The sequence below is a fragment of the Chitinophaga eiseniae genome (assembly GCF_900167135.1).
GTDB classification, from domain to species: Bacteria; Bacteroidota; Bacteroidia; order Chitinophagales; family Chitinophagaceae; genus Chitinophaga; species Chitinophaga eiseniae.
On record NZ_FUWZ01000003.1, the window covers coordinates 980,416 to 1,037,939 of the forward strand.

Genomic DNA, 57,524 nt, shown 5'->3' on the forward strand with positions numbered 1-57,524 from the left:
ACGGTAACGGCTATACAATATCAGGATGCCGACGGAAAAACAGGCAGTATCGCCCTGCAGGAAGGCGACCTCTGCTTCTTCACCAACGGTTGTATCACCGATAATTCCAACAATGGCGATTACAAAACACCAGCGCGCTACCTACCGGACAATCCGCCTTCTTTCGCGCTCTGGAAAAAAATCGCGCTCAAAAAACCACGCCTTGGCAATCCGGACCCATTCTTCGGCAAACCCGATGAAACAAAATGGTATTCCTTTACCGCAACTTTCCTGGGCAACACCATGCTGAAACTCATAGAAGCCTTCTCCGGCAACAAACCCGGCAGCGGCGCGCTCATGACCTTCCGCGACTCTTCCTGGCGCATGTCTATCGTAGTGGCCGCACAGCCTCATTTTAAAGCGCAGGGCGACGATACCACCATCTTTTGGGGATACGGCCTCTATCCCGACAAAACCGGTGACTTTGTCCGGAAACGGATGATAGACTGCACCGGCGAAGAAATCCTCACGGAACTCATACACCAACTGCACTTTGAACAACATGAAAACGAGATCAAAGAAAGCGTCGTGAATGTTATCCCGGTGATGATGCCCTATATTGATGCGCTGTTTCAGCCACATGCCAAAGCTGATCGCCCGCCGGTAGTGCCAAAAGGCTCCACCAACCTTGCCATGATCAGCCAGTTTGTGGAGATTCCGCAGGATATGGTGTTTACAGAAGAATATTCCGTCAGGGCAGCCCGCACCGCCGTATATACACTGCTCAATATTGACAGGGAAGTAGCGCCTGTAACGCCCTACAACCGACGCCCCGATGTACTGGCGAAGGCTGTACACACCGCTTACCGTTAACCGGATTTCATCACCAGACCAATCCTGAAAATATGAATATAAAAACAGTCACCGTAGCCGGCAGCGGCGTACTAGGCGCACAGATCGCCTTTCAGACCGCCGTACATCAGTACCAGGTCAATGTATACGATATCAGCGACGCCGTACTCGAAAAAGCCCAAACCCACCTGCAGCAATTGGCATCCGTCTATCAGCGCGATCTCGGCCTGGAAAAAGCAGCTACCGATGCAGCGTTGGACCGTATCCGTTACTTCACTGATCTGGCCGCCGCTGTAAAAGGCGCCGATCTGCTGATAGAAGCTATCCCGGAAAACCCGGCCATCAAAACGGATTTCTACCAAAAACTGGCTGCCGTGGCCGATCCGCAGACGATCTTCGCCACCAACTCTTCCACCCTGCTGCCCAGTCAATTCGCAGCAGCCACCGGAAGACCAGCGCGTTTCCTGTCACTCCACTTCGCCAATGAAATCTGGAAACACAACACCGCGGAGATCATGGGCCATCCCGGAACGGACAAAGCCATTTTCGATACCGTAGTGGCCTTTGCGAAATCCATTGGCATGGTAGCGCTGCCCCTACACAAAGAACAACCAGGCTATATTGTCAATTCCCTGCTGGTGCCGCTGCTGGACGCAGCCACCACCTTGCTCGTAAGGGGCGTGGCCGATGTGGAAACCATCGATAAAACATGGATGGTAGCCACCGGCGCACCACTGGGGCCATTCGGCATCCTGGACGTAGTAGGTATCACCACCGCCTATAACATCACCAACATGGCCGCCGAAAAGACAAAAGACCCGGAAAAAATAAAAGCCGCTGCTTTCCTCAAGGAGAACTTCATCGATAAAAACAAACTCGGTACAGCTACCGGTGAGGGCTTTTACAAATATCCCGACCCGGCTTACCGGCAACCCGGCTTCCTGAAATAACGTATATCCGTTTCCCGGGGCTGAAGCCCCGGGAAACGGATATACAAAGCCCCTGAAAAATGATTTTTCCAGCCTTTCCGGCTCCCCAATCAAACATTTCCTGCGCTTGTTTGTAATACAGAGAGATCGCTATTAAATCCTGTTCTATGCAAGCATCCAACAACCCGGAAAAATTTGTCCCCCGCGGCGCCATTGCTTTCTTTGCGCTGTTGATCGTATTGGGGCTGATAATATGGTTCGGTATCTATTTCCTCATGCTTTCCAGGATATAAACAGTTTTCCTCATGATCGACAAATATGAACGAAACGTCATTATTGTGGCATTGCTGTTATCCGCCCTCTTTATCTTTTCGCTGTTCTATGCGATGGGCGCCAGGAAAGCAGATGTCACCGAATGCCTGCCCTACGACAAATCGTACGAAACAGCGAGGGTCAACCAGATCGACAAATCCACCTACCAGATTTTTTATGTTGCGCGCATGTGGAGCTTTGAGCCGGCCATTACCTACATACCGGTAGGCAGTGAAGTCGACCTTTTCCTCACCTCACAGGATGTGGTGCATGGCTTCGACATCTACAACAAAAACGTAAACCTGATGGGCGTTCCCGGCGGCGTATCTAAAACCACCGTCCGCTTCGACCAGCCCGGCGTATACAAAGTAGTCTGTCATGAATTCTGCGGCACCGGCCACCAGAACATGCAGGCGGAAATAATTGTCAACTATCCCAAAAAATAAGTCGCAATGAATGTAAGCAGATACCTTAAGAACATCATCCTCATTGAATTGTTTGTACCGGTACTATTACTCACCATTGGTATTTATCACGGGCTGATGCAGGTGATCTACCGCGCAGGGGTGATCCACCAGGCCTCGGTGGCTAAACTGGACTACTATCAGGGCCTTACGCTGCACGGGGTCATCAATGCCATTGTGCTCACCACCTTTTTTGCCGTGGCCTTCGGCCATGCCACCATCGCCTTTTTCCTGAAGCGGGAACCGGGCCGCAAAGCCTCCCTGCTGTCACTCCTGCTGATGGTGACCGGCACATTGATGGCCGCTGCCGCCATGCTGTCGGGCAAAGCATCTGTCTTATATACATTTTACCCGCCATTAAAAGCGCATCCGGCTTTTTATATCGGCACCGCCATGCTCATCGTCGGCTCCTGGGTGGCCTACTGGGACTGGTCCGTCATATACGTACGCTGGAAACGTGAACACAAGGAAGAAAACACCCCGCTGGCAGTGATCGGCACACTGGTCAACTTCACAATATGGTTCGTTTGCACGCTGGCCGTAGCCTATGAAGTACTGGTACTGCTGGTGCCCTGGAGCCTCGGCTGGACCACCGGCATCAACGTGATGCTGGCACGCACCCTTTTCTGGTTCTTCGGCCACGCACTGGTGTATTTCTGGCTGTTACCCGCCTATATCATGTTTTATACCATGTTGCCCAAACTGGCCGGCGGCAAGCTCTATTCCGGCACGGCAGGACGTATCGCCTTTTTTCTCTTTCTGCTGTTCTCCATTCCTATCGGCGTACACCATCAATTCGGAGAACCTTCCATCGGCAGGGGCGTCAAGCTCACCCAGTCGCTGCTCACTTTCGCCGTGGCTATCCCCAGCTTTATCACCGCTTTCACCATTGCCGCATCGCTGGAACATGCCGCCTGGCTGCGAGGTGGCAGAGGCCTGTACTCCTGGATATGGAAGCTGCCGTTCTTCCGGAAAGATGTGTTCCTCTTCGGCTACCTGATCAACGGCCTGATCCTGTTCATCTTCGGTGGACTGACCGGCCTGGTGAACGCCTCCTATTCACTCAACAACACCGTACACAATACTTCCTTTATACCCGGACATTTTCATCTCACCGTAGCCGGCCCGGTATTCCTGGCCATCCTGGGCATGTCGATTTTCCTGGTATCGCAGCTCACCGGTAAAAAGATATACCTGCCGGCTATTAATACCATTATTCCGTATCTATGGACCGTAGGAGTACTGATTTTCTCAACGGGACTGATGTGGGGCGGATTGATGGGAGAACCACGACGGACCAATATGGGGCTGACTTATCTTAATCCTGCCAGTGAACTGTACCATTCCTACTGGGTGATCTCCAGCATGCTAGGGCTGGCGGGCGGCGGTATTATGTTTGCCGCAGGGTTTCTGTACTTTATCGTATTCTTCGGCACTTTCCTCCGTAAGCGGAGTGCGGCGCCGATGATCGACTTCCCCGTCAGCGAAAGCCTGCACGAAGAAAAAAGAATTCCCCTGTTCGACACCTTCCGGCCATGGCTGGTGGTAATGGGGTTCATCATCTTCATGGCCTACCTGCCCGCCATCTCCGATGCGCTAAACAATACGGGTAAAAAGGCCCCACCGTACCTGCCTACAGACCCTACGCCTATTGTCACTAAAAAACCATGACATGCGCATCCGCTTATGGCACATATTATATTCCTGGCAGGCAGCCGTCATCACGCTGATATGCCTTCCGCTGCTGGCGTACAGCCTCGTGCGGTGGACAGAAGACCGCTACGCGCCGCTGCCCTTCTACGGCGCCAACAACACCGTCGTTAGCGGTCCGCATGACGCCGCGCGCCTGCCGGCATTCGCTTTCATCAATCAGTATGGCACTACGGTAACGAACACACGATTGCAACAGCATATCACGATTGCGCACTACTTCTTCACCTCCTGCCCGGCCATATGCCCCGCCATGATGCAACAACTGCAACGGGTACACGCCGCTTTCCGCAATGATACAGGTATCTGCTTCGTATCACTGACAGTAGATCCGGTGCGCGACAGCAGTGCTGCCCTCCTGCGCTATGGCCAACGGCTGTCTTTACCGGCACAGGGCTGGGAACTGCTCACCGGCGATAAACCATCGCTTTACCGCTTCGCCCGCAAAGGTCTTTATATCACCGCTACTGACGGAGACGGTGGCCCGGACGATTTCATTCATAGCGAAAATATTGTCTTACTCGACCGGCAGCAACATATCAGAGGTTATTACCAGGGCACGTCCGCAACCGCTACCGGACAGCTGATCGCGGACATCAAAAAACTGCAACATGAACGGTAAACTGGTCCTTACATTCCTATTGCTTTGCTACTGCTTTTCTTCAAAAGCAGCAGATCCCGCAGAAGGCAAAAAATTGTTCCAGGCGCGCTGCGCCTCCTGTCATAACGTGAACAAGAAACTGACCGGCCCCGCGCTCGCCGGGGTGGATGAGCGCCACAGCGAAGCGTGGATCATTAATTTTGTGAAAGCGTCGCAAAGTATGGTAAAAGCCGGCGATAAAGAAGCCCTGGCCGTTTATAATGCCAATAACCAGGTGGCCATGCCGGACCACCCTGACCTGTCCGATGAGATGATCCGTGATATTCTTGCCTATGTAAAAGAAGAGGCTGGAAAAGCGCCACAGGCAGATGATGCACCTTTCTCCCGGCCAGGACAAAAAGAGCCCAATCTAATGCCCCTCAGCATCTACAATTTTCCATTTATGATCGCCTATATTCTCCTCGTGGTGATCATTATTATCCTGCTGGTGTTCTTAGTAAATGTGAAGGGGTATGAACATCATATGGAAGAAAAACAAAAAGAATAAAAAGCCCCGCAGCCGAGCTGCAGGGCCGTTACGATTACAAACCAAACACCGATTTAAGTTTCTGGTCCAGTTCATCACCGCCGTTGCCGACAATTTTGAACAGCACCTTACCATCCTTATCGAGTAGTATCTTGGTAGGAAAACCGTCAATGCCATAAGCCATGACCATATCCGCGTCCTTTTTATTGTAGTTGTTGAGTACCTGTATCCAGCTCATGCCATCTGACTGGATGGCGCCGAGCCAGCTTTTTTTAGCAGCCTCCAGGTCATCCGACTTTTCCTCTGCGACGCCCACTATTTCAAATCCCTTGTCTTTGTATTTCGAATAGATCTCTTTCAGATGCGGGTGACTCGCACGGCACGGGCCACACCAGCTGCCCCAGAAATCGAGCAACACATATTTACCTTTCAGCGAAGCTAATGTAAACGGCTGTCCGTGATTATCCATCTTGGTAAACCCAATCGCCTTTGCGCCTATTTCAGTGGCCTTCGCACCGGAAATACGGGAAGCGATATACTTGGCGAGATAGGTATTCTTATAGGTACCTGACAGTTTATTGTATGCCTGCTCATAAGCCGCCATATCGTAATCGCCGTTCAGCCGGCTCAGTAACATGATGCTCACAAAAGAACCCGGATGTTTGACAATAAACTGCTTCCGGATGTCCAATAGTTTGTCCTTTACCGCTTTCTGTTCCGCCATCGTTATATTTCTCGCCACACTGTCTTCTTTTTTAAACCGCTTTTTCCTGATCTCCCACTCCTGCGCGATCAAAGGTGCTTCTGCCTGATGCAGTTTGTTCAGCTCCTGGTTCTCGCGGCCACCGGCAATTGTTCCTTTAAACAGTTCGGTAGCATCTGCGGTGATGGTGATCTCCCGGTTGGTGATGACAAAGTCCAGATTCGGAGCGGGCATGAACATCCCGCCCTTCACAAACTCATAACGGGCAGCCGGGTGCGCGGAAGACAACGTGCCGATAACGGGTTCGTCTACACGACCGGTATACACAAAGGTATCGCCATTGTGGGCGATTGCGGTATCCATGATACGTTTACCATCTGCCAGCCGGGAAATCGTTAACCGGTAATCACCTTGCCCTTTGATATTGGCGGTGATCTTAAAACCCTTTTCCTGGGCGTTTGAAACGACCGCCAGCAGTAAACTGCCGGCGATCGTCAGGATTGTTTTTTTCATGGTTGGTATATTGGTTTTAGAAGCCCATCATCGGCATCGCCGCGGTTTTCTTCGGTTCTGCCACGGTACCTTTCGCAATAATATCCTTCACTTTAGCTTCTGCCTCTTCAGAGTAACCCGTGAAGCGCTCGAGAATTTTGCCTTCCCTGTCGATCAGGTACATAGTGGGAATGCCGGAGAACTGGAACTGTTCCATGGTTTTGTCTTTATTATCGCTCAGCAGCTGTTCCCATGGCATCGCTTCTTCGGTCATCGCTTTTTTCCAGGCTTTCTGATCGGTATCGATGGAGATGCTTACCACTTCAAAACCTTTATCTTTGTAAGCGCTGTACAGTTCTTTTACTTTTGGGATGGCCTGACGGCAGGGACCGCACCAGCTGGCCCAGAAGTCCACCAACAGGTATTTACCTTTGTATTTTTCCAGTCCTTCCGTGGTACCCTGCGCACTTGGATATTTAACGGAAGGCATGGGTTGACCGGTTTTCAGCTTCATGGCCTGTGCCCTGTTGGTCAGAATCGTTTGTTTCAGTTTCTGTGCTTCTGTCAGCCATGGATAGCGGGCTATCAGGGTTTCCAGCATCTTCATGGCTTTCTCGTATTGTGCCGTATTTTCAGTGCCGGCCATGCCGCGCAGCGCGTATACCAGTACCGGACGGTCGATGAAAGAACGGATGAGCACATCCTCCCGTATCTTATAGTCGTCGCGCATGGGATTGTACTTTTTGGTATTTTTCATATAGGCGATCCAGGTAGTATCGGTCGCCTTTTTGGCGTAGTACTCCATGTTGTACTCGTCGATCATCCGGCGATAATTCAGTTCACCGTTGAGCGCCACCATATTGATGAAGTTGTTGTCGTAAGATCCCTCCACATAGTTATAGTGAGGTATCTTCACTTTGTACCTTGCTGTATCATAGCCTCTCATCGCTACTTTTGCATCCGCATCGCTCCAGAGGGTAGCACGGTCCCAGTTCAGGGCGTTAATGATATAAACTCCCTGATGGTCCTGTTTGATGTGAAAAGTAAACGTATTGTCTTTACCTACCACGGTGGAATCCACCAAGACCGGTTTACCGGAAAAATTATCTTTGGAAAGCCACACTTTCTGCACTTCCGCTTTCGGATCAGTGAATTCAACGGTACCTTTTACAGTGATGGACTTCACCGGTTTGTTCACCTGCGCAAACAGCCCAGCCGGTGCGGCCAGCATGGCCAGCAGAACACCCGTTCTTCCTGCTTTTCTCATAATTAGTGTTGTTTAAAGTTTATGTTATTTACTATAGTCAGCATTTTGAGTCAGATTGGGATTAAGTGCGAACTCGCGGCTGGGAATGGGCAACAGCACATGCGAGGCAGGTTGACCGAATGACTGCAGCCAGGCATTCATTTTACCGAACCGCTGCATATCGCTCCAGCGCAGCCTTTCACCTACAAACTCCCGGCGGCGTTCCATCTCTATCTCCGCGAGGAAAGCAGCGGCATTGGCAAAGTCCCCGTTACTACGCAACGAAGCGTTTCTGGCGGCACGCAGCTGGTTATACGTAGTTACATCAACCACGCCCTTGCGCGCATTGGCCTCTGCCACGATCAGGAAAGCTTCGGCGTAGCGGCAGATGGGATAGGAAGGCGTGGCTTCTTCCGGGAATTTGGTCACGAAATACACGGAGTCCAGGATGATACCGCCTTTGTTCTTCAGGAAAAAAGAGCGGCGTACGTCGCTGGCATCATAGGTTTTCAGCAGCATACTGTCTACCCAGGTGTTGCCGCTGCCCGCTCTGGGAGCGTCGCCATACTTACCCGGGCCGAAGATCTGTCCCAGGCCATATGTAGTACTTCCGCCGTTGGATGTCTCATTGATACGATATAACGCTTCGGTACTACTGGTACCGGATTGGAAGATATCGCCGAAGTTAGACCCGAGAGTCAACCGCCTGGAACTGATTACCGCATTGGCCATCGCCAGGGCATCGTCATGACGGCCCTGGTTGAGGTACAGTCTTGCCAGCAGCAGTTGTGCTGCCTGCCGGGAACCATTCAGCGACTTCCCGTTATAGTCCGGCAGTTTTACTGCGGCGGCCTTCAGATCTGTCTCCATCAGCAGCCTTACTTCACTGACGGCATTGCGCACCGGATGGCTCTTGGGGTTCTCCCCTCCTCTGATGATGACCACATCGCCAAACATTTCTGTCAGCAACATATAAGCGTAGGCCCGTAGGAGATAAGCCTCACCGAGGTTGGAAGCGATCAGGCTGTCGCCTTCAGGCTGCTGTTCCCCGAAGCCGATGGCCATATTCACGTTGGCAATGCATTGATATGGTTGCTTATAGGCAGCGGTAAGCGTATTGTCAGTAGACGGAACGTTGTTCCCTTCGTAAGTCAGATTGGTAACAGACTGGAAGTCATCTCCCATAACATCCTGCAAAGCGAATAGCCGGTACAGCGCGTTGTTGGTGAGTGCCAGCCTGGCGCCATTTATGACCAGTGGCAGGTTGGCACGGGTGATCTGGTCAAAGGTCACCTGTGTATTGGGTTGCACATCGTCCAGGTTTTTGCTGCACGCCGCGAACAATAAAGTACCGGCAACGGCTATATGAAATATATGTTTCTTTTTCATGAGCGCAATAATTAAAAGGTCAGGTCAATACCGATGACAGCGGAACGCGGGTTCGGCAGGTTGGTGGAAACGATACCGGTGTTGGCCACTGCTTCCGGGTCAAAGCCCTTGTAGGGAGTGATGGTCAGCAGGTTTTCCATAGATCCGTAAATGCGTACCTGGTTGATCTTTGCTTTTTGCAATACCCTGACAGGAAGCACATAAGCCAACGAGACATTACGCAAACGCAGGTACGAAGCGTCGGTAATGAACTGGGTAGATGGCTTGCTGTTCCAGTCCGCCGTCTGGCCTACGCCATGCACACCTGTAATCGCCCGGGGAATATCCGTCACATCACCGGGCTTGCGCCATCGGTCTGCCAGGTTACTGAATTTGTTAGGCATCACGCTGCTATAATCGAGGTTGTAGTTGCGCAGCGTCTGCTCGTAAAAGTCATATACCTTATTGCCCACCACGTAGGTAAACAGGGCATCCAGCGTCAGACGTTTATACGACAGGGTGACTGAAGTGCCACCGGCGAACTTTGGTAAAGCAATGGGTATAGACACATAGTCGTTCGCGTCCCAACGGCCGTCTTTGTTGCGGTCGGTATAGATCATATCACCGGTCTGAGGATCTACACCCTGTGATTCAAACACCATCACGGAACCCACCGATTGCCCAACTTTGGAGCGGGACTGCGGTCCGCCGAATACCAGCGCACCGAAGGGAGCGGTGGAGTCTTTCATGGAGAGGATTTCATTCCGGTTGATATTCATATTGGTGCTCACCTTCCAGCCAATATTTGTTCCTGCGCGGCTGTTAACCGTCAGTTGCAGGTCTACGCCGTAGTTGCGGATACTGCCGATGTTATCCGGCATACTGGCGGCACCGAATATCCAGGAAACATCGGTATTGCTCATCAGTCCGTCGGTAGTTTTGTTATAGTAGTCTGCCGTCAGGGTAACGCGATTGCCGAATAGTGCCAGGTCTACACCGGCATCCATTTGTTTGGTGCGCTCCCAGCGGATATCCGGGTTGCCGATGACGGTATTCAGGATCAATGCCTGCCCACCCATATAAGATGTTGCCTTCAGGAGGTTGCGGGCATCGAAATAACCCAATGGGCGCATATTGCCACTGATACCATAGCTGGCGCGTATTTTCAACTGGCTGACAGCACGCTGGTCTGCCATGAAAACTTCGCGGGACAGGTCCCAGCCGGCAGAGATGGAGGGGAACCAGCTGTAGCGGTTATCTTTCATCAGCTTGGAAGAGCCATCGCGGCGCAGAGAGGCGTTCAGCATATACTTACCGTCCCAGTCGAAACCGGTGCGCAGAAACCACGCATCAGAAATCTCCCGGTTATTCACATTGAGACTGCCGATCATGCTGGTGGAGCCGTAACCCGCTGCGGCTGCACCGCCAGTGACATTGTCTATTTGCGGGAAACCGTTCAACTCATAGCCAAAGCTGTTCAGCTCATTGTTATAGTAAGTATATCCTAACGTTCCGTTGATGCCCAGTTTGCGGAGACGTTTATTGTAAGTGAAGTAGTTATCGAAGTTATAGGAGAAGTTATCGGTGCCCTGCATTTTATACAAACCGCCGGTATTATAAGCGATGTAGCCGACAGGCAACAGGAAACTGCTGTTCAGGCCATTGTACTTGGTAGCGTTGAAAGAAGAGCGGAAGGATAACTCTTTCAGTAATTGCAGATCTGCCGACAGGCTACCCAGGTAGATATTGACTTTGTTTTTGTTGTTGTTATCCTTCATAACGCCCAGCGGATTGTTTTGCAGGCCGGCATAGTAGCCAAACCTGCCGTTGGGTTGATAGACCAGTTCATCCGGCGTGTCCGGCCGCACGACAAAAGCTGCGGATATCGGGTTGGATACGTCTTTGTTCACCGACTGTGTCAGGTTAATGTTACCGTTTACTTTGAGCCAGTGGTTTACCTGCTGGGTCACATCGAGGCGGCCGGTGTACCGTTCAAACCTGCCGACGCCCATGGAGGCTACTTCCGCATAGCGGCCGAGGGACATATAATAACTGTTTTTCTCGCCGCCGCCGCTCATGCTGGCCTGCAGGTTGTTGACCGGTGCATTTTTATGCTTGATACGGTCCAGCCAGTCGATGCTGCGGTCGCCCATTTTCAGGCCGTTTATCTGTCCCTGCAGGATCTTCTTTTCATCCTGCAGTTGTTTGAGGCGGTTGGCCGGCGTGGTTCCCGGATTGGCTAGTATAGCCTCAATATCACCAATACGGTTGCTCCGGGAATCGTTAAAGGCGGAGGCGTACTCCGCAGTGTTCATCATGCGGCGTTTGAACGGCACGTTATTAACACCGGTATACATGTTTACATTGAGGGAAGGTTTGCTGTGTTTTTTTCCTTTTTTAGTGGTAATGATGATCACCCCGGTAGAGCCTCTGGCGCCGTAGATGGCGGCGGAAGCGGCATCTTTCAGCACTTCGATGGACTCGATATCCTGCGGATTGATGCTGTTAATAGAGATGGTATTGCCATCAACTATCAGCCCGTCGATGACGATGAGTGGGTTGGTAGCCACTGCGCTGACTGACTGGGCGCCACGGATCACAATGCTGGAAGCGTTACCGGGCGTACCTTCCCGGGAAGCGATATACACTCCTGGTACGCGCCCCTGCAAGGCTTTTCCGAAATCGCTGACAATGTTTTTTTCGGCTGTCAGCTCGCTGGCTTTCACCGAAGCAATAGAATTGGTCACGCTGGATTTGGATTGTGTACCATAACCCACTACGACGGCATCTGTCAGTGAAATAGCTTTCATCTTCATGAAGATGGGTGTTGTTTTAATCAGGCTGGCCGCTATCATTACGTTTTCAAAACCGATGGAAGTGATCTCTAACTGTGCATTGGCCGGCACATTTAATTCGAATTCGCCTTTTTCATTGGTGGTGGCGCCGGTAGCGGCCCCCACCACTTTGACGGTGGCTCCCGGAACAGGCTGCCGGGTGGTGGCGTCTTTTACCGTCCCTTTCAATACCTGTTGTGCATAGGCGGACAAACCGGACATGCATAAAAGGATAAATAAAACTGGCTTTCTCATACAAGTGGTTGGTTGATGATGATGGTTGGTTACTGTCCCCGAACATTGTGTTGCCAAAATAGGGATCATGTTATTTTTTTCTGCGGATAATGGACGTACCGGAACCGTAAATGTACGACCCGCCCCTTTCCGGGGATGAACATCTTTAACACCTATCAGCTACTTTTGCGCCTGCAATAAGTATTTAGCGGGTATCACCCGTTCTTTTAAAAGGACGAACAGGCGCATTACAGGTATGAAAAAAATATGCGCTTCCGGATGCAGAAAACCAAGGTGCATGTACTATCTTCAACCGTCTGTTCAACTGATGCGAAACAATAAACCATACCGTTACTTTACGCACCTGATGGTGTGGATGGCATTGGTGCTGCTGTATGCCTATCCTTCGCTTAAGCTTAATTTCCATTCAGCCGTGGGGCTGAAAAGGGTGCTGGTGCAAGATGTTCTCTATGGGTTTATCAACTTTCAATTGTTCTTCCTCCTGGTGTTTGTGTGGTTACCAGCGCCCGTGCAGCAACGGCAGTACAGACGGGTGATCGTGCGGAGTATATTGGCGGTAGCAGGCTTTGCGTTGATAAAATATGCGATAGGTTGTATATTCCCTGATCAGGTCCTGCTCAGGATGTATTCTATGATGGGGAAGCCGCACCTTTACTTTAGTTTCCCGAATTATTTCCTGATGGCCACCAAAACGGGACTGGGCGTAGCATTACTAGCGTACAGCTACCGGCTGCTGTTGCAGCGCCAGCAAACGGGGCCACAGGACCGTTTGCTGGCATCCGCCGCAGAAGCGGCACGGGCACGTTATATACGGATGCAGGAAAACTCACGGTTATTGTTGCAAAACCTGCAACAGCTCACCCCCATCCTCGAAGATGAGCGCAAACGCGATCAGGAGGGCGTAAAAGCGATCCTGCTGCTGTCGGACCTGTTGCGTTACATGCTGTATGATAAAGCGCTGGAAAAAGAGACCGTCGGCCTTCCAAAAGAAATGCTCAATTTTGAAAGATATGTGGAACTGCGCAACCTGTGTCACCACGAGCAGCCACTCGAGCTGTCTGTCACCGGAGATACGCAACAGGGCACGCTGGCCGCGCTGCTGCTCCAGCAGACCACCGAAACCGCCCTTCAGCAGTTGCCAGCCAACGGCACACCGGTAGCCATCCGGGTGCAGGTAAGACAGGATATGATCACCCTCAGTGTGCAGGAACAACATTATCAATTTAAACTGTATCCCGATCATGTCTGATGTATTTCGTTCTTTTCGGGACTTTTTGTGGATGCTGGCCGGCTGGTTGGTGCTGGTATACAGCAGCAACCTGATGACGCTCATCCGGTTTAATGAGAAAACACTCCGGCTGGTGCATATCAACAGTGTCGCACTGGGATTTCTTAATTTTCTGCTGTTTTACGGCTGCTATCGCCGGATAGCCCGACCTGTGCTGGAGAAACGCCGCAGCCCATGGCTGGCCGGGCTGCTGCTGATAGTTCTGCCGGCGTTCACCCTTCTGAAATATAGCTTTATTCAGCTCTTCTTTGCTAAAGATATCTTATCCAGAGGACACCAGATCATCAACCATCAAAAAGTAGAAGTTTATACCACGTTAGCAGAATATTTTATCAACGGCCTTTGGAACAATATCGTTATCGTGGTAGCCGCTTTTTCCTTTTGCCTGTTCCGGGTATGGCTGCAGGAAGAAAAGAAAAGAGCGCTGCTGCAACAGCAGCAGATGCAAGCCGAATCCGGGTTTCTGAAGATGCAACTCAACTCTCATTTTCTGATCAACAGTCTGAACAGCATTTATTCGCTCGCACTGATGGGGTCTCCGGAGGTGGTAAAAGCCAATAAAACGCTCACACATTTGCTGGGCTATATGGTAGACCAGCCTTCCGATATCGCGTACCGGGCGCCTATCCGTGATGAGATCAGCTACCTGCAGGATTTTGTGACGTTACAAAGACTGCGTACAGGTTTTCATGAAGGCATTATTTTCCACATACCGGACCTATTGCCGGAGAAAAATATAGCGCCGCTGCTGCTGGTGCCTTTTGTAGAGAACGCGTTCAAACATGGTGTCAGCAACCGCCCGGGAAAACCGGTCACGATAACGTTGTCGTGCAACGAGCAGCGGCTGCTGTTCAGCGTACATAACTATGTGTCTGGCCAGCAGCGTGACAAGACTGGCGGCATCGGGCTGGACAACGTCCGGAAGCGGCTGCAGCTCCTCTATCCGGACCGGCATCAGCTGGACATCCGGGACACCGGAGCGGAATATTTCAGTAACTTAGTGATCAATTGGTAAAGGATATGGGCATAAAGTGCATCGTGGTAGATGATGAACCACTGGCAGCGCAGGTATTGGTATCGTTTATTCACAAAACACCGGACCTGCAGCTGGTAAAGGTATTTCATGACCCTATAGAGGCGCTGGCCTTTGTGAAACAGGAGAAAACAGACCTTATCTTCCTGGACATACAGATGCAGGAGCTCAGCGGCCTGGAACTGATGCAGCTGGCGCCCCCGGGGGTACAGGTAGTACTGGTGTCTGCTTATGATGAATATGCGGTGGAAGGTTTTGACCGGGAAGCGATAGACTATCTGCTGAAACCCGTTTCTTTTGAGCGGTTTGCCAGGGCTGTGCAACGGGTACTGGCCCGCAGCACGGTCACCGTTTCACAGCCGGCCGGCACCGATTATATTTTTGTCCGTACCGACAAAAGGATTGTACGGGTAGACGTTAAAGACATCCTGTTTGTAGAAGCGCTCCGCAACTATGTGGCCATCCAGACGGTCAAACAAAAGATCCTCACTTTACAGAACCTGCGCAGTTTCGAAGAGCTACTGGCGCCGTTCCGTTTTATACGGGTACACAAATCGTTTATCATCTCGCTGGATAAAATCGACAGCATCGAAAAACAACGCATTTTTACAGGCCCGCACTGTGTACCTATTGGCGACGCTTATCTGAAACAATTCATGGAAGCCATCAGTATGCCGCGATAGCCTAGTTTTGTTTTCTCACGTATTTGGTCAGAATCACGATCAGCTGGCCTTCTATCTTGCCTTCAATCTGCTCTTTGTTGTCGTCCACGAGGCGGATATTTTTTACCACCGTGCCCATTTTAGCATTCAGGGTAGAACCTTTTACATCGAGGGATTTGATCAGCGTTACGCTGTCGCCGTTCTGCAACACGTTGCCGTTACAGTCACGGTGAAGCTCTACAGCGTCGTCGTTGTCATGATCGCCGGTAGCCTGCGCCCAAGCCAATGTTTCCTCGTCCAGGTAAAGCATATCGAGGCTTTCCATGGCCCAGCTTTCTTTCTTCAGCCGGTGCAGCATACGCCAGGCCAGTACCTGGATGCCCGGCACCTCACTCCACATAGCAGTGGTAAGGCAGCTCCAGTGCTTGCTGTCCAGCTCGGCCTTGCGGTCTATCTGGGCACGGCAGGTATCGCAGATCAGCACGGTGCTGTCCGGACCGTCGCCGGAACGGGGTGCCACATCATGCATGTTGAGTTTGTCTGTTGAGCCGCACAACTCACATTTGTTGCCGCTTCTTTGCTGTAATTGTTCTTCCAGTTTCATGATTCGTTCAATAAAAAATGCGCGCAAAGATACAGTTTTTTTACGGGTACAGCCATTGAACGGGCATTTAACCGGATACATGCTGCAAAATATCTCCCATTCTGTTCCCTGTTTCCCCTATTGGATGAGTAAGTGTTTCCGCATATCCACTACTTAACAGCCTTTCTGTGCCGGCTGGTGTCATGGCGCAGTATTTGGGCTCCTTTTTCTTAAAAAATCACGCTTATGTTATTTCCAGCACCTACATCCACCATCCGGCGGAAACGTCCGTCATTTCTACCAAGTGCGGCATCGCACAGGGTACCTGTGCCGACAGCCATCCCCCCCCGGGGCAACCCGCTGGAAGAGGAAGATGAAAACGTTGAGGATAACGATCCTGTGCTGGAGGAAGATGATTTTGAAGACAACAATCTCTCTGATGAAGCAGTGGACAATATTGAATGGGAACCTGAAGAAGAACAAGAGGAAAGTTCAGGAAATGCCTGAACTGCTGCTACTAACCCGTTAGATTTATCGATTATATACACTTCAGGTGTCATGAACTGCCTTACCACGCTATCAACTATTATTGTTTGCAGTGCATTCCTTTGATCCCTATTTACTGATACCTGCCGGTACGGGAGAAGAGGCGGAATCAACCATCCGCTTTTTCCGCCGGCATCAACCCCAGGCGACCAATTTTCCCTGCTCATATCAAAAAGACTTTTTACCTTTCAGGATACGCAACGTACAGGGACAACCATCCGATAGTAAAGCCCTTTTCCTGCAGACCATCTGTCCCGCCATCAACATCCTGTCGGTATACAACGCATATGAACGTATGATTACACGTAACCTGACGAGTGTCATTTTATTTTTCCTGCAAGCTCTTTTTTGTAACGGGCATAGCCATGCCCAGGCGCCTGCGGGTGTGCAGAGCTACCTCGAAACCATCGACATCAGGACCGGTAAACGGACGGTAGTCTATTCAACAGCGGGCCTGCTGGAATCCCCCAACTGGTCTAAAGACGGCCGTTACCTGCTCTACAACAAACAAGGCCGGTTGTACCGGTACTGGTTAAGTGACCGGATAACGGACGAGCTGCCGTTTGACAGCTCCTTACCGGCCAACAACGACCATGGCTTCTCTCCTGACGGTTCACAGCTGGCTATCAGTGCCGGGGATGGCAGCTCCCATATTTACACCGCTTCCGCCGAGGGAGGCCCGCTGCGGCAGCTCACCGGCCAATCCCCTTCCTACTGGCATGGCTGGAGTCCGGATGGTAAAACGCTGGCCTTTGCAGGACAACGTAACGGCGATTTTGACATCTATACCATTCCGGCTGACGGCGGTCCTGAAAAACGGCTTACCCGTGAGAAAGGGCTGGATGATGGTCCGGACTATTCTCCTGACGGGCAATATATATATTTCAACTCCTACCGCACCGGCCGGATGCAGATCTGGCGTATGAAGGCCGATGGCAGCGACCCCGAGCAGCTGACCGACGACCGCTACGCCAACTGGTTCCCTCACCCTTCTCCCAACGGGAACCAGGTCGTATTCCTCAGTTTTACGGAGGACCAGCAGCAGGAGCATCCTTTCGGCAGGAACGTGCAGCTTCGTTTGCTCGACATCGTTAGCCAGACCGTCCGCGACCTTACCCCGGTTTTCTTTGGGGGACAAGGCACAATCAATGTACCTTCGTGGTCGCCTGACGGCCGGCGGCTTGCCTTTGTATCTTACCGGATACCCTGATACACCCCGCCTGCGGGCCCTAAAATACACGAGATGAAGAAGCTACTAATCGGACTACTACTGGTAGTTGCCACGGAAACACATGCACAGGATGCTAAAATGAACGCCTTTATCAGTAACCTGATGGGCAAGATGACGTTGGAAGAAAAAATCGGCCAGCTAAACCTGGTGGTGCCGGGAGGCGGTACCGTTACCGGTTCGGTAGTGAGCCGGGGGGTAGACGATAATATCCGTAAAGGTAATGTAGGCGGCCTTTTCGGGATTACCGGCCCGGAGAAGATCCGCAAAATACAGGACATCGCCGTTAAAAACTCCCGCCTGCACATCCCGCTTATCTTCGGGCTGGACATTATTCATGGTCACAAAACCATCTTCCCTATCCCACTGGGCCTTTCCGCCTCCTGGGATATGGGACTGATTGAACGCAGCGCCCGCATCGCCGCACTGGAAGGCACAGCCGATGGCCTCTCCTGGGCTTACTCTCCTATGGTGGACATCTCCCGCGATCCGCGCTGGGGCCGCATTGCAGAAGGCTCCGGGGAAGACCCTTACCTGGGCTCCCGCATTGCCGAGGCAATGGTGAGAGGCTACCAGGGCAAAGACTACTCACAGGGCACCACCCTGATGGCCTGTGTCAAACATTTCGCGCTCTACGGCGCCGCTGAAGGCGGCCGCGACTACAACTCGGTGGACATGAGCCGCATCAAAATGTTCCAATACTATCTCCCACCCTATAAAGCCGCTATCGACGCCGGCGTTGGCAGCATCATGACTTCGTTCAACGATGTGGATGCCGTGCCTGCTACGGGCAACAAGTGGCTGCTCACCGACCTGCTCCGCCAACAGTGGGGCTTTAAAGGGCTGGTCGTAAGCGACTATACCGCCGTAAACGAAATGACCGCCCACGGCCTCGGCGATCTGCAAGCCGTATCCGCACTGGCACTCAAAGCCGGACTGGATATGGACATGGTAGGCGAAGGCTTCCTGACCACCCTGAAGAAATCGCTGCAGGAAGGGAAAGTCACCCTGCAAGACATCAACAACGCCTGCCGCCGTGTACTGGAGACCAAATACAAGATGGGCCTGTTCGATGATCCTTACCGTTATATCCGGGAAGACCGTGCGGCCAAAGACATCCTGACGCCCGCCAACAGGGCCGCAGCCCGCGAAATAGCCGCCCGTTCCTTCGTGCTGCTGAAAAACGACCGGCAAACGCTGCCCCTCTCCGGTAAAGGCACCATCGCCCTCGTAGGCCCGCTGGCCGACAGCAAAAACAATATGCTGGGCACCTGGGCTGTATCCGGTGACCTGCAACAGGCCGTTACCGTTCGTGAAGGTATCCGCAACGTAGCCGGTGACGACGTGAAAGTGTTCTATGCCAAAGGCGCCAACCTTACCGACGATACCACCCTCGCCAAAAATGTGAATGTCTTCGGCCCCCGCGCTGAAATAGACAGCCGTACCCCTGAAGCCATGCTGCAGGAAGCCCTCGACGCCGCCAACAAAGCCGACGTGGTAGTGGCCGTACTGGGCGAAGCTTCAGAGATGAGCGGCGAAAGCGCCAGCCGCAGCACCCTCGACATCCCCGAAAGTCAACAGGTACTGCTCAAAGCACTCGTTAAAACCGGCAAGCCTGTTGTACTGGTACTCATGAACGGCCGCCCGATGACCATCACCTGGGAAAACACCCATGTGACCGCCATCCTCGATACCTGGTTCGCCGGCACCGAAGCAGGCAACGCCATCGCCGATGTGCTGTTCGGCCGCTATAACCCTTCCGGGAAAATCACGGCCAGCTTCCCCCGCAACGTCGGACAGATACCCGTTTTCTATAATCATAAACATACCGGCCGCCCCCTGGAAGGAACCGCTTTTCAGAAATTCAAATCCGATTACCTCGATGTGCCCAACACACCGCTGTATCCCTTCGGCTATGGCCTCAGTTATACCACCTTCGCCTACAGCGACGTGAAAGTGAGCAAACCAAACCCCACCGGCAATGAAACCATTACCGCCAGCGTGACCGTGACCAATACCGGCAAATATGCCGGCGAAGAAGTAGTACAACTCTACCTTACCGACCCGGTAGCCTCCGTTACCCGCTCCGTACAGGACCTCATCGGGTTCCGTAAAATATCGCTCCAACCCGGCGAAAGCAAGGAAGTGAGCTTCAACATCTCCCCGGAGAACCTGAAGTTCTACAACAGCAGCCTGCAATACATCTGGGAACCGGGCGAATTCATTATCCGCATTGGTACCAACTCCGCAGATACGAAATCAGCCACAGTTCATTGGAAAAAATAATGGCATGATTTCCCATGTGCCCTGGGCTGAAGCTCTGGGCTACAATGTGGGGGCCATGCTGAGCGGCAATCCCGGATGAATACAGGAAAACCACCGGCTGGCAGCCTGATCTTGTCCTATATATTATTATTCGCACGAGCAGCGAAAAAATCACAGGGAAATCAAAAAATAAAAACAGCCATGGCATCGTGTCCATGGCTGTTCCGTTTATTCATCTACCTTACTACTTACACCTACAGGCGAAGTTGATTACTGCCACTACATCCGGATCACAAATGTATCCCCCCGGACACCTCTATCCGCTGCCCGTTGATCCACCGTCCTTCTTCGGTCAACAGGAACGCCACCACACTGCCGATATCTTCCGGCAGGCCCACCCGGCCCAGCGCGGTAGCGTCTGCAATGCTCTTGTTAACCGCAGCATTGTCTCTTACATGACCATTACCGAAGTCCGTTTCGATGGCGCCGGGCGCTACAACGTTGGCGCCTATACGACGAGGCCCCAGCTCTTTGGCCAGATAGCGGGTCAGCGTATCTATCGCTCCTTTCATAGAACCGTAAGCGGAACTGCCGGGATAAGAAAAACGCGCCAGGCCAGAAGAGATATTAACAATACGACCGCCGTCGTTCAGCAAAGCCAGCGCCTGCTGCGTCAGGAAAAACACGCCTTTGTAGTGTACGTTCAGCACGGTGTCAAACTCTTCTTCCGTCGTTTCTGCAAACGGTTTATACAACGCGGTACCAGCGTTATTGACCAAAAAATCAAAATGATCTGCCTGGAAAGTGTCTGCCAGCAAAGCTTTTAACCGTTGAAAAAAATCAGGGAAACTTTTGATATTGCCGGCGTCCAGCTGAAGCGCTGCTGCTTTACCACCCTTCTCGTCAATGGCTGCTACTACTGCATCGGCTTCTTCCTTCCGGCTGTGGTAAGTAATCACCACGTCGATACCTTTTTCAGCGATGCGCAGTGCCATATTTCTACCCAGCCCGCGGCTGCCGCCGGTGACCAGTGCTATTTTTTTACGGGATGTCATAAATAAAAATTGTTTTTGTTTTTGATAACACAAAGGTAGGTCCGCTACTACTGCGGCTGGTTGTGTGTATCAATCCATTGTTTGCAAAATTCAAACCGGCGGACGGATGTCCTCCTTTTCGTACCTTTGCATACTGCAAATCCGACACCACTATGGATACTACTACGCTGAAAGATTTCTACCGGGAAACCGACAGGCAGGAACCGGCAGACGCCCAACGGGAGATCGGTCATTTTAACGTGTTTAATACCGCCGAAATCAGCAAAAATGTAATGCCCTATAACCGGCGTACTTACTATAAAATCAGCCTTATCCAGGGTAGAAACCGCGCGGAATACGCTGATAAGGTGATCCCCGTGGAGAAAAACGCCCTGCTGTTCGCTACCCCCCGCATCCCCTATAACTGGGTGCCACTGGATGAAGACCAGGGTGGTTGTTTCTGTATTTTTAATGATGAATTCCTCACCCGCCATAAAAGCGGCGTCGTGCTGGAAGAACTGCCGATCTACCGGCCCGGCGGCGTTCCGGTGTTCCAGCTGTCGGATGAGGAAGCGGCCGACATACTGGCTATCTTCCGGAAAATGCAAAAAGAACTGGCTTCCGATTACCGTTATAAATATGACCTGCTCCGCAATTACGTGATGGAACTGATCCATCACGGCCAGAAACTGCAACCGGCAGACACGTTAAATCCTGCTCATAATGCTGCTACCAGGGTATCTTCCCTGTTTACGGAACTACTGGAAAGACAATTCCCGGTAGCGTCGCCGCAACACCGGGTGGGACTGCGCACGGCAAAGGATTACGCCGGGCAGCTGGCCGTACATGTCAATCATCTCAATAAAGTACTGAAAGAGCAAACTGGTAAAACCACAACAGAACTGATCAGCAACCGGATTTTGCAGGAAGCCAAGATACTGCTGAAACAAACAGACTGGAGCATCTCCGAGATCGCTTACAGCCTCGGTTTTGAAGAGCTGGCCCACTTCTCTAATTTCTTCCGGAAACAGACATCCCTGGCGCCCAACGCTTTCAGGGGATAGTTACCCCAGGTGCAGGTCCACCCGACGGCCTGTCTTCACCGCCTGGTAAATTGCGTCGATGATTTGCAGGTCTTTCAGCGCTTCCTCACCATTGACAGGCACCACCGGTTGCCTGCCCTCCAGCAGGATGCCCGCCATCTCGTCCATCTGTACCGTCTGATGGGTTTTATGCGGCTGTGTCAGTTCCCCTTTATGCGTACGTCCGCGGATAGGACCGTAACCGGTAGATGGTTGCAGTTCGGCAAAACCTTTCTCCCCGTTTAAAAAGAAACGATCGAGGTTGTTCATATTGTAGGTCGACAGGCAGGAGGCTACGGTACCATCCGGAAAGCCCAGCTGAAACTGTATCGTTTCATCCACGCCTTCTTTAAATTTCACCGGATCTGTTTTTGTTTCCTGGGCCGTTACCCATACCGGCTCCGCACCTACCATATAACGAGCGCCGTTGAGCGCGTAGATGCCGATGTCCATCAGGGAACCGCCGCCGGCCAACGCCTTGTTCAGCCGCCACTGCGTGGGGTCGCCGATACGGAAACCGCACTGCCCCTGGAAGAACAGGATTTTTCCGAACTCCCCGCTGTTACGCATCCGGACCACCTCCAACGTTTTGGGTTCAAAATGCATACGGTAACCTACCAACAGCTGTACTCCTGCTTTCCTACAGGCGGCGATCATCTCCCGGCCTTCTTTGGCATTGAGCGCCATCGGCTTTTCGCAGATCACATGTTTACCGGCGGCGGCCGCACGGATCACATTGTTGTGATGCAATGCATTGGGCGTGGTCACATAAACGACGTCGATATCCGGGTTGTTTTTGATCTGATCGAACGTGTCGTAGCTGTAGCAATTCTTTTCGGGAATACCATACTTGTTTTGCCAGTCCTTTATCTTGGAAGGCGTGCCACTGACAATACCGGTAAGCTTTGCTTTTGTGCAGGACTGCATGGCTTCTGCCACACGGCTGGCATAACCGCCAAGTCCCATCAGGGCCACGCGGAGCACTTTTCCGTCACGGGCACGGACAGCGGCGAGACTGGAAAGCGATGATAGTGGAATAGCTATGGTAGCGGCTGCCACCTGTTGCAGAAAATTACGGCGTGTATGCATAAACGGGAATTTTAAACGTCACTAATAATACAAAAAATCAGCCGTAAATGCAAAACGGCCAGCCTATGAAGGCTGACCGTTTTATTCATATGGTTACTTCCTTAATGCGCCGTCAGTGGAAACACCGGGCTTTCGACATGGGCTTCCTGCATATATCCCTCTATTTTTTTAACGATATCGGGATGAGATGCGGCCACGTTATGCTGCTCTGCCGGATCTTTGTCCAGGTCATACAGTTCCAGCGGCGCCTGTGGGTCTTTCATCACCCCTTTGCGGAAACCTTTCCATTTACCCATGCGTACGGCCTGCGTACCGTTATCTTCATGAAACTCCCAGTACAGGTAGGGATGCTGTGCCTGCTTGCCTTTACCGGTGAGCGTGGGCACCAGGGAAACACCATCGGTGTAGGGAGGCCTGGGCGCTCCGGCGATCTGCGTAAACGTAGGCATCAGGTCCCAGAACGCGCCTATAAAAGCATTGCGGCTGCCTACCTTTACCTTGCCCGGCCATTTTACGATGAAAGGGGTACGGATACCACCTTCATACAGGTCCCGTTTGAAACCCCGCAGCCCGGCGGAACTGTTGAAAAACACCGGGTCAGCGCCGCCTTCGCGGTGGGCGCCGTTGTCGCTGCTGAAGATAACGATGGTATTTTGTGTAAGCCCCAGCTGGTCCAGCTTATCGAGGATCTGCCCCACATAGGCGTCCAGTCGGGTGACCATCGCTGCGTAGGTAGCATGTGGCTTATCTACGGAGGCATAACCCGGCACCAAAGCACCCGGGCCATAGTCGTTGCCTTTATGCGGTGTTTCCGGGAAAGCGTCCTCATATTGTTTGTAATACTGATCGTCCGGCCCTGATAATTCCGCATGTGGCAGGATGGACGGTACAAACAGGAAGAATGGTTTGCTGCGGTTGTTTTCAATGAAAGCCAGCGTCTGCTGCTGTATTAACTCCGGCGCATATACTTTTTTCTGTTTGAGATCGTTTCCTTCCAGGTCGATACGTGTGTTATTGCTCCACAGATGCGTGGGATAATAGCGGTGTGACTGCCGCTGGCAGTTATACCCATAAAACACATCGAACCCTTTCTTATCCGGTGCACCGGAAGTGCCAACCATGCCCAGGCCCCATTTCCCGAAGGCGCCGGTCACATAACCAGCCTGTTGCAGCATCCTTGCGTAGCTCTGCACCGTGTCTGCCAATGGCTCCTGTCCTTCCGGCTGTATCTCTTTGTTGCCACGTACATAGGTGTGACCGGTATGCTGCCCTGTCAGCAACGAAGAGCGGGACGGCGCGCACACCGACGTTCCGGCATAGAAGCGGGTAAACAGCATCCCCTGACGGGACAAGCGGTCGATGTTCGGCGTTTTGATTTTCTGCTGACCGTATACGCCCAGATCGCCATAGCCCAGGTCATCTGCCAGGATAAACACGATGTTGGGACGCTGTTGCGCCTGCGCGGACGCTCCTGTGAACAGTAAAGCCGACAGCAGCGGGAGAACAATTTTTTTCATCATCACGTTCAGTTTTTACGGGTTATTTCCATCCGGGGTTCTGTACCAGATCAGGATTCAGCACCGTTTGATTGGATGGGATCGGATAAAGATAATAATACTCAGGAAATGGTGCAGGCGGTACTTTCTCATAGGCGATATACCCTTCTGTAGCGCCGTTCTGAATAGGGACCGGTGCTGTGGCAGATACGTCAACGCCCTTTTTGATCCAGCGGCCCAGTTTCTGCTGCAGCACGTAGTCCATTTTCTTCCAGCGGCGCAGGTCATCAAAACGGAAAGATTCACCCATCAGCTCTATGGCCCGCTCACGGCGGATCTCCCAGAGTGCAGGCGTTACCGTTGCATCGCGTGTTGGGTCGGCAGGAATGGCCGCCAGCTGCAACGGCGCCACGCCGCCACGCGCACGTAGTTTATTAATTGTCTGATCAGCGATGCTTTGATCAAATTCACCCAGCTCATATTTCGCCTCTGCATAATTGACCATCACCTCTCCCATACGGAAAATAGGCGCATCGTTCACATCGAGGTTCTGTACCATCTGTATCTTGTTGCTGAATTTATAGAAACGGTAACCGGTATACGTAACATTAAATGGTTGTCCCTGGTTATCGTCTGCAAAATGCGGTTCCTGCCGTACCACCAGCCCCTGCCAGTTGAGCGTGGGCAGCGTTTTATTCTTAGGACCGGAGATAGCGGCCATCACGGGGAAATACTCCTGGTCCACGGGATTACCGGTAGGCTGCCAGTTCATGCTGGGATGATTCACTACCACTTTAAACGGTGGTGGCACGGTGAAGTATAAACGTTTATCGCGGTTACGGAATTCGGTGTAAGGAGATTGATCGCCGGCAAACTGCTGGCTGGTCCAGCGGGTTTGTCCGTCTGTCATCAGGTACATGTCCACCGCTTTTTTGGTCAGGTCCCAGCGGCCGGCAGAGTTACGTCCCAGCGATGCCAGCGAATGATACACCTGCGTTTGTTCGTACTGTTTATACAGCAGAATTCCCGGTACATTGGCCAGCGATTCGCTGTTGAAGTCGAGGTCGTAGTTGGGGTTCAGCAGGGGAAAGTCTTTTACCAGTTTAGCCGCGGCATCTGCGCTGGCCCGCAGGTAAGGCAGCGGATCGCCCAGCTGATGGTACCGGCGCCAGGTACCTTCCATTAGCCCGAAACGGGAGATCAGCGCGCGCACCACATGTACGTTGATGGTATTGGGACCGTCGCCGGCGGGTTTAATATGCGCTTCCGCCCAAAGCAGCTGATCGAGGACCTTCTGCGTCACTTCAGCGCGGGGCGTGCGTTTCGCATACAGCTGCTCCCCGTCACCGTCAGACAGCGCTTTTTCCACCCACTGCACATCACCATACTTATTCACCAGGTTGGCGTAACTGTAGGCCCGGAAAAAATAACCCACACTGCGCCAGTGATCTTTGTCGGCCGCTGAAATAGGCGACTGGTCAAGGTTGTCGAGCATAATATTCACCGCGCGGATTCTTGCATAAGGATCTTTGTAATCATCAGAAGACGACGGGATGGTAACACGTTGCCAGATCCAGTTGGACTCTCCGTTGGGGTTGGCATTCAGGAACAGGTCCCCGTCATATTCTTTATTCACATTGGCAGAAGCATATCCGGGAAACACTTCATAGAACTGCCAGGCGTAAGCTTTGATATTATCGTATTGTGTAAACGTGGTCTTTTCCGTGAGCTGGTCTTTCGGTTGCAGGTCCAGCCGGCCCTGGCAGCTGTGCAGCAACAAGGCGGCAGCAGCAACGGAAACGATATGTTGAATACGGTTCATGCTGATTGTTTTTGCTGGTTAGAAATTAACATTAAGACCGAAGCTGTATTTCTTCAGGAAAGGATAGATACCACCATCGCTCACAATGGAGGCATCGGCTTCCATACCGTCCGGCAGGTGATCGAAGGTGAAGAGATTTTCACCGGTCACGAATACACGAACGTTATCGATGAAAATACGTTTCAGCAGTGACTTGGGCACAGTGTATCCCAGCGTGATGTTTTTCACCCGCAGGTAAGCACCGTTGGATAAATATTTTGTCTGCACAAAACGGCTCTTGTCTGCGTTACCGGCGCCATCAGGGTAGCCCCGCGGATAGAAGCCGTTGGGATTGGTAGGTGTCCAGTAGTCGAGGTTGTGTTTATACATGGTACCAAACTGGTTGAGATAAGGCCAATACAGTTGGTTGCTCAGCCACAGGTCTCTCTTGCCGACACCTTGCAGGAAGAAGGAGAAGTCGAAATTATTCCAGGAGGCATTGCCGAAGACACCGAACTGGAAACGGCGCTGGGCATTACCGATAATTTTACGGTCGCCCGGATCTGACAGGGTATTGTTGCCTGTAAAAATCTGGCCGTCGCCGTTCAGGTCTTCATAGCGGATATCGCCGGGGTTCTGCGGTACGCCGCGGTATCCGGGTACACCGGGCAGCAGCGTGCCTTTCTGCAGGTTGGCGTCCAGCGATCCTTTCTGGAAATCATCCACAGTATAAAATCCGTAGGTACCAAAGCCCCATATTTCCCCGATTTCCTGCCCGGTGTAGAAGTTGTCCAGCTGGCCGTTGGCGTTGATGTTCAGCAGGCCGGCGGGGTTGTTGTACCGGGTAATGAAAGCGCGGCTGTCTGACAGGTTGAAGCCGATGGAATAACTCACCGTCCTTATTTTATCTTTCCAGGACATCTGCAGTTCCCAGCCTTTGGATTCCAGGTCGGCCACGTTTTGTAATGGTGCGGGTGCTCCGAGGATGGCAGGCAGTTCCGCGCCCGGCGCCAGCATGTTCAGTGTGCTGCGGCGGTACCAGTCGAACGTAGTATTGAGGCGATCGCGGAACAGGCTGAAGTCCGTACCGAAGTCGAGGGTACGTACCGTTTCCCAGGTGAAGTCGGAACTTACCAGTGCAGGCATGCCCAGCGATACGTAGCGGATGTTGGTGGCGGGGTCTGTCCAGGCGGCGTTGTAAGGCTCCATGCCCGGGATATAGGGGTAATAGTTAGGCACCCTGTTGCCCGCCTTATCTTTTTTAAACACCACCTGGTTACCGATTTCACCAAAGGAAGCGCGCAGTTTCCATTGTGACAGCACAGGGCTGAGAGGTTTCATAAAAGCCTCTTCACTCACATTCCAGCCGGCAGACACGGAGGGGAAGAAACCGAAGCGGTGGCCTGGCGCAAAGCGGCTGGAGCCATCGAAACGACCGTTCACTTCCAGCAGGTATTTATTTTTGTAGTCGTAGTTGATGCGCCCGAAATAACCGGAGATGGCGTATTCGCCGAAGCCGTCGCCGCCGGCGATAGTGCCGGTGGAGGTAGACAGGGAGGGTACCTGCGGACTGAGGATGTCCAGCCGGTTGATGCTGAAGTTTTCCTGTTTGCTGATCTCCTGGTTGGTACCGATCAATACGGTGGCATGGTGCTGTCCCAGCGCCCTGGTATAACTGGCGTAGAGGTTGACCGCCTGGTATACCGTGCGGTCGTTGGCGCGGGTGTAGCGGGTATTGTTATTGAGGAACTGCCGGTCGTAGGTAGCGGCGTTGATGTATTCATTTTTACCCCTGATCTGCCGGTTGTCCTCATTTTTTTTGTTGTAGGTATATTCTCCTGTGATCTTTAACCCATTCAGCGGATTGTATTCGAGTTTACCGAACAGGCGCAGGTCGTCTCCAAAGGTGGTGTTGACCGGTTCCGTACGCACAACGTTGTTCGGTGTGTTGTAAGGCAGCACATCGCCATTGGGCGCAGTGCCATAACCGGTAGGTATATACGAACTATAAGTTATCGCGTTGTAGAACAGGCTGCCAAAATCTGCCGGCGTAGTGCGGTTACTGTTTTTGTAGAACAGGTTGACGCTGGCATTAAGATTTTTTGTCAGCTCCGTTCCGAGATAGGCGTTGAAGTTGTAACGGGTGTATTTGTCCTTGTTGGTAACGAGGATGCCATCTTCCCCGGTATAGCCGCCGGACACGCGGAACGTTGTTTTTTCCGAGCCGCCGCCAAAGGAGAAGTTGTGCATTTGTTCAAATCCGCGGTTGAACAGCTCTCCATAGAGGTCTGTTTCCATCAGCGGATATTTCAGGCCGTTCACCGTCGTGTAGCCGTCAGGGTAAGTAGCCGGGGCCTGCTGGTATTCTTCCAGCAGTTTCAGCCAGGTATTCACGTTCTGACCTGTCCAGTAAGAGTTGGTACCGAAGTCTTTCAGGGCGCGCACCAATTCCAGCGGCGTGGCTTTCTTCGGCAGCGTGGTGGGTGAGCTGAAAGTGAAGTTGTTGGAATAGTTAAAGCGGACAGGTTGGTTTTTCTTTCCTTTTTTGGTGGTGACCAGTATCACGCCGAAGGCGGCGCGGGCGCCGTAGATAGAGGCCGCTGCCGCGTCTTTAAGTACGGTAACGTTGTCGATGTCTTTCGGGTTTACATCGTCGATGTCCATGGGCACGTTGTCTACCAGCACCAGTGGCTCTCCGCCGTTGATGGAAGTATAGCCGCGGATATTGATCGCCGTGGAGGTGCCGGGCTGCCCGGAGCCGTAGGTGATCTGCAGCCCGGGAACGGCGCCCTGCAGGGCTTGGGAGGCGGAGCTCACAGGCCTGTCGCCAAGCACTTCATCCATTTTTACGGAGCTGACCGCGCCGGTAAGATTCGCTTTTTTCTGGGAGCCGTAGCCCACCACTACTACTTCGCTCATGGAAGACAGGTCTTCCAGCAACACGATGTTCATCGTAGCCGCGGCTTTGATATCCTGCTGCGCGTACCCGATAAAACGGACAACCAGCACGGACGCAGGGCCTTGTACGTTGAGCGAAAATGCGCCTTGTCCGTCCGTAATGGTGCCATTAGCCGTTCCTTTCTCGAGGATGCTGACACCGGGAAGAGGCTCTCCTTTGTCATTGGTGACCCGGCCTTTCACCGGCATTTTTACGGTGACCGGCGTGGTGGCGGAGACAGGTGTCTTGTTACCGATCAGGATGATTTTTCCTTCGACACGGTATGACAGGGGTTGATGGTAGAGCGCTGTCGCCATCACTTCATCGATGGAAGCGTCTTTCACCCGTATGCTTACCGGAGTGGCTTTCTCCAGTATTTCCGTGCTGAACAGCACTTCATAACCGGTTTGTCGCCGGATCTCGGCGAACACTGTTTTCAGGGAGGCTTTTTCCAGTTGCAGGGTCACTTGCTGCGAAAATGCCGCAGCCGATACCTGCATAAAAGCGACCGTCATCAACAGAAACGTCAGCTTCATAACATTTAAAAATTTTGTTAGGTACTGGTGACGGGGGTTCCTGGTGGTGGGACAAAACACCCCTTTGTATGGATTTCTGAAATTCATACATTTGTTTGGTTAGGTGAAAGAATAGTTTACTGAATGTGCGTTTGGTAACTGTTTTACCTTATCTGTGACCGGTCATGTTGACGCATGGCCGGTCTTTTTTTCTGGTTGACGAATTTTTTCCTCCTTGTTTTTGTTTTTTAGTGCCTGATACTGATCTTATTATTGTTCACATTGAATTTTACGCCGCCGGTGAATTCGAGCATTTCCAGCGCTTTTGACAGCGGTACGTTTCGTGGAATAACGCCGTTGTAACGCATTTTTGGAATCGTTTTGAGATCCGCCTCTACATCATACCAGCGGGAAAGTTGTTGCAATACTTCGGTGAGATACGTTTCGTTAAAAATAAAATAGCCGTTTTTCCATGCAACCGCGGCGTTGGCGTCTGCCGTGGCTTTGGAGAGGGCGCCCTGATGGTTGAGGCGGGCCTGTTCTCCGGGATGTAATATCAATCCGCTGCTGCCGGCACTGACTCTTACGCGGCCCTCCAGCAATGTTGTCTGCGTATGCGTATTCTCTTCATAGGCGTTCACATTGAAGTGGGTACCTAATACTTCCACTGCTTGCGATGGTGTTTGTACGATGAAAGGCTGGCGGGCGTTGCCGGCAATTTCAAAGTAGGCTTCCCCTTTCAGTTCCACGGTGCGGGTACTGCCGGTGAAAGTAGCCGGGTAACGCAGGGAAGAAGCGGCGTTGAGCCACACCTTGCTGCCGTCTTGCAACACCACCCGGTATTGCCCGCCGCGGGGTGTGGATATTTCATGGAAACCGCTGCCGGCGCCGGTAGCCTCGTACACGATCTCGCCGCTGTCGCTCCGGTACACCCGCAGGCCGGCCTGCTTTGCTACCGCCTCATCATCGGCCGTTCCCAGCGTAATCTTTTTACCGTTGGCGAGGGTCAGTACCGCTTTATCACTGCCGGCCGGAATGTCCTGCTGTATGGCTGTGGCCAGCGATGGCCCGGTTGCATGCTTTTCCGGTTTCAGATATACCACCAGTGCGATGAGGCCGGTCAGCATCGCTGCTGCCGCATACCAATACCGCACCATATGCCGTGACTTCCGGCGGCCGGTACGCTGGTGAATGGCCGCGAGCATCCGCTCCTCTACCCCTTTGATACCGGGCCGGGGCAACGTGCGCTCACCCGCCTGTTCAGCAGATGCGCAATACCGCAGATACAAGGTCATTTCCTCGTCTGTGGCGGTGCCATCACTGATTTTTTCGATTAAACGTTGTAGTATTTCCTGTTCCATAAGGACGTTCCTGTATAGAAGGCACGTTAACCGGAGAGATCCCCCAAAGGAGATCCAATTTTTTTTTGGGGGAGACGACCTGACACGTTGCTCGTTGACCTTTTTTTGGGGTATAACCGGGTATTTTATAAATATTCATTTCTCTAAATGGATACTATCATGCAGGTGGCAGGCAGAGGGTAGATATTCAATCTACTGATGTGATCACAGCAACAAACTCATACTTCCCAGTCTCACTCTTAATTTTTTCAGCGCAATTGTCAGCTGGTTCTCCACTGTCTTCTCCGAAACCCCCAGCTGACGGGCAATTTCACGGTTAGACAGGTGTTCCAGCCGGCTTAGTTGAAATACTTCCCGGCAGCGGTCGGGCAAGGTGGCGGTGAAGTGAGCGATGACGGCTTTTAGTTCTTTCAGTTCCAGCACCTGGTCGAGGGAGCCCTCTTCCCGGGCCTGCATGGCTGTCTCTGCGGCAAAGGCGGCGCGTACTTTCTGATGGCGGAAATAGTTGGCTACTTTATAACGTACTGCCATCAGGAGATATCCCCGCAGGGTGGTCAGCACGAGGTGATCACGATGTTCCCAGAACCAGACAAATACGTCCTGTACGATGTCCATGGCGGGGGCTTCTTCCTGCAAAAGGTAATAGGCGGCGTGATAGAGGGTATGCCAGTGGCGGTGGTAGATTTCATCAAATGCGGCTTCATGGCCCGACTTCATAAAGTCAAGCAGTTCACTGTCCTCGTATACGTGGTAAGCGGGCATTGGTTTGGTTGATGAAAATGTTTAGCCTTGAAAACAAAGCTATGAAAATATTTCATCAAACCCAGCATCATGCGAAGTTGGCCACTACCAGTCTTCTTCTGTTTCTGCGGGTGCTCCCTCCCTGCTGCCCGGTAACGTCAGCCGGAACGTGGTGCCTTTACCGGGTTCACTTTCTACCGTAATTTCCCCGTTGTTTTGCCGGATAAATTCGGCGCACAATACCAGCCCGATACCAGATCCCCGTTCACCTGCCGTACCGTAACTGGGTTTGTACCCGAAGGAGAAAAGGGTGGCCTGCCGCTCGCGGTCCATCCCTACCCCATGGTCATTCACATGGAGACATATATTTTTATCTTCTATAGAAGTATGGATGGTGATTTTCCCGCCCTGGTGACTGAATTTAACAGCATTGCTGATCAGGTTACGTAAAACGATCATTAGTTGGTTCACATCTGCGTACACCTGCACATCGTCCGCTATGGACATGTCCAGCTGGATCTCTTTCTGCCGTACATTCGGCTCGAAGGGGCTCAGCGCATCGTTGACCAGCGACGCCAGGGGCAGCACTGCGGGAACCGTGTGCAGTCCTTTCATTTGTCCGGCCGTCCAGCGCAAGAGGTTATTGAGCGTTTCTCCCAGCTGGGATACTTTCAGATGGAGTTCTACCGCGGCAGATTTCATATCCTTTTCACTGTAGTGGTCATTGCTGAACATCAGCAACAGCCCTTCCAGCGTGGCCAGCGGACTGCGGATATCATGAGCGATGATGGAGAACAGTTTTACTTTGTCGCGGTTCAGGATATCCAGCGCTTTACGCTGGTCTTCCGTCTCCTGCTGGTATTCTGCATGTACGCTTTTAAAATAAAGCAGGGCGATGACCACTACACCCAGCGCGATGACCAGGTTGGCCAGTATCCTGCCGGAGGGCACCAGCGGCTCCATGTACCAAAACACCGGCGCATAATAAACAAAGGCGATCACGGAGATGATCAGTACAGAAAGGAAGGCCAGCAACCACTTGTTATCATAAATAAGATAGATGAGCACCAGTATCAGGATAAGATAAAACTCAACGCCGTTCCGGAAAAAGAATCCCGAAATACCATACAGGAGCAGACTGAATACGATCACCACGGCACGCGCCTGCAGGTAACGCTGTTTTTTATTCAGATACAGGATCAGCAGATCCCCAAAAGTATGGATGATATTCACCACAGCCAGTGCCGGCCGGTGCTGTATCAGGTTAAGGACGCAGAAATACAACGTCAGGACAACACCCGGGATCGCGACAGTATTCAATAATTTAGTCCTTCTCGTTTCAATGAAAGACAAACCGGGATGTATTCCGATGTTTACTACAGCATTCCAGAAATTAGCGATTTTCCTAAAGAACATGGTATGATTGTATCACATAAGGAAGCGCAAAAATAACTTATGAATGTCAAAGATTTAGGGGAGTTTTCCCGTTTTTATCTTCCCTCAAAAGCATAAGTATTATAAAATATATAAACAATATCAATATTAAATTAATATCACCAGTCCTGCACCGGCTGCAAATGCTGCCGGAAAATAAATATATTTCGCCCTTGTCAAATTCAGATCATGATAAAAAAATTATTCCTGGCGACAGCCCTGCTGGCACACCTATCTGCTCATGCACAAAAAATGCATGTGCTCCATATCCGCAACAGCAAAGAACTGCAGGCATTCCTCCGTTATACCGGTAAAGACATTCCCTTCATCAGCGGCCATCGCGGCGGCGTGAATAAAGGCTTCCCGGAAAACAGCATCGCCGCCTTTGAAAACACCCTGCGGCATACACCCGCCACTTTTGAAATAGATCCGCGGCTCACCAAAGACAGCGCCATCGTACTCATGCACGACGCCACGCTGGACCGCACGACCACCGGCACCGGCAAAGTATCCGATTACACGCTGGCTGAACTGAAACAGCTGAAACTGAAAGACGTGGAAGGCAATGTAACGGAACACCGCATCCCCACCCTGCAGGAAGCCATTACCTGGGCCAAAGGAAAAACGGTCCTCATCCTCGATAAAAAAGACGTGCCCTTTGAAATGACGGCCCGCCTCATCACCAGAAACAAGGCAGAAGGCCATGTCATGATCACCGTACATACCGCGAAAGATGCCCGCTGGTACTATGACCGCAACAAAGACTTTGTTTTTGAAGCCTTCGTCAAAACACCGGAAGCCATGGCCGAATATGAAGCCGCTGGCATTCCATGGTCGCACATCATGGCCTATGTAGGCCCCGATAACAAGCCGCAGCTGCAACCACTGTACGACGCGCTCCACCAGCGCGGCGTGATGTGCATGATTTCCACAGCGCCCACCTACGACAAACAGCCAGACGCAGCGGCCCGTGCCGCCGCCTACCAGGCCATCATCCGCGATGGCGCCAGCCTCATTGAAGCCGACCGCTCCATCGAAGCCGCTGCCGCCATCCAAAGCCTGATACCTGCTAAAAGCGATAAACAACGGTTCTTCGGCAGGAAATAATTCCTCAGCGGGACCATACGAGCTCTTCCTGTAACCAGATCTTCGTACATTAGCACCCTTAAACATGTTTGCCATGAGTGCCCCGGAAAAACAATACCCGTTTTTTCATGATATGATCATCCGCTGGTTCCAGGGAGAGCTGACCACCCGGGAGCTGATTATCCAACTGGAAGCCACGCTGCAACCAGAACCTTATGAACCGGGATTCACTGATCCGGTGTCCCTTTTTGAAACGGCGCTGGAAGCCGGTCACCCCGACCACTTCTTCGAGTGGCAGGACTATAAACAATATGCCAAAGACACGGCTCCTACGGTAAATGGACTGATGCACCAGTTAAAAGAGTTACTGGCCGGCAGACAGCCGCTCAACGAGTTCATGGAGTGGGCCACCTGGCATAACATGGACGGCGGAGAAACCACCAGCGGCGCTTTTGAAAACAGCAATATCGAATATTTCTGCCTGATATTCCTGCCACTGCATTACCAGCAGCTGAACACTGCTTTCTACGAAAAAGCTGGCGATATCCTGGCGCGCAGCAACGATACCACCTACGGCGCCTTTGTGATCGCCCTCCACCTCCTGCTCGAAAAAGAACACAAAAGCCTCTACTATTTCCTGACCTCCTATATCGAAGGACATAAAACAGATGCGGAGCTGAACCAATACCTCGAAAAAAAATTCAGTCACAAACTGCCTGCCTTCCGATATAATATCACCACCTTCCCCTATCTCGATGCACTGCATACTGCACGCGAGCATAAAAGCGATACTGCCGCCTTTATGCAGCTGATGATATTATAGGTACAAAAGCATATTCCCGCTCTTTCCTACCTTTGCCAAAAATTCAATATCATGGTAGCATTTTTAGGTATGGGCCTGCTGGGATCGAACTTTGTCAGGGCAATGATCAGCAAAGGAATGCAGGTACAGGTATGGAACCGCACCGCCTCCCGTGCAACGGCACTGGAAGCCTACGGCGCCAAAGCATTTGAAAATGCGGCAGATGCCGTAAAAGGAGCGGACAGGATTCATCTTACCCTGAAAGATGACGCGTCTGTAGACGAGGTGTTAGCCGCCGCCAGCGCTGGATTTAAACCAGGCGCCATTATTATAGATCACACCACTACTTCCGCCGAAGGCGCCGTTCAGCGCACCAAAGCATGGAAAGAACGTGGCTTCGTTTACCAGCATGCACCGGTATTTATGGGTCCCGCCAATGCGCTGGACAGCAGCGGCAACATGCTCGTTTCCGGTGACCAGGAGCTGATCAGCCAGCTGGAACCGGAACTGTCAAAGCTGACCGGCCAGGTGCTTAATTTCGGACCGGAGCCGGGCAAAGCAGCAGCTATTAAACTGATGGGCAACCTTTTCCTCGTGACATTCACCTCCGGCCTCTCAGACATGCTGTCCCTCTGCAAAGCGCTGAACATACAGCTGAACGAAGTATATACGCTGTTCAGCGCCTGGAACCCCGGCGCACAAGTAGCCCCCAGGCTCAAACGTATGACGGCCGGCACCTATGACAGCCCCTCCTGGGAGCTGAACATGGCCCGTAAAGACACACAGCTGTTTCTTAACGCCGCCGCCCAAAACGGTACACACCTCGCTGTTATCCCGGCCATCGCGGAAGAAATGGACCGCTGGATCGCCAAAGGCCATGGCAACCAGGACTGGACCATCATCGCTAAAGACAATATCCCCGCATAACCAATGCTCCCTCCGGCATGCCGGAGGGAGCTTCCAACAATACCATGCGCAGCAAACCACAAAAGAAAAAACAGGTACCCGTTCACAAAGCCGATTTCGGCAACGGGATCGAAATCAAATACACCCAGATACAACCCGGTACCATGGCCGCATTGGAGCCACACCGCGATGACTACTTTGTCTTCTTTCTGCAGGATACCGGTGAAATAGAACTCATGATCGATTTCTCCCTGCAGCGCACCAAAGACAAAGGCATCGGATACATCGCCCCCGGACAGGTACATCACTATACCGATAAAGGCACTGTCTCCGGCTGGTTCCTGGCAGTAGATATTCCACTGGTACAGGATGCATGGCGCAATATCTTTGAAGATGCCAAAGGCCTTCAGCAATGCATCCCACTGGACGACACCACACCGTTCACCCAATGCCTGCAGCTGATCATGCAGTACGACCAATACTCCAAATCGGACGCCCTGCAACGTAAAGTGCTGCACTCCCTCATCGATGCCTACGTAGGCATGGTGGCCAACGCCTTCCTGCAGGCCAACGACGACAGCCGGCAACAAACGAACCGCGCATCCATCATCTGCCGCCAGTTCAAAGAACTGGTAAAAGAGCATTTCCTCACACTGAAAAGCCCCGCCGCCTATGCAGACAAAATGAACCTTTCCCTCTCCTATCTCAACGAAATGGTGAAAGGACACACCGGCTTCCCCGTAAGCCACTGGATTCAGCAGGAGTCCTTACGGGAAGCCAAACGCCTGCTCTACTACACAGACCTTACCACCAAAGAAATCGCCTTCCGTACCGGCTTTGAAGACCACACCTACTTTACCCGCGTATTCCGTAAGCTGGCCGGCGAAACACCCCTGACATTCAGAGCCAGATACCGCGATTTATCCAATCTTTCCCTTTGATTGTCTATTTTCCCGGACCCGATTCCTTCGTTGTTTTGCATCTTAATCACATGATGATGGAAACAACTACTTTACGTCAACGCCGCCTGGGATTTCTCGAGAAAACCATTAACCGGCAAGGATCTGTGCTGGACGTCCGTCACTGGGAACCATCCGGCTTCTGTGAAATAGACCTTCACCTGCCCGGTGTGAACATGCAAAACTGGCAATCACCTCCGCATATCAAATGCCGCGTGGCGCCTTATCACTACCGCGACTATACGCCGGCACGCTGGAACGTGGCCCTCCGCACCTGCACCCTTTTTATTGATACCAGTCACGATGGCCCCGGCAGCCAATGGGCACAGCACCTTGTCCCCGGCGACGTACTGCACTATCTGGGCGTAGACGGTACCCGGCAGAAAATTATACAGGGCTCTCACCTGGTGATGCTGGGGGACCAGAGTGCGATTGGACATTTCAACGGACTGCAGCAACTGGCCGCCTCCCACAACTGGATATCCGGCATGGTGGTCATCCCGGAAGCAGCACATCGTGACCAGTTTACAACGGAATTTCCCGAACTGCCGCTGGAAACATTACCCAGCGCTGATGCGCTGCTGGCCCAGCTGGAACAGCAGGCGCTGCACCCCTCCTGGCAATACTACATCGTGGGCAATTCCCATCTCGTAGCAGCCGCCAGAAAAATATTAAAAACAAGGGGATGCCCTGCTAATCACATTCAGGCGCAGGGGTTCTGGAAGTAAGATCACTCAGTTTTCAGGCTTCTGACCGGGTTGGCCATGGCCGCCCTTATGGATTGGAAACTGATGGTAAAAAGCGCTATCAGCAACGCTATGGTCCCGGATAGAAAGAAGACGGTCCAATTGAGCGGAATACGATAAGCAAACTCGTTCAGCCAACGGCTCATAGCCCACCACGATACAGGCAGCGCAATCAGGTTGGCGATCAATATTAAGCGGATAAAATCCAGCGTCAGCAAACGGACGATACTGCTCACCCCCGCCCCCAGCACTTTGCGGACACCGATCTCACGGGTACGCACCTGCGCAGTATAAGCTGTCAGCCCCAGTAAGCCAAGGCAGGACACAAAAATGGCGATACCTGCAAATACGTTGAACAGGTTGCCGGTCCGTTGGTCCGACCGGTAGATATCGTCAAAGGTTTCATCCATGAAATGATATTCAAAAGGTATCTCCGCACTATATTGCTGCCACACGTTTTTTAAAGCGGCAATAGCGCCGGATGCCTCCTGCCCTCCGGTTTTCATCAGCAGCATAGCGCTGCGCTGCGGGTCATAATACAACACTACCGGTTCTATCTTTTCTCTCAGCGAGGCGAAGTGAAAATCTTTGATAACCCCCACAATGATGCCTTCCCGCTTCCACAGGCTGAAACGCTGTCCTACCGGATCTTTGAGCCCCATCTCTTTCACGGCTGTTTCGTTCAGGATATAATGGCCGGAATCAGCAGGCGTACCGGAAAAATTATGGCCGGCTGTCAGCTGCATCTTAAAGAAGGGAATAAAATCTTTTTCAACGCTGAGCGGATATACCATCACCGTTTCCCCTTTCTCTTTTCCCTCCCACTGGTTATCGCCGGACTGTACGCCCAGCATAGCGATATTACCGGAAGCCCGCACCATGCCTTTGATCTCCGGTTCGCGCAGCATCCGCTCACGAATGGCATCGTAGTGCGCATTGCCCTGCGGCATCCAGCACATGAGCACATGCTCTTTGTCGTAACCCGGATTTTTTGTCCGCATAAAATGTAGTTGCTTCCCGATGATCAGGGTGCCTGTAATCAGACCGATGGAAATGGCAAACTGCCCCACTACCAACACCCTGCGGAAAGTCACATCGCGGATACCGGCCGCCAGCATCCCTTTCAGCGCTTTCAGGGGTTCAAAGGCCGACAGCATCAAAGCCGGATAAATGCTGGACACCGCCAGCGTGGCCAGCCCGGTAACTCCTGTCAGCATCCATAGACGCACGCTCATAAAATCAATGGCCAACGCTTTACCCGACAGGCGGTTGAACAGCGGCAGCAGCGCCTCCGCCAGCAACAGTGCCAGTCCCAGCGACAACAGGAAAAGAAACGCCGTTTCAATCATAAACTGGAAAAACAATTGTCTTCTTGCTGCGCCAATGATCTTCCGCACACTGACCTCCCTGGCCCTTAACACCGCACGGGCAGTAGAAAGGTTCACATAGTTGATCGCAGAAATGGCCAGGATAAGCACCGCGATAATGGTAAAAATACGCACGGTCTGCATACCGTCATCAGTGCCGTCTGCATTGTACAGGTGCATGCTGGCCAGCGGTTGCAACAGGTATTCGATGTCGGTATCGTCCGGCTCGTGCTCCAGGTGTATGTTGCGCAGTCTGGTCGCCAGTGCGGCTATGGCCGTACCGGGCTGCAACAGCAGGTAAGTCTGAAAATCAAACTCCTCCCATTCATGATCAGCGTCTATTCCTTTACCGGCCCGGTGCATATCATTCAATAACTGCATCGGGAAAAACAGCTCACCCTGTATAGATGAATTGAGGGGAAAGTCTTTGATGACACCACTCACCGTAAAACTGGTCTTATCGTTGGCCACGATCACTTTCCCCAGCGGGTTGTCCTTACCGAAATATTTACGCGCCGCTTTCTCTGTCATCACCACGGAATGAGCGTCGGTAAAAGGTTTGGCCGCATTACCCTGCAGGAGGGGGAAATCAAAAATGCTAAAGAGTGTAGTATCCGTGAAGAATGCTTTGTTAGCGGGGAAAACCTGGTTGTTATAGCGGAAAGAAGAATACAGGTAGTTATCTGTCATCCGCATCATGCCTTTTACCTCCGGCAGCCGGGCCTGTGCATTCACCGCAATAGGCGCATTGGTGACTGTCCAGATATGGCGGCTGACGCCGGTGCCTACTTTGTTTTCAAGTCGGTACAGGTGGTCTGCCCGCTGGTGAAACCGGTCAAAGCTGCGCTCATCCTGTACCCACAACAGGATCAGCAGTCCAATCGCCAGCCCTGTAGTAAGACCGGCAATATTGATCAGCGAGTAAAATTTGTTTTTTACGAGGTTACGCCACGTGGTCAGGAAGTAACTTTTAAACATGATACCGGGTTTTGATACAGTTCACCTTCTGGTCTGCATATCCAACGCCAACCTCTGGCATACCTATTTATCAAAATAATATAAATAATGTAATTATTTAAATTGTCCGGTTTCGATACAGGTCCTGTTCATTTGCGCGATAGCGGTCAGAGTTGTTTCTCCAGCATGATCATATGTTTGCAGGGAATCCCGTTTTCGTAGATAGGTTCCGGGTAGTGCTGTACAAAAAAATCTTTACGGATAGCGGTGATCTCAAAACCGCTGCGCTGATAAAGATACAACTGTGCCACGCTGGAATTGCCGGTACCGATAACGAGTGTCTCAAAACCCAGTTCCCTGGCTTTGATAGCGGCATCCGTCAGTAGTTGTTTGCCGAGCCCTCTCCCCTGCCAGTTCTCATGTACTGCAATGTTTTTCACTTCGGCTTTTTTACCATCGAGGGGCGTCAGCACGTACACGCCTACACGTACCTCACCGATCCGGGCAAGGTACACACGGGAATCCGAGATATACGTATCAATCATCTCCCGGGAAGGGTCGGCCAGCAGTAACAGGTCATACGGAAGGGCATCCTGCCCCTCCAGCAGTTGAATGATCATATTTTCGGCGGAGGACATCATGCGGGGAAGATACATAAAAAGCCGGCATCAAAGTATGCCGGCTTTCTTCAATGCTCCTGTTACATTCACAATCAGTTCATGCACCGTATCTTCATAAGTGCCTTCCTGTTCATTGTCTACCCAGCAGCAGAGCAGCGCCTTTACGTTGCCGCCGTCAATACTGTCGAAACGTACGGTGCGGGGGCGGTTGGTCATTACCGCCTTACTTTCCTGTACCCTGTCCAACATTATTTTTTCCGCCTCCGGCAGACGTTCCCCGGCTGGCAAAGTGAATGTGAGGGTGATACGCCGCAGGGGCGTCAGGGAATGATTGATGATTGGTTTCTGAAAAATGTCTTTGTTGGGAATGATCACATGTAAACCGTCGGCCGTGATCATCGTGGTGGAGCGCAGCCGGATGTTATTGACCGTACCGGTAAACCCGTTTGTTTCAATGACATGTCCCACCGCGAAAGGCTTGCGGAAAGTGATAAAAATACCGGAGATAAAATTGGCGGTAAGGTCCTGGAAAGCAAAGCCCAGTGCCAGACCAATAATGCCCGCGCCGGCCAACAGCGAGGTCACCGCTTTGTCCAGTCGCAGCACATTCAGCGAAATGAAGAGGCCCATCAGCAGCACCAGCAGGTAAACAGTGCTGGCTACCAGCCCGGAAATGGCCGCCGTTTCAGTGACCTTCCATACCAGCCGGTTGGCAAAGCCGCGCAACAGCCGGGCCAGCAGCCAAAACATCACCAGTACAATAATTGCCACCACCAGGTTCGGCAACATCCTGATCGCCGCTGTGCCCCATCGGTATAGTTTGTCTAGTATCAGCGCCTGATAGCCGGTCCACTCGCCGGCCAATATCGGAGAATAATGCATGACCTTCTTACCGCAAATTTCGGGCAGTGGTCTGCATCCCTGCAAAACAAGGCTGTAGCCGGTTTCCATCGTGGAACAACCTACACAGATCATGAAAAAACCGGGATAGGAATACCCCGGTTTATCATTAACCTACAACTGTTATAAAACATAATCTTTTGTCAAAAAGGCAGACCTCCACCACGGCAGCGATGGTTTACCGGCACAAATACAGAATATACTTTATGTTTTTACTGTTCATGCTGATATGCTACCAATGGTCGCGTTTGTCACAGCAAAAGTAATGCAGCCAACGGTCACCGGCGTTGCACATTTCCCTGATTTTATTGTAATAAACAAAGAAAATGATCAGCGGCGGCGGCATGGTTTTTTAGGCAGATAGGGGGAGAAAACAGCTCAATTATGAACCATTTCTCGTTAGAAGGAGAACATGTAAAGATAGACTATAGCAATCCGGCACTTCCTCCTGCCGCCAGGAATTTTATGCCCGATGTATACCGCGACGGACCTGAATATTTCTGTGTGCTGGGTGCAGGATGTGATGCTGTTATCCTCGGAACTGGTAACTCCGCGGAAGAGGCTATCAATGCATGGGAAGAGGCCTACCATCTGAAGGCAGGCCGGTAGCGTACCGGTTTTATTGTTCATCTAAATCTCTTTTTTATGCCAGCAAAAGAAAAAAAAACCGGCTCTGACCGTAGCAATGAGCACAAAAAGGTTACAGATGAAACGATGCATCCACTTGATCCGCACGACAAACAGCGGGTCACGCAACAAAAAAGAGCAGAAGAAGATATACCGGAACAGACATTTATTGACGATGAAGAACTGGCAGGAGACGAACCGTTGACAGACGATCTGTAACTGACCTGAAAACCATTTTACAAGGGACCGTCCGAAAGCGGTCCCTTCGTATAGGCGGTATCGTTATCATTCCGCTTCATACACCAGCTTCTTTATTGATGTTCTTTCTTTTCTATTTTCGCCAGCTCCCTGTCCAGGTGCAGTGCCTCGTCCACCGCCTCCTGAACAAACACTTTCATGGCGCTCTCCCCGAACATAACCGGCATATGGCCGTCAAACCCGCCGCCTGGTAAAAGGCGTGGGCTTCTCTGATTGTTTCATCCGGACAGGTTTTCATATCACCGTTTTCTATAACGGTGATAAAAAACTATGCCTGTCCCTGATAAGGCAGGGACAAAACAAATCCATGCCGGATGGGCAGTAAAATACCCATCCGGGCCAGGGGGGAATGAGGAAGAATAGCTACAAAAGGCAGACAGCCATCCCAGCAGTTAGCTGGCCAGGGCCCTGTTGTATTTATTGCGGTATTCCTGCGGAGAGAGTCCCGTGATTTTTTTGAAGGTGGTACGAAATGCTTTGGTGTCGGTATAGCCTACTTTGTACATCACCTCACTAACGTTTTCGGAACCTCTTTCCAGGCTATTCTTGGCTGCTTCGATCTTTACGCGCTGCATGTACTCCACAGCGGTATTGGAGGTGGCTTTCTTAAAGCGTCTTTCCAGGTTTCTGCGGCTGAGGGAAAACATGGTGGCCAGCTGGTCTACCGTGATTCTTTCAGAGAAATTCTGTTCGATGTATTCCTGGGCTTTGCGGATAGGTTCATCATCATGTCCTTTCTGGCCTTCAAAGATGATAAAGGGGGATTGGTTGCTGCGTTCAAATTCTATTTCAAACATCTTGGAACAGAGGATTGCCAGTTCCTTGCCGGCATACTTCTCCACCAGGTAGATGATCAGGTTGTAGAAAGATGCCGCCCCGCCGCTGGAGTAGATACCTCCTTCGTCGGTGATGATTTTTTCGGACACCAATGTTACATCCGGGAACATCTTGCGGAAGTGATTGGCGGCAAACCAGTGCGTGGAACATTTTTTTCCGTCCAGCAAACCGGTAGACGCCAGCAGGAAAGCGCCCACGCATAAACTGGCCACTTCCGCACCTTTATGGTGCTGCTTAACGATCCAGGGAAAGAACTCCTGGTTCATACTGATGACCTGCTGCATGTCGCCATTGACGGCCGGAATAACAATCAGGTCTGTCTGACTGACTTCATCCAGCGTGAGGTCCGGCGTAACAGCAAAAAGACGGTGGTAGGTTTCTGGATCCCGTGCAAGGCCCACCAGTTGCACTTTAAATAAAGGGGATCTGCCCGATGCGGCCAGAAAGTCATTGACCTTGTTAAACACAGTAAATGAGCCTTCGATGCAAGATAGGGCTACATCACCTTTGGGGACGAGGATGGATATGTGTTTCATGTACCAAATATAGAGAAAACCGATGTCGTAAACAACCTCCTTTTTTGTCGTAATGGAGGCCCCCGGATATTAAAATACGACAGTAAGTTTGTAGTCAACAAATACTACATGAGCTACCGGATAACAAAAATAATGGGGACGGTCATTACCGCGTACAGGCGCGGTCAGCAGGACCCTTTGTTCGACTGGCTGGTGGAGGATGTGCAGTTACTGCTGCGGGAGATAGTGGTTGCTGCCCACCAGGTGTTCCGGTGAGCAGCAAAATAGTATTATAATTCGCGGACCCAGATATTACGGAAGCTCAGCGGCTCGCTCTTATCACCATGGGCCTGCAGTTTGATCGGGCTTGGACCATGCGCCTCCCGATACCCCGGAGCGCCAATGTACTGGGTAGGTCCTTTCAGTTCCACATTATTCTGTACCAACACCCCGTTGAACAGTACGGTCACCCTGGCCGGACTAACCAGTTTACCGTCATTGCCAAATACCGGCGCTGTCCAGATTACGTCATATGCCTGCCATTCCCCTGGTTTGTTGGTCGGATTGGCCAGTGGTACATATTGTTTGTAGATACTGGCGGCCTGGCCGTTAGTATAGGTCTTGTTGTTATAGGAGTCCAGCACCTGTAACTCATACCCTGCATCGCCTTTACCGATGGAAGCCAGGAACACGCCGCTGTTGCCCCTGCCCTGGCCGGTGCCGGTGATATTGGCCGGTACCCGCCACTCGATATGCAACTGGTAGTTGTTGAACGATTTTTTGGTTTCGATATTACCAACCTGTTTGTTGACCGTCAGGACACCTTTAGACACATTCCATTTGGCGGGCGTATTTCTGTCGTCCGCCATCACCCACTGGTCGAGGTTAGAACCGTTAAACAGGATGATCGCGTCGGAAGGCGCGTCACCACATTTTTTGCCGGGCTTTACTTCCGGCGGCACCGGCGTATATACTTCAGTATCTTCCGGTTTGGCTTTCTGGTCCTGCGCCTGAGCCATATAACATCCGCCGGCTAAAAGGGCGGTCAGTATAATTTTTCCTTTCATAAAATATTTTATTGTGTTAGATAGATGATCACTTTTTACCTGCACCCAGCATCTGTTGGACAAGCTGTTGCCATTCTGTTTCCAGGCTAACGGCAGGACTCTTTTCTCCGGCCCTGCGGTACCAGTAGTCTGCATTCCACTGATCGCCCTCTACACGATGCAGATAGGCGTGAATGTGGGCCGCATCGCGGTCGGGCAAATCCTGTACCAGCTCATGCGCCTGGTCCCAGTTGTTTTTGCCTGCATACCACAATGCCTGCAAATACACCGTCAGCCCATCAGGGGGCCGGGCAGCATTCATCGCGGTCATAAAGGTTTGAAAATCCATGGTGAGTTATTTTTACGTGGAATTAATTTTAACCCGCACAAGATAGTTATTAAAATGCATTGTCGCAATGCGCCCGCTGAAAAGTCAGTCTTACCCCCCTTAAGGGTGGTAAAATGATAGTAGGTTTGTATCAAAACCCATCTACTATGCGTCAGGAACTCGTTAATGAAATAGAAGCCACCGGCAATGCCTTACTGAAAACGATTTCTTCCTTTTCAGAAGAACAACTCAACGCCCTTCCGTTTGAAGGCAGCTGGACGGCCGGCCAGGTAGCCGAACATGTCGTGAAAGCCGGCGATTGCGGTATTCTCTATGGCAATACCGCGCCCACCGATCGGGAGCCGGACGCCAAAGCACCCGCTATCCGCGACCTTTTCCTGAACTACACCCTTAAATTCCAGGCGGCGGAAGATATCCTGCCCACACAGGAAAGCCACCTGAAAGCGGCCTTGCTGCAAGACCTGAGGCAAACATGGGACAAGGTGATCGCTGCCGCGCAAACCATCCCCCTGGAAGATACCTGCCTCGATTTTGAAGTACCAGGCTTCGGTCCGCTCACCCGCTACGAATGGCTGCAGCTGATCAATGTACATACCCAACGGCATGTTCATCAACTGGAAAATATCAAAGCACGGCTGACAGCAGCCTGATTATTTAAAGACCGCCAGTTCTTTGTCCGGTTCCGGGCTGTTGCGCAGGTGTGATTTCCGTATAGCCGCATCCGGTATCCAGCGGAACAGCCAGGAAAAACCGTACCGGCGGTGATCGTAAAGCGGCGTACCATAGGCTTTGTCCTGCATCGCCTGTTGTAGCGATATACATTGGTAGCCACGCTGCTGCAATGCTTTCACCAGCGTGGTATAATAGTCGGCGTTCAACTGATTCACATGGCAGAGATATACCTGTGGTATGTCACGCCCAAATACTTCGCGGGTCAGCTTCTCAAAATAATCAAAAGAAAAAAGCGTGTAGCGGATATAAGCTTCGCCTATCGCTTTCGCCTTGCGGAGGTCTTTCTTTTTTAAAGCCTCCTGGTAGACTTGTTCAAACATATAATCGCTGCTCTCTACAGTAAAAGGAACAGCGGTATAACCTTTCTCTTTCAGGTAACCAATGGTGGCCGCCTGTGCCAGGCTGTCCTTCCCCATAGCGTTGAACGGGAAGCGGAAATAAGGTACGGGTTTGTCTTTCGCCACTGCCCTGATAATATAATCATTGATCGTTACCTCCATCTTAAAACTGTCCAGCGGCAAGGCCGCACAATCGGGATGGTTGAGCGTGTGGCTTCCCAGTGTCACCAGTGGATGGTCCGCCCATTTTCTCAACAGCAGCTGGTTATCGGGAACGATGCAGTTGGCGCCGTTGATAAAAACGCTCACGGGCGTACGCAGCGCGGTAATCTGTTGCAGCAGCTTTTCATTGGTGGCTTTTCGCTGAGGGGCGGTATAATATCCGGGCAAGGCCATCACAGGCGCATCATCCAGGGTAAGGGCCACCTGTCGCTGCGCAAAAGAAAACAAAGGAAAAAACAGAAAGAGAAGATGCTTCATAGAAAAGTAAGATAAAAAATATCCCGGTTATCAAGGCGCAATATTAACAAAGTATATAGGAATCATAGCATAACTTGGACTATGCTTCAGATAAAACAATTCAGGAAATTTTATCATCACCGGCTGGTCCTCTCCGTCAGCGATTTCAGCATTGGCCCGGGTATTTACTGGGTTAAAGGCGCCAACGGGTCCGGCAAAAGCACGTTACTGCGGTCCATCGCCGGCATCCTGCACTTTGAAGGGGATATCCTCCTTCACAACAAATTAATGCTCAAAAAACATACACGGGCTTACCGCAGCGAGGTCAATTTTGCAGAAGCGGAGCCGGTGTTTCCGCCTTATCTCAGCGGCCAGGAGATGATCGCGCTTTTCGCCAGCGCAAAAAACGCCGCTGCCACACAGGCAGAGCAGTATATTGATTCCATGCAAATGCAGACCTACATCAAAGATCCCCTCAACACCTACTCCAGCGGCATGCTCAAGAAGCTGTCACTGGTACTGGCCTTTATTGGGAAGCCGTCGCTGGTCCTGCTGGATGAGCCGCTGATCACCATGGACGGGCCGTCGCTCCGGGTATTGTACAGCTGGATCAGGGAAAGCCGGGAACAAGGCGTTAGTTTCCTGTTGTCGTCGCACCAGTCGCCGGAAGAGCAGGCGCTCCCAATGACTGCCTCCCTGCTGGTGGAAGCACAAACGCTTAAGCTGGAAACACCATGAAACATCCTGTTCCCGTTTTGCTGACACGCGTATTCTCCTATGGATTTTATAAGGTCCATGCCGGCATGCTCCTGTTCCTGTTTGTAACGTTTGTCAGCTACGCCTTTTTCATCAATACCGCGGGCGACGTTCTCCCCAGCGCCATGGCCTACTTCCAGCAACTGATCACCATTACGCTGGTCAGTAATCCGCTTATCCTGTTGTTCTTTTTTATCGCCTGCCTGCTATACAATATGAAGAGCTGGCAATATGTATTGTCGCAGCTTTCAGCACCGGAGCAACAGTTTATATTTTACAGCACCAACGCCATGCGACCGGGGAAACAATTTTTCAGCTGGTTTTTCGTGCAACTGCATATCAATATTCCCGCGTTTGCCTATGGTGTCTTTGCGCTCTTTATTGGCATTCTATGGCAACACTACCTGTTGCCTGTCCTCCTGTTTGTTTACCTGTTGCTGTTGACAGCCGCCGGGGCGTTGATCTACTTCCGGCAGGTCAATCGTTTTGCGGACCAGTCCTCTTCCCCGGTGCTGTTATGGATAAGCCGCCAGTGGAAAAAACCGCTACCGACTATTTTTCTCTTTCACATCGCCGCCCGTCATAAACTCAGCTACGCTATTACCAAGGCTATTACCATGCTGATTATCGGGTCCGGCCTGTTCCAGCTGCTTGAAAACCCACAGCGGGACCTGCGGGCAGCCGGCGCATCGGTGTTGTTCATTGCGCTGGCGCATAGTGTACTGGTATTTCAGGAGCAAGACTTCGAACGACATTACCTGCGCTTTACAAGAAACTTCCCGTACAGCATCCCGCGCGTTTATCTGTCCTCCGTATTGACGCATGTATTATTGCTGCTGCCCGAGCTTACGTGGCTCCTGCTGGCCTTTGCGCCAACGATGAATGTAATACTGGTACCGTCCCTGATCGTTTATGTACAGCTATTACGAAGTATCTGTTACCGCTATCCCATCACTATGAGAAGCTATTTATCAGTGATTTTTCTGCTCTTCGGCTTTCTTTTCTGGTGTATCATGTTTGGTGGACTGTACTGGCTCTTTCCCTGCTGTTTCATCGCTTCCGCCCTGTTCACCGCCCAGGGATACTACCGGCAGGAGTAATGATCAATCTATTTTCAATAAATATTTATCGAAATTCAATAAATTTATTTATTTTAGTGGGGTAAACCGCAAAACTCCACTATTATGAAAGTTAACACCACCCGGGTATTGAAATTTTTGTACGTCCTGTCATGGATCATTTTTGTAGGTATATGTATTGAAGCCGGCGGCTTTATTACCAATGCTGTTTTTGCCATCGTGAAACCGTCGGTAGTAAAAAACCTGTACCATGAAGTGGACTTGTCTGCGTTGCTGCAATACAACACTTCACATTTTTTCACCTTATTGACGGTCATGAGCATTGTGGCCGTACTAAAGGCCATCCTGTTTTATCAGATCATTACCATACTGACCGCGAAAAAACTGAATCTGGCGCAGCCGTTCAACAGCACGGTAGGGCGTTTTATCACAAGGTTGTCCTACCTGTCGTTTCTGATCGGTCTGTTTTCCTGGTGCGGCGTAAAGTATAGCGCATGGCTGTTGGAGCAGGGCGTTAAAATGCCGGATGCGCAGTATTTAAGTATAGGCGGCGCCGATGTATGGCTGTTTATGGGCGTGATCATTTTCGTCATCGCGCAGATCTTTAAGAGAGGCATTGAACTTCAAACCGAAAACGAATTAACTGTATAGCTATGGCAATTATCGTAAACCTGGATGTAATGATGGCTAAAAGGAAAATGTCGTTAAATGAACTATCGGAAAAAGTGGGGCTTACGCTGGCCAATCTGTCCATTCTGAAAACAGGCAAAGCCAAAGCGGTGCGTTTCAGCACGCTGGACGCTATTTGTAAGGCGCTGGACTGCCAGCCGGCGGATATCCTGGAATACCAGCAGGACGAAGCATAAGCATCAGCCATCATAAGTTATCCGGAATTCGCCATCTTTGGGTAATTCTTTCATGCTCCGTATAACCGGCGCCGTTACCTCCATATCGGCAGCATACCAATAAGCTTCTCCATCCACCACCTGGTAAGCCAGACGCGCCATAGCGATGCCTTTTTTCCCCTGTGGCACAGACAGTCCGCTCCACGCTACGAAGTCGTGCAGCCGCGCCGGGCCACGGCTGCGGAAATAGCGGTCGGTCAGCAGCCACAGGGCCAATGCGGCGTCATAGTTCATTGGCCAATGCGACTGCAGCTGATAGGTAAATGTTTTCCCTGCCAGCGGGCCGTTACAGATCACACCTTCCAGCTCCGCATCCATCAGGAGAAAAGGCATCCGCAGGTCCTGCGGGCTTAGCCCCAGTAGCGGTGTCAATTGCGTGCGGGTTAGTTGTTGCCCGTCACGGAGCGCTGTTTCCAGCTGGCGGCGGCTCTGTCTCAGCAGAGCCGCGTCAATGCCCAGCATCCGGTGCAACCGCCGGCCCGCCTGCTGTACGCCGGATAACGTGAACGGCTGTATCCGTACATTATCAGCGGCTGTCACCAGGGCGGGCAACGGCTTCAGCAGAAAGCTGCGCCGCAGCTGTCCCTCGTTGACCAACCGGTCGGTATCGTTGTAACGGGGCGCCAGCAGCCTTGCTGAGATGCTCCGTTTGGCGGCGGCATAATCGTCCGCCTGTACACACCCCATCCACTGCACCACTGTTGCGGCCGATGTATGGGAACTGCCACCCAGCAGCTGGTTGCGCAGCCGGTGACGCATAATGTCGCTGTTTGTCATAAGCCCTGCATCATCATTTAACACAAAGCTAAAAGCGACATGTGACAACAGTATGTCAGCTGGCTTACTTTTCTTCCATTTTAGCCAGGATATGGCGGTCTATATAAAAAGTCCCGAAAGGGATCATGCAAGCCAGCAACACTTTCCAGGTGGTGGTGCGGAAGGCCCATTTATAGGCGATCCCCACGCTGATGGTATTGACAACGAAAAACACGAACAGCAGTCCGTGTACCGGCCCTATGGCTTTTACCAGTGCCGGGTCCTGCGCGAAATACTTCATGGGTACGGCTATACCGACGAGCAACAATAAAGAGACCCCTTCCAGCAGGCCCAACAGCCGCAGCCTGCCTAATTGTGTGGTGAAAAATCTGATCATAACTAAAACATTCGGATATATGGCCGGTGGGCCAGTGGAGAAAAAGGCCAGGGTATGGCCGCCAATATCAGTAACAGCGCCAGCAGAAACCAAAGGGCCATCGTCCTGAATTTCCGTGCGTCATCCGCCTGCCGTTTGGCCGCAGCGCTGCCAATGGTGAGCAGGATAACCGCCACCGTCATCAGCAGCACATGTATCCATCCGAAAAAACGGAATTCAAAAGGCATGGCCGCCTCTTTGGCATGCGCCCGGAAATAAGTGGTCAGCGGACTTTGAAAATACAGGACATAACCGATCAGCAGCTGTATATGCGCGATGGTGGCCGTTAGATGCCGTACCTGGTTGTCCCGGCGGGTGAAAGCCCTGCGGCCCGTCCATCCGGCCACACCCCTTCCGGTGGCATACAGGAGGCCTGCCAGCAGCAGCCAGCGGGTGACGCTGTGCAAAAACAAAAGCATGGAATACATGCTGCAAAATTGAGGAGGAAAGCGGCGGTCCGTTAGGACAGAAAAAGCATGTTTCAGGACTTTTCAATCCTGCTTCGGAATTCCGTTGGCGTGATACCTTCGTATTTTTTAAACAGCCGGGCGAAGTAGGAAGCATCTTCTATGCCTACCGCCAATGCCACTTCGCTGACAGACATGTCTTTCTGCGACAATAACATTTTGGCTTCCAGCACCGTCGCCTCCGCGATCCAGCGGGTGGGCGTTTTGCCGGTCACCGTTTTAACCGTTTTATTGAGATGATTGGGCGTGATGTGCAACGCTGCCGCCAGGTCAGCCACCAGCCGCCACCGGGGCATACCGCCGAAAAGCAGATCCCGGAAACGGTTCGTCAGCTGCAGCGCTACCGTGCTCTCCGGCCGCTGCAAAGGCTGGAATACCGCGTTCACCTCGCTCAGCAAAGTAATCAGATAGGACTGGATAATATTCGGGCGGGTAATACCCTGTTGCCGGTATTCGTAGTACAAACGCTCCAGCAGCTGCCGGATAAAACCGGCTGTCGGGCTGTCGGGATGCACAGCAGGATGGCCCCAGCTGCGCAGGCATTCAAAATCTTTCAACAGCATGCTGCTGAGAAAACGGCCCATCAGCATGTCGTCATGAAAACCATACAGGTAACCTTTGTTTACCTGCCCGCCGCTAAAGGAAAACAGCTGTCCGGCAGCTACAAACAGCAATTCATTTTCATAGATCGTGTATGTTTCACTGCCTACTTTCATAAAGGCGCTGCCTTCCGTCAGAAAGAGGCAAAAATGCATGGCCGATCTTGAAGCGGGCACCTTTCCTTTCACATGCGGATACATGTCTTCCAGCTTCACGATAAAAAATTTTCCCCGGCCGCCACTAAATGCCGACTGCCTGTCCATTCCCGGCATAAAGGCCGCTGCAAAGGCTGCGGGGTCATCAATACTGATGGTTTTTTCCGGCATTGTCCAACAGGTATTAAATTATTTACATACTTTAGTACCCAGGTAGACGTTTATATACCATACATATTTTATGAAGAAGTATTTTATTTACCTGTTGCCTGTATGCATGACCATTGCCTGTGCTGACCGAAATAACCAACAAGGGAAGACCGACACCACAACAGCTACTGTCAACACCGCACCACCTGCCGCCCATAACGCGCAGGCCCCGGCTGCATCCGGCAATGAAGCCGATGCAGCGCCCGGCTGGGCTGATTCACTGATCCAGGCGTATGCGCAGGAAACCAGCAATGAACTGATCCGTTATGCCGTAAAAGACAAAACACTCGAATGGATGCTGGACCGGACCGAAGAAACAGATTCGGCGACCTACCTGATTTACCATCTCGGTCATCACATGGAAGAACCGGACCATTCTGATCCCCGCTTCGTGACCGACGGCTGGGTGTATATCAACAAAGCGACAAGAAAACTTTACGAATATGATCTGCCGGCGGACAGTCTGATTCCGTGGCAGAAAAAATAATCAGCGCAACGATGGTGGAGGAAGCAGCTCCGTAGGTTCTTCCTTCACCACTGCTATCAATGCGTGTATCAGCCCCTTCACCTTTTCCAGTGTATCCGCATCCGTTATTTTACCTTCCTGGTCCAGCTTCGTTTTCACAGCGGAAATTACCAGCTGCGCATCCGTGGCGATCTTCGATTCAATGATCAGCAAAGTACCCAGCAACGACGCATGGGCTTTCACACCGGAAGTGCCGGCGGTAATCAGCGCGACGGGCTTTTTGGAAAATTCCATGGAAGAAACGGTCCAGTCGATCGCATTTTTCAGCGTGCCGGGCACACCAATAGCGTATTCCGGTGAACAGATCAGCACTGCATCTGCAGCGCGCAGCCTTTCCCGAAAGGCGGTCACCTCCACCGGTGGCTGGTCGTGGTCAAGGTCAGGATTAAAATGCGGAATACCTGTCAACCCTTCAAACAACTGTACATCTGCCACATCTGCCGCCAAAACGGCGATAGCCTGTATCAGCTGGTGGTTGGAGGATTGCTGCCGGGTGCTGCCGGAAATAGCGAGCAACTGTATTTTATCGGACATGCTGTTGATGCTTTTTTACGGCCTAAAAATACGAAACCCCGGCTGCATACAACCGGGGTTTGATTTTTTTATACTGTCCGCTTCAGATGCTGCATCGCTGCAATGATATCCAGCATCAGTTCTTCAGTGGCGAATACATCATGCATCCAGGGATCTACGGATTCAAACAGGTAATATCGCCCCACACGGTACAAACGGGAATACCCGTCTGCATCGGCCAGCTGACGCAACAGCTCCACCTTCCGGCCAGTTGTTGCCTGCGGCAACGCCAACGGATACAGGCGGCGGACATCGTCTTCTGTCCAGCCTTCTCCCAGCATAGACTGCAATGAGGGTGCATCGAGCAGCCCGGCCTCGCGGAGGCAATCTCCTTCAAAGTTCATGAACACTTATTTTATCTTCACTACAAAAAGTTGCGGAGAGACATCTCCCGGGCGAAGCCCTGATAAACTGATCACAAAATCCTTCCCCTCCTGTTGTCCTTTGATTGATTTGCTGCAACCCAGAATGCTACAGGTGGCATTCTTAGGAGCGGTATAGTTACGGATGCGCAATTGTTGTTCAAAACGTGGCACTATGCAATATAAGGCATCTTTCCCGGTAGTGAAAAACATTTCTATATGTGCATGCTCGGCAGACGGTTGCACCATCGTAGCGATATTATATCCGGACATGTAGCTGGCCTCTTTTACCGCCGGCCGCTTGCCGCCGCTCCATTGACGGGTTTCTTTCCATGCTTTGGTTTCGTAGATGGCCTCCCCGTTCACCTTCAGCCAGGCGCCCATGTCCAGCAACCGTTGTTGCATGATCACGGGGATACGGCCGTCGGCCGTAGGACCAATGTCCAGCAACAGGTTTCCCCCGCGGGACACGATATCTGTCAGCAACAACAAAAGGTCGTTGCTCTTTTTATAATCGTCGGCCGTCTCCATCCGGTTGTAACCATACGACTGTCCTATACCCTGGCTCTCTTCCCACACTACGCCCGGTTGCATACCGCTGCCGTACTCCGATGTCAGGTAGGTAGCCCCGTTGTTTTTGCCACGCGTATTACTACCCCATCGGTCATCCACCGCTACTTCATCCTTCACCGGCGATTCATTGTACAACCACGCCAGCAGTTCCTTGCTATGCCACGCGGTGTCGGACATCTCCCATTCCCCGTCAGAAAAAATAACGGAAGGTTTGTAGCGCGTCACCAGGTCTTTGAACTGCGGCATCATCACCTCTTTCACATATCGCTGTTTGTCTGATGTATACAATGGGTTGAACCATTCATACAAGGAGTAATAATACCCCATACGTAAACCTGCCTTCCGTACCGCCGCCGTCAGGTCGCCCAGCAAATCACGTTTAGGCGTCCCTGTTACAGCGTTCCACGGCCGGCCCCAGGACGCATCGGCCTGTTTGTTATCCCATAAACAATATCCTTCGTGATGTTTGGAAGTCAGCACCACATAACGGGCGCCGGAACGTTTGAACACATCGGCCCATTGCGCCGGATCAAATAGCGAAGCAGTAAATTGTTTCTCCAGCTGCTGATAGGGAACATCCCGCCCGTACTGCTGATCGTGAAATGCCCGTACCTTCGCATGGCTACCTTCTTTCGTACCGTCAAGGTTATACCAGTACCATTCGGAGTATCCACCCGGTCCTACAACGGCAAAAGAAGGTACGGCATACACACCCCAATGGATAAAGATGCCAAACTTGGCTTCATTAAACCAGGCAGGAATGCCCCGCTTGTTCAGCGAACTCCAGTCAGCCGTATATTTTTGCGCAAAGAGTGTGGAAAAACTGCATAGCACCAAGGCCATGCCTGATAGCATTTTCTTCATGAATAATGGAATTTTAGCAGTAACGGACAACCAGTACTTTACCGATACTAAATATATACACCACGCCGGCTAATTCCAAATATGTAACCTTTTCCAAACGCGAAGCGTTATAACGGCATGAAAAAAATTTTATCCCTTTTGTCCCCTGTCATTGTTGACAATAGCTGTCACCGCCCAAAAAAAAATTTACGCTCCATGCCGGCCCTTCGGCCTCCATCTCCATGAAGTTCCCTCTAAAACACTTCACTGTTCACTGGCGATCGTATGCTCCAGGTAAATTAATGCGCGCATCCCCAATCAAAGGTTTTAGTCCCTGCCAATCAGTACTGCCATGACCAGCAAATCTTCAATTGTCTTTCTTTTAACCGACTGGGCAATTTGATTCTAATGCTATTTTAATGTTCAGCTGCCCCTGCGGCACCCTTTTTGTGACCTGCGCGCCTATGTGGAATGATATTTTAGAAAAAACGGACCATTTGCCCAACATCTTGTGGGACCTGATGTTGGTGGGCATTTCAGTAATTGCGGGATGGCTGATCAAGTTTCTGCTATCGCTCTTCCTGCGCAGGACAACGGTAAAAGAAGGAGACTTCTCACTGATACACAGCGTGCTCTTTCATCTGGGGAAAGCTTTTAATTATTTTCTGCCGCTGCTCATTCTCAACATGCTGATGCCGCTCATGCGGGTACCGGCGAAAGATGAAGTGCTGCTGAACCGTGTCGTGGAAATTGCGTTAACGCTCTCTTTCGCCGCGCTGATGATCGGCGCCATCAAAGTACTGGAGGACTACGTCTACCATACCTATGACCTCAAGAAGACCAACAACCTGAGAGAGCGGAAAATCCGCACCCAGCTGCAGTTTATACGCAAACTGGCCATTTCGGTAATATTGGTACTCACGGCCTGTGCTATCCTGCTGAGCTTCGACAGTCTGCGCAAAGTAGGAGCAGGACTCCTGACCGGCGTAGGCGTCAGCGGTATCATCATTGGTTTTGCCGCGCAGAAATCACTCGGCAACCTGCTCGCCGGCTTCCAGATAGCTTTTACACAGCCCATCCGTATCGATGATGTGCTGGTCGTGGAAGGAGAATGGGGACGTGTGGAGGAAATCACCCTCACCTACGTGGTACTCAATATCTGGGACCAGCGCAAGCTGATCCTGCCGATTAACTATTTCATTGAGAAGCCCTTCCAGAACTGGACCCGTACTGGCTCAGAAATACTGGGGACTGCTTTCTTTTATCTTGACTATACGGCTCCTGTCGATAAAATAAGGGAAGCCTTCAACCGGCTGCTGCAAGCCTCTCCATTATGGGACAGGCGCGCCAGCGCGTTGCAGGTAACGAACACGTCTGAACGGACCATCGAAGTAAGAACGCTCATGAGCGCCGCTACTTCCGGCAATGCCTTTGACCTGCGTTGTTATATGCGTGAAGAGCTGGTGAAATATATCCGGGAAAATCACCCTGAATGTTTACCTAAAACAAGGGCAATCGTCTCGCAAAGCAGCCAAGATCTTAGCGAGTAGTAAGAACGCAAAGGTCCGGAGATCAATTGGTATCTTATCTTGCAAAGCAGCTAAGATCTTAGCGCTCTTACTACTCGCTAAGATCTTAGCTAACTTTGCGAGATGATTTTCCGGAGGATGCCCACCGCCTGTTCCAATTCCGATGGATTGGACGACGCGAAACCCAGCCGGGTGTGATTTAATTTAACGCCGGGACCGTCAAAGGTATGCCCGTCGTAAAAATAAAGTCCCTGCTGCAGAGCTTTCTCCGCCAGCGTTTTCAGGTTAATGCGGGGATCGAAGCCGGTCCATACCGCGAGGCCGCCTACCGGTACCTGGAAATGCACATCGTTGCCTAACTCGGAGCGCAGCAGTTCACAGAAGATGTCCCTGCGCTCCCGGTACAGGCGCAACGATTTGCGCAGGTGCCGGTGGATAACGCCGCTCTGTAATAACGCCGCGAAAGCATTTTCCAGCATCAGATCTCCCTGGCGGTCTACAATACGCCGCAGCTTCGCCAGGTAGTTGATCACATTCTCCGACCCAACCAGGTAGCCTACACGAAAAGCCGGGGAAATGGCTTTGGTGAACGATCCGCCATACATCACCATGCCCGCTTTGTCTGCGCTGGCCAGCGGCGCCAGCGGTTTGCTCAGGTAATGGAAATCGTAGTCATAATCATCTTCAAAAATTATGAAGCCGTATTTTTCAGACAGGCGTAACAGTTGTAAACGCCTGTCGGCCCTCAGTACGACAGTAGTAGGATAATGATGGTGCGGCGTCACATACACCATGCGTACTTTTTTCTGCTGGCAGATACGCTCCAGCGCATCGGTATCCATCCCGTATTCATCTACCGGCACCGTATGCAGCTGGGCGCCGG

57 protein-coding genes (2 of these 57 only partly in view) are annotated in these 57,524 nt (G+C 51.6%); 29 read left to right on the plus strand and 28 right to left on the minus strand.

Annotated features, from left to right (window positions below; genetic code table 11):
• From B5D63_RS23115 to B5D63_RS23140, 7 genes are all read left to right on the plus strand, one after another.
• A protein-coding gene (locus B5D63_RS23115; RefSeq protein ID WP_078671200.1) for an oleate hydratase crosses the window boundary here: on the plus strand, positions 1-852 show its 3' portion. 732 nt of this gene lie to the left of the window's left edge; 852 of the gene's 1,584 nt are visible here — the last part of the coding sequence; the start codon falls outside the window, past its left edge; its stop codon occupies positions 850-852.
• 32 nt (positions 853-884) lie between these two features.
• Positions 885-1,781: a 3-hydroxyacyl-CoA dehydrogenase gene (locus tag B5D63_RS23120; RefSeq protein WP_078671201.1), complete on the plus strand. Its 897-nt coding sequence runs from the start codon at positions 885-887 to the stop codon at positions 1,779-1,781.
• Positions 1,782-1,927: 146 nt separating this feature from the next.
• Complete coding sequence (locus B5D63_RS34740) at positions 1,928-2,053, plus strand: cytochrome c oxidase subunit 2A (protein ID WP_143313045.1); 126 nt, start codon at positions 1,928-1,930, stop codon at positions 2,051-2,053.
• Positions 2,054-2,065: 12 nt separating this feature from the next.
• Entirely contained in the window at positions 2,066-2,518 is a 453-nt protein-coding gene (locus B5D63_RS23125) for a cupredoxin domain-containing protein (RefSeq protein ID WP_078671202.1), read from the plus strand.
• 6 nt (positions 2,519-2,524) lie between these two features.
• Complete coding sequence (locus tag B5D63_RS23130; protein WP_078671203.1) at positions 2,525-4,207, plus strand: cbb3-type cytochrome c oxidase subunit I; 1,683 nt, start codon at positions 2,525-2,527, stop codon at positions 4,205-4,207.
• Position 4,208: 1 nt separating this feature from the next.
• Entirely contained in the window at positions 4,209-4,868 is a 660-nt protein-coding gene (locus tag B5D63_RS23135; protein WP_078671204.1) for an SCO family protein, read from the plus strand.
• On the plus strand, positions 4,858-5,394 hold the full coding sequence (locus B5D63_RS23140; protein WP_078671205.1) for a c-type cytochrome: 537 nt from the start codon (positions 4,858-4,860) through the stop codon (positions 5,392-5,394). The genes B5D63_RS23135 and B5D63_RS23140 overlap by 11 nt, the downstream gene beginning before the upstream one ends.
• 34 nt (positions 5,395-5,428) lie before the next feature.
• On the opposite strand, the gene B5D63_RS23145 is transcribed toward B5D63_RS23140, so the two are convergent.
• From B5D63_RS23145 to B5D63_RS23160, 4 genes are read right to left on the minus strand one after another with little or no spacing between them, the layout of a single operon-like run.
• Complete coding sequence (locus B5D63_RS23145) at positions 5,429-6,589, minus strand: TlpA disulfide reductase family protein (protein ID WP_078671206.1); 1,161 nt, start codon at positions 6,587-6,589, stop codon at positions 5,429-5,431.
• Positions 6,590-6,605: 16 nt separating this feature from the next.
• Positions 6,606-7,835, minus strand: a complete 1,230-nt coding sequence (locus B5D63_RS23150; RefSeq protein ID WP_078671207.1) for a TlpA family protein disulfide reductase — start codon at positions 7,833-7,835, stop codon at positions 6,606-6,608.
• A gap of 24 nt (positions 7,836-7,859) precedes the next feature.
• Entirely contained in the window at positions 7,860-9,203 is a 1,344-nt protein-coding gene (locus tag B5D63_RS23155) for a RagB/SusD family nutrient uptake outer membrane protein (RefSeq protein ID WP_078671208.1), read from the minus strand.
• An 11-nt stretch (positions 9,204-9,214) separates the two neighbouring features.
• Entirely contained in the window at positions 9,215-12,271 is a 3,057-nt protein-coding gene (locus B5D63_RS23160; protein ID WP_159456124.1) for a SusC/RagA family TonB-linked outer membrane protein, read from the minus strand.
• Between the two features lie 277 nt (positions 12,272-12,548).
• On the opposite strand from B5D63_RS23160, the gene B5D63_RS23165 reads away from it, so the two are divergent.
• From B5D63_RS23165 to B5D63_RS23175, 3 genes are read left to right on the plus strand one after another with little or no spacing between them, the layout of a single operon-like run.
• On the plus strand, positions 12,549-13,520 hold the full coding sequence (locus B5D63_RS23165; RefSeq protein ID WP_078671210.1) for a LytS family sensor histidine kinase: 972 nt from the start codon (positions 12,549-12,551) through the stop codon (positions 13,518-13,520).
• On the plus strand, positions 13,513-14,574 hold the full coding sequence (locus tag B5D63_RS23170; RefSeq protein WP_078671211.1) for a sensor histidine kinase: 1,062 nt from the start codon (positions 13,513-13,515) through the stop codon (positions 14,572-14,574). Before B5D63_RS23165 ends, B5D63_RS23170 begins: the two co-directional genes overlap by 8 nt.
• Positions 14,575-14,579: 5 nt before the next feature.
• Entirely contained in the window at positions 14,580-15,275 is a 696-nt protein-coding gene (locus B5D63_RS23175; protein WP_143313046.1) for a LytR/AlgR family response regulator transcription factor, read from the plus strand.
• A 1-nt stretch (position 15,276) separates the two neighbouring features.
• Here the strand turns inward: B5D63_RS23175 and B5D63_RS23180 are convergent, their stop codons facing one another.
• A complete protein-coding gene (locus B5D63_RS23180; RefSeq protein WP_235021614.1) occupies positions 15,277-15,885 on the minus strand; it encodes a PhnA domain-containing protein in 609 nt (202 codons plus the stop codon).
• 198 nt (positions 15,886-16,083) lie between these two features.
• Between B5D63_RS23180 and B5D63_RS23185 the strand changes: the two genes are divergently transcribed.
• From B5D63_RS23185 to bglX, 3 genes are all read left to right on the plus strand, one after another.
• Positions 16,084-16,344: a hypothetical protein gene (locus tag B5D63_RS23185; protein WP_078671213.1), complete on the plus strand. Its 261-nt coding sequence runs from the start codon at positions 16,084-16,086 to the stop codon at positions 16,342-16,344.
• An 82-nt stretch (positions 16,345-16,426) separates the two neighbouring features.
• Entirely contained in the window at positions 16,427-17,593 is a 1,167-nt protein-coding gene (locus tag B5D63_RS23190; protein ID WP_200817073.1) for a TolB family protein, read from the plus strand.
• A gap of 33 nt (positions 17,594-17,626) precedes the next feature.
• Entirely contained in the window at positions 17,627-19,897 is a 2,271-nt protein-coding gene (gene bglX / locus B5D63_RS23195) for a beta-glucosidase BglX (RefSeq protein WP_078671214.1), read from the plus strand.
• Positions 19,898-20,166: 269 nt separating this feature from the next.
• Here the strand turns inward: bglX and B5D63_RS23200 are convergent, their stop codons facing one another.
• Complete coding sequence (locus B5D63_RS23200) at positions 20,167-20,931, minus strand: SDR family NAD(P)-dependent oxidoreductase (protein WP_078671215.1); 765 nt, start codon at positions 20,929-20,931, stop codon at positions 20,167-20,169.
• Positions 20,932-21,083: 152 nt separating this feature from the next.
• Here B5D63_RS23200 and B5D63_RS23205 point away from each other — a divergent pair, with 152 nt between their 5' ends.
• Positions 21,084-21,974 (plus strand): helix-turn-helix domain-containing protein, encoded by an 891-nt coding sequence (locus B5D63_RS23205; RefSeq protein WP_078671216.1) that lies wholly within the window; start codon positions 21,084-21,086, stop codon positions 21,972-21,974.
• Here B5D63_RS23205 and B5D63_RS23210 read toward each other — a convergent pair whose 3' ends face one another.
• The 7 genes from B5D63_RS23210 to B5D63_RS23240 all read right to left on the minus strand — a co-directional run bounded on the left by B5D63_RS23210 (position 21,975) and on the right by B5D63_RS23240 (position 33,349).
• Positions 21,975-23,081, minus strand: a complete 1,107-nt coding sequence (locus B5D63_RS23210) for a Gfo/Idh/MocA family protein (protein ID WP_078671217.1) — start codon at positions 23,079-23,081, stop codon at positions 21,975-21,977.
• Positions 23,082-23,182: 101 nt separating this feature from the next.
• Positions 23,183-24,601 carry an arylsulfatase gene (locus B5D63_RS23215; protein ID WP_200817074.1) on the minus strand — a complete coding sequence of 473 codons (1,419 nt, stop codon included), beginning with the start codon at positions 24,599-24,601 and terminating at the stop codon, positions 23,183-23,185.
• A gap of 19 nt (positions 24,602-24,620) precedes the next feature.
• Positions 24,621-26,399: a RagB/SusD family nutrient uptake outer membrane protein gene (locus tag B5D63_RS23220; RefSeq protein WP_078671218.1), complete on the minus strand. Its 1,779-nt coding sequence runs from the start codon at positions 26,397-26,399 to the stop codon at positions 24,621-24,623.
• Positions 26,400-26,417: 18 nt separating this feature from the next.
• Positions 26,418-29,852, minus strand: a complete 3,435-nt coding sequence (locus tag B5D63_RS23225; RefSeq protein WP_159456125.1) for a TonB-dependent receptor — start codon at positions 29,850-29,852, stop codon at positions 26,418-26,420.
• A 227-nt stretch (positions 29,853-30,079) separates the two neighbouring features.
• On the minus strand, positions 30,080-31,192 hold the full coding sequence (locus tag B5D63_RS23230) for a FecR family protein (protein WP_078671220.1): 1,113 nt from the start codon (positions 31,190-31,192) through the stop codon (positions 30,080-30,082).
• Positions 31,193-31,396: 204 nt separating this feature from the next.
• Positions 31,397-31,954: an RNA polymerase sigma-70 factor gene (locus B5D63_RS23235; protein ID WP_078671221.1), complete on the minus strand. Its 558-nt coding sequence runs from the start codon at positions 31,952-31,954 to the stop codon at positions 31,397-31,399.
• A gap of 84 nt (positions 31,955-32,038) precedes the next feature.
• On the minus strand, positions 32,039-33,349 hold the full coding sequence (locus B5D63_RS23240) for a sensor histidine kinase (protein ID WP_078671222.1): 1,311 nt from the start codon (positions 33,347-33,349) through the stop codon (positions 32,039-32,041).
• 207 nt (positions 33,350-33,556) lie between these two features.
• On the opposite strand from B5D63_RS23240, the gene B5D63_RS23245 reads away from it, so the two are divergent.
• The 5 genes from B5D63_RS23245 to B5D63_RS23265 all read left to right on the plus strand — a co-directional run bounded on the left by B5D63_RS23245 (position 33,557) and on the right by B5D63_RS23265 (position 37,848).
• A complete protein-coding gene (locus B5D63_RS23245; RefSeq protein WP_200817075.1) occupies positions 33,557-34,474 on the plus strand; it encodes a glycerophosphodiester phosphodiesterase family protein in 918 nt (305 codons plus the stop codon).
• A gap of 73 nt (positions 34,475-34,547) precedes the next feature.
• The gene (locus B5D63_RS23250) at positions 34,548-35,276 is read left to right on the plus strand and encodes a hypothetical protein (protein WP_078671224.1); all 729 of its coding nucleotides are present in this window, start codon (positions 34,548-34,550) and stop codon (positions 35,274-35,276) included.
• 51 nt (positions 35,277-35,327) lie between these two features.
• The gene (locus B5D63_RS23255; protein WP_078671225.1) at positions 35,328-36,182 is read left to right on the plus strand and encodes an NAD(P)-dependent oxidoreductase; all 855 of its coding nucleotides are present in this window, start codon (positions 35,328-35,330) and stop codon (positions 36,180-36,182) included.
• A 17-nt stretch (positions 36,183-36,199) separates the two neighbouring features.
• Positions 36,200-37,102, plus strand: a complete 903-nt coding sequence (locus B5D63_RS23260) for a helix-turn-helix domain-containing protein (protein ID WP_078671226.1) — start codon at positions 36,200-36,202, stop codon at positions 37,100-37,102.
• Between the two features lie 56 nt (positions 37,103-37,158).
• Positions 37,159-37,848, plus strand: coding sequence for a siderophore-interacting protein (locus tag B5D63_RS23265; RefSeq protein ID WP_159456126.1), 690 nt, complete (start codon positions 37,159-37,161; stop codon positions 37,846-37,848).
• A gap of 2 nt (positions 37,849-37,850) precedes the next feature.
• Here the strand turns inward: B5D63_RS23265 and B5D63_RS23270 are convergent, their stop codons facing one another.
• From B5D63_RS23270 to B5D63_RS23280, 3 genes are all read right to left on the minus strand, one after another.
• Positions 37,851-40,211, minus strand: a complete 2,361-nt coding sequence (locus B5D63_RS23270) for an ABC transporter permease (protein WP_078671228.1) — start codon at positions 40,209-40,211, stop codon at positions 37,851-37,853.
• Positions 40,212-40,357: 146 nt separating this feature from the next.
• Positions 40,358-40,831, minus strand: a complete 474-nt coding sequence (locus B5D63_RS23275; protein ID WP_200817076.1) for a GNAT family N-acetyltransferase — start codon at positions 40,829-40,831, stop codon at positions 40,358-40,360.
• Positions 40,832-40,858: 27 nt separating this feature from the next.
• Positions 40,859-41,692 carry a mechanosensitive ion channel family protein gene (locus tag B5D63_RS23280; RefSeq protein WP_078671229.1) on the minus strand — a complete coding sequence of 278 codons (834 nt, stop codon included), beginning with the start codon at positions 41,690-41,692 and terminating at the stop codon, positions 40,859-40,861.
• A gap of 402 nt (positions 41,693-42,094) precedes the next feature.
• On the opposite strand from B5D63_RS23280, the gene B5D63_RS23285 reads away from it, so the two are divergent.
• Both B5D63_RS23285 and B5D63_RS23290 read left to right on the plus strand, forming a co-directional pair.
• Positions 42,095-42,319, plus strand: a complete 225-nt coding sequence (locus tag B5D63_RS23285) for a hypothetical protein (protein WP_078671230.1) — start codon at positions 42,095-42,097, stop codon at positions 42,317-42,319.
• A 36-nt stretch (positions 42,320-42,355) separates the two neighbouring features.
• On the plus strand, positions 42,356-42,556 hold the full coding sequence (locus B5D63_RS23290) for a hypothetical protein (RefSeq protein ID WP_078671231.1): 201 nt from the start codon (positions 42,356-42,358) through the stop codon (positions 42,554-42,556).
• 431 nt (positions 42,557-42,987) lie between these two features.
• Here B5D63_RS23290 and B5D63_RS23295 read toward each other — a convergent pair whose 3' ends face one another.
• Positions 42,988-43,968, minus strand: a complete 981-nt coding sequence (locus B5D63_RS23295) for a GlxA family transcriptional regulator (RefSeq protein ID WP_078671232.1) — start codon at positions 43,966-43,968, stop codon at positions 42,988-42,990.
• Positions 43,969-44,076: 108 nt separating this feature from the next.
• Here B5D63_RS23295 and B5D63_RS35120 point away from each other — a divergent pair, with 108 nt between their 5' ends.
• Positions 44,077-44,223: a hypothetical protein gene (locus B5D63_RS35120; RefSeq protein ID WP_159456127.1), complete on the plus strand. Its 147-nt coding sequence runs from the start codon at positions 44,077-44,079 to the stop codon at positions 44,221-44,223.
• A gap of 14 nt (positions 44,224-44,237) precedes the next feature.
• On the opposite strand, the gene B5D63_RS23300 is transcribed toward B5D63_RS35120, so the two are convergent.
• On the minus strand, positions 44,238-45,014 hold the full coding sequence (locus tag B5D63_RS23300; protein WP_078671233.1) for a 3-keto-disaccharide hydrolase: 777 nt from the start codon (positions 45,012-45,014) through the stop codon (positions 44,238-44,240).
• A 28-nt stretch (positions 45,015-45,042) separates the two neighbouring features.
• Positions 45,043-45,342: a hypothetical protein gene (locus tag B5D63_RS23305; protein WP_078671234.1), complete on the minus strand. Its 300-nt coding sequence runs from the start codon at positions 45,340-45,342 to the stop codon at positions 45,043-45,045.
• A gap of 146 nt (positions 45,343-45,488) precedes the next feature.
• Here B5D63_RS23305 and B5D63_RS23310 point away from each other — a divergent pair, with 146 nt between their 5' ends.
• A complete protein-coding gene (locus B5D63_RS23310; protein WP_159456128.1) occupies positions 45,489-45,992 on the plus strand; it encodes a DinB family protein in 504 nt (167 codons plus the stop codon).
• Here the strand turns inward: B5D63_RS23310 and B5D63_RS23315 are convergent, their stop codons facing one another.
• The gene (locus tag B5D63_RS23315; protein ID WP_078671236.1) at positions 45,993-46,892 is read right to left on the minus strand and encodes a polysaccharide deacetylase family protein; all 900 of its coding nucleotides are present in this window, start codon (positions 46,890-46,892) and stop codon (positions 45,993-45,995) included.
• A gap of 81 nt (positions 46,893-46,973) precedes the next feature.
• On the opposite strand from B5D63_RS23315, the gene B5D63_RS23320 reads away from it, so the two are divergent.
• The 4 genes from B5D63_RS23320 to B5D63_RS23335 all read left to right on the plus strand — a co-directional run bounded on the left by B5D63_RS23320 (position 46,974) and on the right by B5D63_RS23335 (position 49,572).
• Positions 46,974-47,609 (plus strand): ABC transporter ATP-binding protein, encoded by a 636-nt coding sequence (locus tag B5D63_RS23320; RefSeq protein WP_078671237.1) that lies wholly within the window; start codon positions 46,974-46,976, stop codon positions 47,607-47,609.
• On the plus strand, positions 47,606-48,727 hold the full coding sequence (locus tag B5D63_RS23325) for a hypothetical protein (RefSeq protein ID WP_078671238.1): 1,122 nt from the start codon (positions 47,606-47,608) through the stop codon (positions 48,725-48,727). Before B5D63_RS23320 ends, B5D63_RS23325 begins: the two co-directional genes overlap by 4 nt.
• Positions 48,728-48,811: 84 nt before the next feature.
• A complete protein-coding gene (locus tag B5D63_RS23330; protein ID WP_078671239.1) occupies positions 48,812-49,357 on the plus strand; it encodes a DUF2975 domain-containing protein in 546 nt (181 codons plus the stop codon).
• A 2-nt stretch (positions 49,358-49,359) separates the two neighbouring features.
• Positions 49,360-49,572, plus strand: a complete 213-nt coding sequence (locus tag B5D63_RS23335; RefSeq protein WP_078671240.1) for a helix-turn-helix domain-containing protein — start codon at positions 49,360-49,362, stop codon at positions 49,570-49,572.
• A 3-nt stretch (positions 49,573-49,575) separates the two neighbouring features.
• On the opposite strand, the gene B5D63_RS23340 is transcribed toward B5D63_RS23335, so the two are convergent.
• The 4 genes from B5D63_RS23340 to B5D63_RS23355 form a co-directional block, all read right to left on the minus strand.
• On the minus strand, positions 49,576-50,388 hold the full coding sequence (locus tag B5D63_RS23340; RefSeq protein WP_078671241.1) for a DNA glycosylase AlkZ-like family protein: 813 nt from the start codon (positions 50,386-50,388) through the stop codon (positions 49,576-49,578).
• Positions 50,389-50,452: 64 nt separating this feature from the next.
• Positions 50,453-50,764, minus strand: coding sequence for a DUF3817 domain-containing protein (locus B5D63_RS23345; RefSeq protein ID WP_078671242.1), 312 nt, complete (start codon positions 50,762-50,764; stop codon positions 50,453-50,455).
• 2 nt (positions 50,765-50,766) lie between these two features.
• The gene (locus tag B5D63_RS23350) at positions 50,767-51,231 is read right to left on the minus strand and encodes a hypothetical protein (RefSeq protein WP_078671243.1); all 465 of its coding nucleotides are present in this window, start codon (positions 51,229-51,231) and stop codon (positions 50,767-50,769) included.
• A 53-nt stretch (positions 51,232-51,284) separates the two neighbouring features.
• Positions 51,285-52,196, minus strand: coding sequence for a helix-turn-helix domain-containing protein (locus tag B5D63_RS23355; protein WP_078671244.1), 912 nt, complete (start codon positions 52,194-52,196; stop codon positions 51,285-51,287).
• Positions 52,197-52,266: 70 nt separating this feature from the next.
• On the opposite strand from B5D63_RS23355, the gene B5D63_RS23360 reads away from it, so the two are divergent.
• Positions 52,267-52,722, plus strand: a complete 456-nt coding sequence (locus tag B5D63_RS23360; protein ID WP_078671245.1) for a hypothetical protein — start codon at positions 52,267-52,269, stop codon at positions 52,720-52,722.
• On the opposite strand, the gene B5D63_RS23365 is transcribed toward B5D63_RS23360, so the two are convergent.
• The 3 genes from B5D63_RS23365 to B5D63_RS23375 form a co-directional block, all read right to left on the minus strand.
• Complete coding sequence (locus B5D63_RS23365) at positions 52,723-53,295, minus strand: NADPH-dependent FMN reductase (RefSeq protein WP_078671246.1); 573 nt, start codon at positions 53,293-53,295, stop codon at positions 52,723-52,725.
• Positions 53,296-53,363: 68 nt separating this feature from the next.
• Positions 53,364-53,678: a hypothetical protein gene (locus B5D63_RS23370; protein WP_078671247.1), complete on the minus strand. Its 315-nt coding sequence runs from the start codon at positions 53,676-53,678 to the stop codon at positions 53,364-53,366.
• 6 nt (positions 53,679-53,684) lie between these two features.
• On the minus strand, positions 53,685-55,133 hold the full coding sequence (locus tag B5D63_RS23375) for an alpha-L-fucosidase (protein WP_078671248.1): 1,449 nt from the start codon (positions 55,131-55,133) through the stop codon (positions 53,685-53,687).
• Between the two features lie 476 nt (positions 55,134-55,609).
• Between B5D63_RS23375 and B5D63_RS23380 the strand changes: the two genes are divergently transcribed.
• The gene (locus tag B5D63_RS23380) at positions 55,610-56,662 is read left to right on the plus strand and encodes a mechanosensitive ion channel family protein (protein WP_235021615.1); all 1,053 of its coding nucleotides are present in this window, start codon (positions 55,610-55,612) and stop codon (positions 56,660-56,662) included.
• Positions 56,663-56,751: 89 nt separating this feature from the next.
• Here B5D63_RS23380 and B5D63_RS23385 read toward each other — a convergent pair whose 3' ends face one another.
• Positions 56,752-57,524, minus strand: the 3' portion of a protein-coding gene (locus tag B5D63_RS23385) for an aminotransferase-like domain-containing protein (RefSeq protein ID WP_078671249.1). Its footprint extends 706 nt past the window's final position; only the last 773 of its 1,479 coding nucleotides appear in the window; its start codon lies beyond the right edge, outside the window — the gene reads right to left on this strand; it ends in the stop codon at positions 56,752-56,754.

Bases quoted from the DNA above. Each gene is read 5' to 3' on its own strand.
- B5D63_RS23120 (WP_078671201.1), top strand. From the start codon at position 885: ATGAATATAAAAACAGTCACCGTAGCCGGCAGCGGCGTACTAGGCGCA.
- B5D63_RS34740 (WP_143313045.1), top strand. From the start codon at position 1,928: ATGCAAGCATCCAACAACCCGGAAAAATTTGTCCCCCGCGGCGCCATT.
- B5D63_RS23125 (WP_078671202.1), top strand. From the start codon at position 2,066: ATGATCGACAAATATGAACGAAACGTCATTATTGTGGCATTGCTGTTA.
- B5D63_RS23130 (WP_078671203.1), top strand. From the start codon at position 2,525: ATGAATGTAAGCAGATACCTTAAGAACATCATCCTCATTGAATTGTTT.
- B5D63_RS23135 (WP_078671204.1), top strand. From the start codon at position 4,209: ATGCGCATCCGCTTATGGCACATATTATATTCCTGGCAGGCAGCCGTC.
- B5D63_RS23140 (WP_078671205.1), top strand. From the start codon at position 4,858: ATGAACGGTAAACTGGTCCTTACATTCCTATTGCTTTGCTACTGCTTT.
- B5D63_RS23145 (WP_078671206.1), bottom strand. From the start codon at position 6,589: ATGAAAAAAACAATCCTGACGATCGCCGGCAGTTTACTGCTGGCGGTC.
- B5D63_RS23150 (WP_078671207.1), bottom strand. From the start codon at position 7,835: ATGAGAAAAGCAGGAAGAACGGGTGTTCTGCTGGCCATGCTGGCCGCA.
- B5D63_RS23155 (WP_078671208.1), bottom strand. From the start codon at position 9,203: ATGAAAAAGAAACATATATTTCATATAGCCGTTGCCGGTACTTTATTG.
- B5D63_RS23160 (WP_159456124.1), bottom strand. From the start codon at position 12,271: ATGAGAAAGCCAGTTTTATTTATCCTTTTATGCATGTCCGGTTTGTCC.
- B5D63_RS23165 (WP_078671210.1), top strand. From the start codon at position 12,549: ATGTACTATCTTCAACCGTCTGTTCAACTGATGCGAAACAATAAACCA.
- B5D63_RS23170 (WP_078671211.1), top strand. From the start codon at position 13,513: ATGTCTGATGTATTTCGTTCTTTTCGGGACTTTTTGTGGATGCTGGCC.
- B5D63_RS23175 (WP_143313046.1), top strand. From the start codon at position 14,580: ATGGGCATAAAGTGCATCGTGGTAGATGATGAACCACTGGCAGCGCAG.
- B5D63_RS23185 (WP_078671213.1), top strand. From the start codon at position 16,084: ATGTTATTTCCAGCACCTACATCCACCATCCGGCGGAAACGTCCGTCA.
- bglX (WP_078671214.1), top strand. From the start codon at position 17,627: ATGAAGAAGCTACTAATCGGACTACTACTGGTAGTTGCCACGGAAACA.
- B5D63_RS23200 (WP_078671215.1), bottom strand. From the start codon at position 20,931: ATGACATCCCGTAAAAAAATAGCACTGGTCACCGGCGGCAGCCGCGGG.
- B5D63_RS23205 (WP_078671216.1), top strand. From the start codon at position 21,084: ATGGATACTACTACGCTGAAAGATTTCTACCGGGAAACCGACAGGCAG.
- B5D63_RS23210 (WP_078671217.1), bottom strand. From the start codon at position 23,081: ATGCATACACGCCGTAATTTTCTGCAACAGGTGGCAGCCGCTACCATA.
- B5D63_RS23215 (WP_200817074.1), bottom strand. From the start codon at position 24,601: ATGATGAAAAAAATTGTTCTCCCGCTGCTGTCGGCTTTACTGTTCACA.
- B5D63_RS23220 (WP_078671218.1), bottom strand. From the start codon at position 26,399: ATGAACCGTATTCAACATATCGTTTCCGTTGCTGCTGCCGCCTTGTTG.
- B5D63_RS23225 (WP_159456125.1), bottom strand. From the start codon at position 29,852: ATGAAGCTGACGTTTCTGTTGATGACGGTCGCTTTTATGCAGGTATCG.
- B5D63_RS23230 (WP_078671220.1), bottom strand. From the start codon at position 31,192: ATGGAACAGGAAATACTACAACGTTTAATCGAAAAAATCAGTGATGGC.
- B5D63_RS23235 (WP_078671221.1), bottom strand. From the start codon at position 31,954: ATGCCCGCTTACCACGTATACGAGGACAGTGAACTGCTTGACTTTATG.
- B5D63_RS23240 (WP_078671222.1), bottom strand. From the start codon at position 33,349: ATGTTCTTTAGGAAAATCGCTAATTTCTGGAATGCTGTAGTAAACATC.
- B5D63_RS23245 (WP_200817075.1), top strand. From the start codon at position 33,557: ATGATAAAAAAATTATTCCTGGCGACAGCCCTGCTGGCACACCTATCT.
- B5D63_RS23250 (WP_078671224.1), top strand. From the start codon at position 34,548: ATGAGTGCCCCGGAAAAACAATACCCGTTTTTTCATGATATGATCATC.
- B5D63_RS23255 (WP_078671225.1), top strand. From the start codon at position 35,328: ATGGTAGCATTTTTAGGTATGGGCCTGCTGGGATCGAACTTTGTCAGG.
- B5D63_RS23260 (WP_078671226.1), top strand. From the start codon at position 36,200: ATGCCGGAGGGAGCTTCCAACAATACCATGCGCAGCAAACCACAAAAG.
- B5D63_RS23265 (WP_159456126.1), top strand. From the start codon at position 37,159: ATGGAAACAACTACTTTACGTCAACGCCGCCTGGGATTTCTCGAGAAA.
- B5D63_RS23270 (WP_078671228.1), bottom strand. From the start codon at position 40,211: ATGTTTAAAAGTTACTTCCTGACCACGTGGCGTAACCTCGTAAAAAAC.
- B5D63_RS23275 (WP_200817076.1), bottom strand. From the start codon at position 40,831: ATGATGTCCTCCGCCGAAAATATGATCATTCAACTGCTGGAGGGGCAG.
- B5D63_RS23280 (WP_078671229.1), bottom strand. From the start codon at position 41,692: ATGCATTATTCTCCGATATTGGCCGGCGAGTGGACCGGCTATCAGGCG.
- B5D63_RS23285 (WP_078671230.1), top strand. From the start codon at position 42,095: ATGAACCATTTCTCGTTAGAAGGAGAACATGTAAAGATAGACTATAGC.
- B5D63_RS23290 (WP_078671231.1), top strand. From the start codon at position 42,356: ATGCCAGCAAAAGAAAAAAAAACCGGCTCTGACCGTAGCAATGAGCAC.
- B5D63_RS23295 (WP_078671232.1), bottom strand. From the start codon at position 43,968: ATGAAACACATATCCATCCTCGTCCCCAAAGGTGATGTAGCCCTATCT.
- B5D63_RS35120 (WP_159456127.1), top strand. From the start codon at position 44,077: ATGAGCTACCGGATAACAAAAATAATGGGGACGGTCATTACCGCGTAC.
- B5D63_RS23300 (WP_078671233.1), bottom strand. From the start codon at position 45,014: ATGAAAGGAAAAATTATACTGACCGCCCTTTTAGCCGGCGGATGTTAT.
- B5D63_RS23305 (WP_078671234.1), bottom strand. From the start codon at position 45,342: ATGGATTTTCAAACCTTTATGACCGCGATGAATGCTGCCCGGCCCCCT.
- B5D63_RS23310 (WP_159456128.1), top strand. From the start codon at position 45,489: ATGCGTCAGGAACTCGTTAATGAAATAGAAGCCACCGGCAATGCCTTA.
- B5D63_RS23315 (WP_078671236.1), bottom strand. From the start codon at position 46,892: ATGAAGCATCTTCTCTTTCTGTTTTTTCCTTTGTTTTCTTTTGCGCAG.
- B5D63_RS23320 (WP_078671237.1), top strand. From the start codon at position 46,974: ATGCTTCAGATAAAACAATTCAGGAAATTTTATCATCACCGGCTGGTC.
- B5D63_RS23325 (WP_078671238.1), top strand. From the start codon at position 47,606: ATGAAACATCCTGTTCCCGTTTTGCTGACACGCGTATTCTCCTATGGA.
- B5D63_RS23330 (WP_078671239.1), top strand. From the start codon at position 48,812: ATGAAAGTTAACACCACCCGGGTATTGAAATTTTTGTACGTCCTGTCA.
- B5D63_RS23335 (WP_078671240.1), top strand. From the start codon at position 49,360: ATGGCAATTATCGTAAACCTGGATGTAATGATGGCTAAAAGGAAAATG.
- B5D63_RS23340 (WP_078671241.1), bottom strand. From the start codon at position 50,388: ATGACAAACAGCGACATTATGCGTCACCGGCTGCGCAACCAGCTGCTG.
- B5D63_RS23345 (WP_078671242.1), bottom strand. From the start codon at position 50,764: ATGATCAGATTTTTCACCACACAATTAGGCAGGCTGCGGCTGTTGGGC.
- B5D63_RS23350 (WP_078671243.1), bottom strand. From the start codon at position 51,231: ATGTATTCCATGCTTTTGTTTTTGCACAGCGTCACCCGCTGGCTGCTG.
- B5D63_RS23355 (WP_078671244.1), bottom strand. From the start codon at position 52,196: ATGCCGGAAAAAACCATCAGTATTGATGACCCCGCAGCCTTTGCAGCG.
- B5D63_RS23360 (WP_078671245.1), top strand. From the start codon at position 52,267: ATGAAGAAGTATTTTATTTACCTGTTGCCTGTATGCATGACCATTGCC.
- B5D63_RS23365 (WP_078671246.1), bottom strand. From the start codon at position 53,295: ATGTCCGATAAAATACAGTTGCTCGCTATTTCCGGCAGCACCCGGCAG.
- B5D63_RS23370 (WP_078671247.1), bottom strand. From the start codon at position 53,678: ATGAACTTTGAAGGAGATTGCCTCCGCGAGGCCGGGCTGCTCGATGCA.
- B5D63_RS23375 (WP_078671248.1), bottom strand. From the start codon at position 55,133: ATGAAGAAAATGCTATCAGGCATGGCCTTGGTGCTATGCAGTTTTTCC.